Annotated in this window: 52 protein-coding genes; 16 read left to right on the forward strand and 36 right to left on the reverse strand. The window is 69.5% G+C overall.

Annotated features, from left to right (window positions below; translation table 11 throughout):
- Positions 1–82 precede the first annotated feature (82 nt).
- Positions 83–1,258 carry an elongation factor Tu gene (gene tuf, locus BU28_RS0110570; protein ID WP_028718454.1) on the reverse strand — a complete coding sequence of 392 codons (1,176 nt, stop codon included), beginning with the start codon at positions 1,256–1,258 and terminating at the stop codon, positions 83–85.
- Between the two features lie 244 nt (positions 1,259–1,502).
- Between tuf and BU28_RS0110575 the strand changes: the two genes are divergently transcribed.
- A complete protein-coding gene (locus BU28_RS0110575; protein ID WP_028719451.1) occupies positions 1,503–2,495 on the forward strand; it encodes a tellurite resistance TerB family protein in 993 nt (330 codons plus the stop codon).
- On the opposite strand, the gene dinB is transcribed toward BU28_RS0110575, so the two are convergent.
- Genes dinB through BU28_RS0110590 form a run of 3 tightly spaced genes read right to left on the reverse strand, consistent with a single transcriptional unit; the run spans position 2,486 to position 6,035 of the window.
- Complete coding sequence (gene dinB, locus BU28_RS0110580) at positions 2,486–3,583, reverse strand: DNA polymerase IV (protein WP_028719452.1); 1,098 nt, start codon at positions 3,581–3,583, stop codon at positions 2,486–2,488. The genes BU28_RS0110575 and dinB overlap by 10 nt on opposite strands.
- The gene (gene ygfZ, locus BU28_RS0110585) at positions 3,580–4,296 is read right to left on the reverse strand and encodes a CAF17-like 4Fe-4S cluster assembly/insertion protein YgfZ (protein ID WP_028719453.1); all 717 of its coding nucleotides are present in this window, start codon (positions 4,294–4,296) and stop codon (positions 3,580–3,582) included. The genes dinB and ygfZ overlap by 4 nt, the downstream gene beginning before the upstream one ends.
- Positions 4,296–6,035: an ABC transporter ATP-binding protein gene (locus BU28_RS0110590; protein WP_028719454.1), complete on the reverse strand. Its 1,740-nt coding sequence runs from the start codon at positions 6,033–6,035 to the stop codon at positions 4,296–4,298. Before BU28_RS0110590 ends, ygfZ begins: the two co-directional genes overlap by 1 nt.
- Before the next feature lie 130 nt (positions 6,036–6,165).
- Here BU28_RS0110590 and BU28_RS0110595 point away from each other — a divergent pair, with 130 nt between their 5' ends.
- From BU28_RS0110595 to BU28_RS0110615, 5 genes are all read left to right on the forward strand, one after another.
- Complete coding sequence (locus tag BU28_RS0110595) at positions 6,166–7,338, forward strand: pyridoxal-phosphate-dependent aminotransferase family protein (protein ID WP_028719455.1); 1,173 nt, start codon at positions 6,166–6,168, stop codon at positions 7,336–7,338.
- Positions 7,339–7,834: 496 nt separating this feature from the next.
- The gene (locus tag BU28_RS0110600; RefSeq protein ID WP_028719456.1) at positions 7,835–8,869 is read left to right on the forward strand and encodes an SIP domain-containing protein; all 1,035 of its coding nucleotides are present in this window, start codon (positions 7,835–7,837) and stop codon (positions 8,867–8,869) included.
- Positions 8,870–9,025: 156 nt separating this feature from the next.
- The gene (exbB, locus tag BU28_RS22680; protein ID WP_036762655.1) at positions 9,026–10,312 is read left to right on the forward strand and encodes a tonB-system energizer ExbB; all 1,287 of its coding nucleotides are present in this window, start codon (positions 9,026–9,028) and stop codon (positions 10,310–10,312) included.
- A 3-nt stretch (positions 10,313–10,315) separates the two neighbouring features.
- Positions 10,316–10,837 (forward strand): TonB system transport protein ExbD, encoded by a 522-nt coding sequence (exbD, locus tag BU28_RS0110610; RefSeq protein ID WP_028719457.1) that lies wholly within the window; start codon positions 10,316–10,318, stop codon positions 10,835–10,837.
- A complete protein-coding gene (locus BU28_RS0110615) occupies positions 10,834–11,673 on the forward strand; it encodes a TonB family protein (RefSeq protein ID WP_028719458.1) in 840 nt (279 codons plus the stop codon). The genes exbD and BU28_RS0110615 overlap by 4 nt, the downstream gene beginning before the upstream one ends.
- Before the next feature lie 63 nt (positions 11,674–11,736).
- On the opposite strand, the gene BU28_RS0110620 is transcribed toward BU28_RS0110615, so the two are convergent.
- Positions 11,737–13,008 (reverse strand): hemolysin family protein, encoded by a 1,272-nt coding sequence (locus BU28_RS0110620; protein ID WP_028719459.1) that lies wholly within the window; start codon positions 13,006–13,008, stop codon positions 11,737–11,739.
- Between the two features lie 474 nt (positions 13,009–13,482).
- Between BU28_RS0110620 and BU28_RS0110625 the strand changes: the two genes are divergently transcribed.
- Positions 13,483–14,634 carry a patatin-like phospholipase family protein gene (locus tag BU28_RS0110625; protein ID WP_028719460.1) on the forward strand — a complete coding sequence of 384 codons (1,152 nt, stop codon included), beginning with the start codon at positions 13,483–13,485 and terminating at the stop codon, positions 14,632–14,634.
- Between the two features lie 274 nt (positions 14,635–14,908).
- Here BU28_RS0110625 and BU28_RS0110630 read toward each other — a convergent pair whose 3' ends face one another.
- On the reverse strand, positions 14,909–16,021 hold the full coding sequence (locus BU28_RS0110630) for an NADH:flavin oxidoreductase/NADH oxidase (protein WP_028719461.1): 1,113 nt from the start codon (positions 16,019–16,021) through the stop codon (positions 14,909–14,911).
- 128 nt (positions 16,022–16,149) lie between these two features.
- Here BU28_RS0110630 and BU28_RS0110635 point away from each other — a divergent pair, with 128 nt between their 5' ends.
- Together BU28_RS0110635 and BU28_RS0110640 are read left to right on the forward strand one after the other, a co-directional pair.
- Complete coding sequence (locus BU28_RS0110635; RefSeq protein WP_028719462.1) at positions 16,150–16,938, forward strand: inositol monophosphatase family protein; 789 nt, start codon at positions 16,150–16,152, stop codon at positions 16,936–16,938.
- Positions 16,939–16,999: 61 nt separating this feature from the next.
- Positions 17,000–17,953 carry a DMT family transporter gene (locus BU28_RS0110640; RefSeq protein ID WP_028719463.1) on the forward strand — a complete coding sequence of 318 codons (954 nt, stop codon included), beginning with the start codon at positions 17,000–17,002 and terminating at the stop codon, positions 17,951–17,953.
- On the opposite strand, the gene BU28_RS22685 is transcribed toward BU28_RS0110640, so the two are convergent.
- The gene (locus BU28_RS22685) at positions 17,904–20,087 is read right to left on the reverse strand and encodes a lytic transglycosylase domain-containing protein (RefSeq protein ID WP_051578119.1); all 2,184 of its coding nucleotides are present in this window, start codon (positions 20,085–20,087) and stop codon (positions 17,904–17,906) included. The genes BU28_RS0110640 and BU28_RS22685 overlap by 50 nt on opposite strands.
- Positions 20,088–20,191: 104 nt before the next feature.
- Here BU28_RS22685 and dapA point away from each other — a divergent pair, with 104 nt between their 5' ends.
- Positions 20,192–21,067, forward strand: coding sequence for a 4-hydroxy-tetrahydrodipicolinate synthase (gene dapA / locus BU28_RS0110650; protein ID WP_028719464.1), 876 nt, complete (start codon positions 20,192–20,194; stop codon positions 21,065–21,067).
- Here the strand turns inward: dapA and BU28_RS0110655 are convergent.
- Genes BU28_RS0110655 through BU28_RS0110680 form a run of 6 tightly spaced genes read right to left on the reverse strand, consistent with a single transcriptional unit; the run spans position 21,064 to position 26,947 of the window.
- Positions 21,064–21,414, reverse strand: a complete 351-nt coding sequence (locus tag BU28_RS0110655) for a Na+/H+ antiporter subunit G (RefSeq protein WP_028719465.1) — start codon at positions 21,412–21,414, stop codon at positions 21,064–21,066. The genes dapA and BU28_RS0110655 overlap by 4 nt on opposite strands.
- A 14-nt stretch (positions 21,415–21,428) precedes the next feature.
- Positions 21,429–21,698, reverse strand: a complete 270-nt coding sequence (locus tag BU28_RS0110660) for a K+/H+ antiporter subunit F (RefSeq protein ID WP_028719466.1) — start codon at positions 21,696–21,698, stop codon at positions 21,429–21,431.
- Positions 21,695–22,186: a Na+/H+ antiporter subunit E gene (locus tag BU28_RS0110665; protein WP_028719467.1), complete on the reverse strand. Its 492-nt coding sequence runs from the start codon at positions 22,184–22,186 to the stop codon at positions 21,695–21,697. The genes BU28_RS0110660 and BU28_RS0110665 overlap by 4 nt, the downstream gene beginning before the upstream one ends.
- Positions 22,183–23,766: a monovalent cation/H+ antiporter subunit D gene (locus BU28_RS0110670; RefSeq protein WP_028719468.1), complete on the reverse strand. Its 1,584-nt coding sequence runs from the start codon at positions 23,764–23,766 to the stop codon at positions 22,183–22,185. Before BU28_RS0110670 ends, BU28_RS0110665 begins: the two co-directional genes overlap by 4 nt.
- Positions 23,763–24,113 carry a Na+/H+ antiporter subunit C gene (locus BU28_RS0110675; RefSeq protein ID WP_028719469.1) on the reverse strand — a complete coding sequence of 117 codons (351 nt, stop codon included), beginning with the start codon at positions 24,111–24,113 and terminating at the stop codon, positions 23,763–23,765. Before BU28_RS0110675 ends, BU28_RS0110670 begins: the two co-directional genes overlap by 4 nt.
- Positions 24,113–26,947, reverse strand: a complete 2,835-nt coding sequence (locus tag BU28_RS0110680) for a monovalent cation/H+ antiporter subunit A (RefSeq protein WP_028719470.1) — start codon at positions 26,945–26,947, stop codon at positions 24,113–24,115. The genes BU28_RS0110675 and BU28_RS0110680 overlap by 1 nt, the downstream gene beginning before the upstream one ends.
- A gap of 113 nt (positions 26,948–27,060) precedes the next feature.
- Between BU28_RS0110680 and ruvC the strand changes: the two genes are divergently transcribed.
- From ruvC to ruvB, 4 genes are read left to right on the forward strand one after another with little or no spacing between them, the layout of a single operon-like run.
- Positions 27,061–27,555 (forward strand): crossover junction endodeoxyribonuclease RuvC, encoded by a 495-nt coding sequence (ruvC, locus tag BU28_RS0110685; RefSeq protein ID WP_028719471.1) that lies wholly within the window; start codon positions 27,061–27,063, stop codon positions 27,553–27,555.
- A 10-nt stretch (positions 27,556–27,565) separates the two neighbouring features.
- Positions 27,566–28,237, forward strand: a complete 672-nt coding sequence (ruvA, locus tag BU28_RS0110690) for a Holliday junction branch migration protein RuvA (RefSeq protein ID WP_028719472.1) — start codon at positions 27,566–27,568, stop codon at positions 28,235–28,237.
- A 5-nt stretch (positions 28,238–28,242) separates the two neighbouring features.
- Positions 28,243–29,151 carry a zinc metalloprotease HtpX gene (gene htpX, locus BU28_RS0110695; protein ID WP_028719473.1) on the forward strand — a complete coding sequence of 303 codons (909 nt, stop codon included), beginning with the start codon at positions 28,243–28,245 and terminating at the stop codon, positions 29,149–29,151.
- Positions 29,148–30,173 carry a Holliday junction branch migration DNA helicase RuvB gene (gene ruvB, locus BU28_RS0110700; RefSeq protein ID WP_028719474.1) on the forward strand — a complete coding sequence of 342 codons (1,026 nt, stop codon included), beginning with the start codon at positions 29,148–29,150 and terminating at the stop codon, positions 30,171–30,173. Before htpX ends, ruvB begins: the two co-directional genes overlap by 4 nt.
- Positions 30,174–30,352: 179 nt before the next feature.
- Here ruvB and BU28_RS0110705 read toward each other — a convergent pair whose 3' ends face one another.
- From BU28_RS0110705 to BU28_RS0110765, 13 genes are all read right to left on the reverse strand, one after another.
- Complete coding sequence (locus BU28_RS0110705) at positions 30,353–30,655, reverse strand: chorismate mutase (protein WP_028719475.1); 303 nt, start codon at positions 30,653–30,655, stop codon at positions 30,353–30,355.
- Positions 30,656–30,793: 138 nt separating this feature from the next.
- Positions 30,794–32,692, reverse strand: a complete 1,899-nt coding sequence (gene ftsH, locus BU28_RS0110710) for an ATP-dependent zinc metalloprotease FtsH (RefSeq protein WP_028719476.1) — start codon at positions 32,690–32,692, stop codon at positions 30,794–30,796.
- A 61-nt stretch (positions 32,693–32,753) separates the two neighbouring features.
- The gene (tilS, locus tag BU28_RS0110715) at positions 32,754–34,031 is read right to left on the reverse strand and encodes a tRNA lysidine(34) synthetase TilS (protein ID WP_051578120.1); all 1,278 of its coding nucleotides are present in this window, start codon (positions 34,029–34,031) and stop codon (positions 32,754–32,756) included.
- The gene (locus BU28_RS0110720) at positions 34,021–34,950 is read right to left on the reverse strand and encodes a tetratricopeptide repeat protein (RefSeq protein WP_036762659.1); all 930 of its coding nucleotides are present in this window, start codon (positions 34,948–34,950) and stop codon (positions 34,021–34,023) included. The genes tilS and BU28_RS0110720 overlap by 11 nt, the downstream gene beginning before the upstream one ends.
- On the reverse strand, positions 34,950–35,456 hold the full coding sequence (gene pal, locus BU28_RS0110725; RefSeq protein WP_028719479.1) for a peptidoglycan-associated lipoprotein Pal: 507 nt from the start codon (positions 35,454–35,456) through the stop codon (positions 34,950–34,952). The genes BU28_RS0110720 and pal overlap by 1 nt, the downstream gene beginning before the upstream one ends.
- Before the next feature lie 22 nt (positions 35,457–35,478).
- Positions 35,479–36,789 (reverse strand): Tol-Pal system beta propeller repeat protein TolB, encoded by a 1,311-nt coding sequence (gene tolB / locus BU28_RS0110730; RefSeq protein ID WP_028719480.1) that lies wholly within the window; start codon positions 36,787–36,789, stop codon positions 35,479–35,481.
- A gap of 77 nt (positions 36,790–36,866) precedes the next feature.
- Entirely contained in the window at positions 36,867–38,432 is a 1,566-nt protein-coding gene (locus tag BU28_RS0110735) for a hypothetical protein (RefSeq protein ID WP_028719481.1), read from the reverse strand.
- Between the two features lie 2 nt (positions 38,433–38,434).
- On the reverse strand, positions 38,435–38,899 hold the full coding sequence (locus BU28_RS0110740; protein ID WP_028719482.1) for an ExbD/TolR family protein: 465 nt from the start codon (positions 38,897–38,899) through the stop codon (positions 38,435–38,437).
- Positions 38,899–39,594 carry a protein TolQ gene (tolQ, locus tag BU28_RS0110745; RefSeq protein WP_028719483.1) on the reverse strand — a complete coding sequence of 232 codons (696 nt, stop codon included), beginning with the start codon at positions 39,592–39,594 and terminating at the stop codon, positions 38,899–38,901. Before tolQ ends, BU28_RS0110740 begins: the two co-directional genes overlap by 1 nt.
- A gap of 87 nt (positions 39,595–39,681) precedes the next feature.
- On the reverse strand, positions 39,682–40,071 hold the full coding sequence (ybgC, locus tag BU28_RS0110750) for a tol-pal system-associated acyl-CoA thioesterase (RefSeq protein WP_028719484.1): 390 nt from the start codon (positions 40,069–40,071) through the stop codon (positions 39,682–39,684).
- Positions 40,072–40,165: 94 nt separating this feature from the next.
- Positions 40,166–40,744 (reverse strand): hypothetical protein, encoded by a 579-nt coding sequence (locus BU28_RS0110755; protein ID WP_415839793.1) that lies wholly within the window; start codon positions 40,742–40,744, stop codon positions 40,166–40,168.
- Positions 40,745–40,831: 87 nt separating this feature from the next.
- Positions 40,832–41,461 (reverse strand): CoA transferase subunit B, encoded by a 630-nt coding sequence (locus BU28_RS0110760; protein ID WP_028719486.1) that lies wholly within the window; start codon positions 41,459–41,461, stop codon positions 40,832–40,834.
- A gap of 2 nt (positions 41,462–41,463) precedes the next feature.
- Positions 41,464–42,165, reverse strand: coding sequence for a CoA transferase subunit A (locus BU28_RS0110765; RefSeq protein ID WP_028719487.1), 702 nt, complete (start codon positions 42,163–42,165; stop codon positions 41,464–41,466).
- A 78-nt stretch (positions 42,166–42,243) separates the two neighbouring features.
- Here BU28_RS0110765 and BU28_RS0110770 point away from each other — a divergent pair, with 78 nt between their 5' ends.
- A complete protein-coding gene (locus BU28_RS0110770) occupies positions 42,244–42,591 on the forward strand; it encodes a DUF488 domain-containing protein (RefSeq protein WP_028719488.1) in 348 nt (115 codons plus the stop codon).
- Here BU28_RS0110770 and ggt read toward each other — a convergent pair.
- The 7 genes from ggt to BU28_RS0110805 form a co-directional block, all read right to left on the reverse strand.
- Positions 42,585–44,303, reverse strand: a complete 1,719-nt coding sequence (gene ggt, locus BU28_RS0110775) for a gamma-glutamyltransferase (protein ID WP_036762662.1) — start codon at positions 44,301–44,303, stop codon at positions 42,585–42,587. The genes BU28_RS0110770 and ggt overlap by 7 nt on opposite strands.
- 171 nt (positions 44,304–44,474) lie before the next feature.
- Positions 44,475–47,060 carry a type I DNA topoisomerase gene (topA, locus tag BU28_RS0110780; RefSeq protein ID WP_028719490.1) on the reverse strand — a complete coding sequence of 862 codons (2,586 nt, stop codon included), beginning with the start codon at positions 47,058–47,060 and terminating at the stop codon, positions 44,475–44,477.
- A 124-nt stretch (positions 47,061–47,184) separates the two neighbouring features.
- The gene (locus tag BU28_RS0110785; RefSeq protein ID WP_036762664.1) at positions 47,185–48,024 is read right to left on the reverse strand and encodes a ferredoxin--NADP reductase; all 840 of its coding nucleotides are present in this window, start codon (positions 48,022–48,024) and stop codon (positions 47,185–47,187) included.
- An 85-nt stretch (positions 48,025–48,109) separates the two neighbouring features.
- Positions 48,110–48,481 (reverse strand): DUF934 domain-containing protein, encoded by a 372-nt coding sequence (locus BU28_RS0110790; RefSeq protein WP_028719492.1) that lies wholly within the window; start codon positions 48,479–48,481, stop codon positions 48,110–48,112.
- The gene (locus BU28_RS0110795; RefSeq protein WP_028719493.1) at positions 48,478–49,209 is read right to left on the reverse strand and encodes a phosphoadenylyl-sulfate reductase; all 732 of its coding nucleotides are present in this window, start codon (positions 49,207–49,209) and stop codon (positions 48,478–48,480) included. Before BU28_RS0110795 ends, BU28_RS0110790 begins: the two co-directional genes overlap by 4 nt.
- Complete coding sequence (locus BU28_RS0110800; RefSeq protein WP_028719494.1) at positions 49,202–50,857, reverse strand: nitrite/sulfite reductase; 1,656 nt, start codon at positions 50,855–50,857, stop codon at positions 49,202–49,204. Before BU28_RS0110800 ends, BU28_RS0110795 begins: the two co-directional genes overlap by 8 nt.
- Positions 50,850–51,194 carry a DUF2849 domain-containing protein gene (locus BU28_RS0110805; RefSeq protein WP_028719495.1) on the reverse strand — a complete coding sequence of 115 codons (345 nt, stop codon included), beginning with the start codon at positions 51,192–51,194 and terminating at the stop codon, positions 50,850–50,852. Before BU28_RS0110805 ends, BU28_RS0110800 begins: the two co-directional genes overlap by 8 nt.
- Positions 51,195–51,316: 122 nt before the next feature.
- Between BU28_RS0110805 and BU28_RS0110810 the strand changes: the two genes are divergently transcribed.
- Entirely contained in the window at positions 51,317–51,799 is a 483-nt protein-coding gene (locus tag BU28_RS0110810) for an Lrp/AsnC family transcriptional regulator (protein WP_028719496.1), read from the forward strand.
- Between the two features lie 48 nt (positions 51,800–51,847).
- Here BU28_RS0110810 and BU28_RS0110815 read toward each other — a convergent pair whose 3' ends face one another.
- The 3 genes from BU28_RS0110815 to BU28_RS0110825 all read right to left on the reverse strand — a co-directional run bounded on the left by BU28_RS0110815 (position 51,848) and on the right by BU28_RS0110825 (position 54,716).
- A complete protein-coding gene (locus tag BU28_RS0110815; protein WP_028719497.1) occupies positions 51,848–52,957 on the reverse strand; it encodes a pyridoxal phosphate-dependent aminotransferase in 1,110 nt (369 codons plus the stop codon).
- Positions 52,958–53,072: 115 nt separating this feature from the next.
- Positions 53,073–53,309, reverse strand: coding sequence for an Lrp/AsnC ligand binding domain-containing protein (locus BU28_RS0110820; RefSeq protein WP_028719498.1), 237 nt, complete (start codon positions 53,307–53,309; stop codon positions 53,073–53,075).
- 30 nt (positions 53,310–53,339) lie between these two features.
- Positions 53,340–54,716 (reverse strand): MATE family efflux transporter, encoded by a 1,377-nt coding sequence (locus BU28_RS0110825; protein ID WP_028719499.1) that lies wholly within the window; start codon positions 54,714–54,716, stop codon positions 53,340–53,342.
- Between the last annotated feature and the right edge of the window lie 15 nt (positions 54,717–54,731).

A 54,731-nucleotide genomic window follows, 5' to 3' on the forward strand; every position in this document is an offset into this window, starting at 1 on the left:
TGCCGCCGCGATATCCCCTTGCGGGGATCACCCGGCGGTGCCTCTGGCGCGCGAGCGGGGCCTTGCGACCCCGCCCCGGCGCTTACTTCAGGATCTTCGACACGACGCCCGCGCCAACCGTGCGGCCGCCTTCGCGGATGGCGAAGCGCAGCTTCTCTTCCATCGCGATCGGGGCGATCAGCTCGACCTCGAACTTCAGGTTGTCGCCCGGCATCACCATCTCGGTGCCCTCGGGCAGCTTCACCGTCCCGGTCACGTCCGTGGTGCGGAAGTAGAACTGCGGGCGGTAGTTCGCGAAGAACGGCGTGTGGCGGCCGCCCTCTTCCTTGGTCAGGATATAGGCTTCGGCCTCGAAGGTCGTGTGCGGCTTGACCGAGCCCGGCTTGCACAGCACCTGGCCGCGCTCGACGCCGTCACGGTCCACGCCGCGCAAGAGCGCGCCGATGTTGTCGCCGGCTTCCCCGCGGTCCAGCAGCTTGCGGAACATCTCGACGCCCGTGCAGGTGGTCTTGCGGGTGTCGCGGATGCCCACGATCTCCAGTTCGTCGCCCACGTTCACCGCGCCGCGCTCGACACGGCCGGTCACCACGGTGCCGCGGCCCGAGATCGAGAACACGTCCTCGATCGGCATCAGGAACGGCTGGTCGATGGCGCGCTCGGGCGTCGGGATGTATTCGTCCACCGCCTTGATCAGCGCGCGGATCGAGTTCTCGCCGATTTCCGGGTCGCGGCCTTCCAGAGCGGCCAGCGCCGAGCCCTTGATGATCGGAATGTCGTCGCCGGGGTAGTCGTAGGAGGACAGAAGCTCGCGCACTTCCATCTCGACCAGCTCCAGCAGCTCCTCGTCATCCACCTGGTCGACCTTGTTGAGGTAGACGACCATGTAGGGGATGCCGACCTGGCGGCCCAGCAGGATGTGTTCGCGCGTCTGCGGCATCGGGCCGTCGGCGGCGTTCACCACCAGGATCGCGCCGTCCATCTGCGCCGCGCCGGTGATCATGTTCTTGACGTAGTCGGCGTGGCCGGGGCAGTCGACATGCGCGTAGTGGCGGTTCTCGGATTCGTATTCCACATGCGCGGTCGAGATCGTGATGCCGCGCGCGCGTTCTTCCGGCGCACCGTCGATCTGGTCATAGGCCTTGAATTCGCCGAAGTATTTCGTGATCGCCGCCGTCAGCGTCGTCTTGCCGTGGTCAACGTGCCCGATCGTCCCGATGTTGACGTGCGGTTTCGTCCGTTCAAACTTTGCCTTTGCCATCATGGCCTCCTATCGGGGGGGCCACCCGCGCGACAGCCCCCGTCGTGAAACATCCGCCGCGACTTATAGGCCCACCGGGGAAAAATCAAGGGCGGGCGGGCGCCTGCGGGACGCTGTGCGGGGCGTGAAACGCGGCCTTCGGGAACCGCGTGGCGGGGCGCCGCGTTCCCTTTCTGGACCAGCCTGCGGATTGCGGGCCGGCACGTCATGCGGCCCGAGCCGCGGTCAACTGTGGAGTGTTTCTATGAGCCTGATGAAATCCCTGGCCCGGGTCGCGGCGGGTGTGATGCTGGCCAAAGGCATCGGCACGATGATGAAGAACGCCCAAGGGGGCCACTCCGGCCAGGCGGGGGGCGCGGGGTCAAGCACGGGCCGGCCCTCGGGCGGGCTGCTGGACCAGTTGACCCGCAACAACACCGGGCAGGCGGGCGACCGCGCGCCCGGCTCGGGGGGCTTGGGCGATCTGCTGGGCCAGGTGCTGGGCGGGCGCACCGGCGGGACCGGCGGCGCGGGGAGCGGCAGCCCTTATGGCGGCAGCCATTCGCCGCGCACCGCCTCGGGCGGTCTGGGCGGGATCCTGGACCAGCTGACGGGCGGGCGCAGCGGCACCAGCACGGCCAGCAGCAGCGGCAGCGGCGGTGCCTTGGGCGGCATCCTGGGCGGTGCGGCCGCAGGCGGGCTTGGCGGCATCCTGGGCGATCTTCTGGGCAACCGGGGCGGCGCGGCGCAGGCGGGAACCCCGCAGCCCGGCTCGACCGCGACCGGCTCGGTCGGCGGGCTGGCCCACAAGGGCGCCCAGCCGCAGAACGACGCGAGCTTCGGCGACCTGTTCAACGAGGCGCTGGCCACTGGGGACGAGCCCTCGACCGCGCCCACGCCCGAGCAGAACGCCCTGGCCGGGCTGATGCTGAAGGCCATGATCCAGGCCGCGAAGTCCGACGGCCAGATCGACGAGGCCGAGAAGGCCAAGCTGATGGACCAGTTCGGCGAGCTGGACGAGGACGAGCGCGCCTTCATCCGCGAACAGATGGCCGCCCCCGTCGATGCCCAGGCGCTGGCGCGCGAGGTGCCCGAAGGCGCCGGTACGCAGGTCTATCTGATGTCGCTGATGGCCATCGACTTCGACAACAGGAAAGAGGCCGAATACCTGCACACGCTGGCGACCTCGCTGGGGCTGGACAAGCAGACGGTGAACGGCATCCACGAACAGGTCGGTGCGATCAACCTTTACGCCTGATCGAACAGGCCAAGCTGGCGGGGGGCGGCGGCGGCGTCGGCCCCTGTCTCGACCAGACCCGACAGGGTGATGCCCAGCAGCCGCACGCCATGCGGGTCGTGAAAGACCGGCGCCAGCAGGTCGCAGGCGATCCCCAGCATCCGGTCGCGGCTGTCCACCGGCAGGTCCAGCGACTTTGCCCGGGTGATCTGGCGGAAATCGCCGTATTTGACCTTCAGCGTCACCGTCCGCCCGCCGCGCCCGGCCCCCGTGGCATGGCGCCAGACCTTGTCGGCCAGGACGCCCAGCGCCTCATGCGCCTCATCGAGGTCGCGCAGGTCGTGGAAATAGGTGTTCTCGGCTCCGATCGACTTGCGGATGCGGTCTGGCTTGACCTCGCGGTGGTCGATGCCGCGGGCGATGTTCCAGTAATAGCCGCCCGACTTGCCGAAGCGCGCCGTCAGGAATTCCAGGCTTTGCCGGGCCAGGTCGGCGCCCGTCTCGATCCCGTGCGCCTGCATCCGCGCCGCCGTCGCCGGACCCACGCCGTGAAAGCGGCCGATGGGCAGGGATTGCACGAAATCGGCCCCGGCCTCGGGCGGGATCACGAACAGCCCGTCGGGCTTTCTCTGATCCGAGGCGAGCTTGGCCAGGAACTTGTTGTAGCTGACCCCGGCCGAAGCGGTCAGCCCGGTCGCCGCGCGGATGCGGGCGCGGATTTCCTGCGCGATGCGGGTGGCGGTGCGCCCCGCCAGGTGGTCGGTCAGGTCCAGATAGGCCTCGTCCAGCGACAGCGGCTCGATCAGCGGGGTGTATTCGGCAAAGATCTCGCGGATCTGGCGGCTGATGGCGCGATAAACGTCGAAGCGCGGCTTGACGAAGACCAGATCGGGGCAAAGCCGCATCGCCCGCATCGAGGGCATGGCCGAGCGCACGCCAAAGCGCCGCGCCTCGTAGCTCGCGGCGGCGACCACGCCGCGCTGGATGCCGCCCACCGCCACCGGCCTGCCGCGCAGTTCCGCGTTGTCGCGCTGTTCGACCGAGGCATAGAACGCATCCATGTCCACATGGACGATGCGCCGGACCCGCGCCTCGGCCGGGGCGGTCATGGCAGGATGCGGGCATCCCCCGCCACCAGGCCGTCGCCCATGCGGTCGAACCGCATGTGGGCGATGGCCCGGCCGCCCGACTGGGTGTAAAGCGTCCCGGCCTCGCGCCCGTCGGGCATCAGGATGGGGGTGCCGACGGGGGCCGCGCCGTCGATGCCGACGGTGACAAGGCCCTTTTTCAGCTCGGTCTTGTGCTTCATGCGGGCGGTGACTTCCTGCCCGACATAGCAGCCCTTGCGGAAATCGACGCCATGCAGCCGCTCGAACCCCGCTTCCAGGATATAGGTCTCGTTCGGGATCAGCTCGATCAGGCTTTCGGGGATGCAATGCTCGACCCGGATCGCGTCCCAGTCGGTGCCGTCGTCACCCCTGGCCCCGTAAAGCCGCCAGCCCAGCGCCGGGTGGCGCGGATCGGCGATGGCGGCGTCGGGCATGTCGCCGATGCCGCGCGCGACCGTCAGGTCGGTCGGCGCGATCTGCACCTGCGAGCGCAGCTTGTACATCGACAGCCGCCGCAGCAGATCAGGGGCCAGGCGGTCGTCCACGTCGATCAGCAGCCGCCCGCCTTCCGGGATCACCAGGAAATCGGCCAGATACTTGCCCTGCGGCGTCAGCAGCGCCGTCCAGGCCGGGATCTCGCCCACCTTGTTCGTGACCAGGCCTTGCAGGAAATCGACCCGGTCCGCGCCCGTCACCGCCAGTATGCGCCGCATCACTTGTCTCCGAACTGCAGTTTCACCAGCGCCGCATAGGCGCCGTCCTGCGCCATCAGTTGTTCATGGCTGCCCTCTTCGACAACCCTGCCCGCCTCGATCACGACGATCTTGTCGGCCTGCCGCACGGTGGACAGCCGGTGCGCGATGACCAGCGTGGTGCGCCCGGCCGACAGCACGTCCAGCGCCTGCTGGACCAGACGCTCGGATTGCGCGTCCAGCGCGCTGGTCGCCTCGTCCAAGAGCAGGATCGGGGCATCGCGCAGGATGGCGCGGGCGATGGCGACACGCTGGCGCTGGCCCCCCGACAGGGCCGACCCGCGCGGCCCCGCGGGCGTGTTCAGCCCCGCCGGCAGCCCGTCCGAGAAATCCGCCACCCGCGCCGCGACGATGGCCTGACGCAGGCGGCCCTCGTCCTCGGGGTGGCCCAGAAGGATGTTTTCGCGCAGGGTTTCGTCGAACAGCGCCGCATCCTGGCTGACGGTGGAAAACTGATCGCGCAGCACGCCCAGGTCGAACTCGGCCAGGGCCACGCCGCCCAGGGTGATGTCGCCCGAATCCGGGTCCACCATGCGCGTCAGCAGGTTGAAGACGGTGGACTTGCCCGCCCCCGAGGGACCGACCAGCGCGGTGGTGCGCCCGGCCTCGGCGGTGAAGGTCAGCCCGTTCAGGACCGGATGGCCGTCATAGGACATGCGCACGTCCCGCAGCCGGATGGTGGTGTCGGCCGGCGGCTCGCGCCGCGTGCCCGACAGGATGGTCGGCCGCATGTCCAGGACGGCATAGATGCGCTCGAGGCTTGCCGCGGCGATCTGCCAGGTGCCGGTCAGCGCGCCCAGCCGGCGCAGCGGCTGGAAGGCCAGCGCCATCGCGGTGAAGAACGACATGAAATCGCCCACCGTGCGCTCGCCCGAGGTGACCTCGGCCCCGCCCAGCCACAGCACGCCCACAAAACCCAGGCCCGTCACGATGTCGACCAGCGCCGGAATGGTGGCGCCGATGCCCGACATCTTGACCTGCCCCTCGCGGATGCGGGCGACGATCCGGGCAAAACGGTCCGCCTGATATTCCTCCATCCGGTTCAGCTTGACGGCGTTGATGCCGTGCAGCACCTCGTCCAGCCGCGTCGCGCGCTGGCCGGCGTTCACGCGATTCTGGCGCATCTTGCGCCGGATGTAGCGCTGAACCAGCACCATCGGCAGGATCAGCAGCGGCGCGCCGACCAGGGCCGCCAGCGTCCATTCCGGGTCCACCGCGATCGCCACGCCGAACAGCGACACCAGCGAGACGATGTCGCGTCCCATTCCGGAGATGAAGGTGGACCACACACCCTGCACGGCGATGGAATCGCCCTGGATGCGCTCGATCATCGCACCGGGGGGATTCTTCTGGAAAAAGCCGCCGTCCAGCGTCATCATGTGGCGCAGCATGTCGGTCTGCATTTTCGTCGACACCGCCAGCGAGACCGAGGTCATCAGGCTGCGGTTGACGACATAGGTCGCGGCGCGGATCAGGAACAGCGCAAAGATCACGCCCCCGACCCACCACATGGCCGAGGTGTCGCCACCCACGAAGACCGTGTCGAACAGCGGCTTCAGCATCCAGCTGAGCAGGCCCAGCGTGGAGCCCTCGACGATCAGGAACAGCAGCGCCAGCAGGATCTTCAGCCAATGCGGCCGCAGATAGTCGCGCCACATGCGCGGGAACAGATAGGCCGTCACCGTCAACTTGTCCGCCATCGTCCCTTCCGTGCCCATGGTCCGGTCAAAGGGATAAGCCGCGGGGGCCCGGCCCGCAAGCCGCGCGACCCGTTGACCTTGCCCCGGGGCGGGCCTAAGCCATGCGCGTTCCAGCATAAGGCAACGATTCATGAGCTTTGCCCAGGGCCGCCCCGTCATCGCCATTCCCGGCCCCTCGCCCGTTCCCGACCGCGTGCTGAACGCGATGCATCGCCCCTCGCCCGACATCTACGGCCCGGAACTCGCGACGGAAAACCGCGCCATGATCGACCGGCTGAAGCGGCTGGCGGGCACCGCCGCGCATTGCGCGCCCTACATCGGCAACGGACACGCGGGATGGGAGGCGGCGAACGTCAACCTGTTCAACCGGGGCGACCGCGCGCTGGTGCTGACCTCGGGCCATTTCGGGCGCAGCTGGGCCGCCACCGCCCGCGCCCAGGGCATCGCGGTCGAGGAGATGGACTTCGGCATGGCGCCCCCCGATCCGCAGCGCCTGGCCGACCGGCTGGCGCAGGACCGCGCGGGCGGCATCAAGGCGGTGCTGGTCTGCCAGGTCGACACCGCCAGTTCCGCCCGCGCCGACATCCCCGCGCTCAGGGCGGCGATGGGCGATCACCCGGCGTTTTTCGCGGTCGATGCCATCGCCGCGCTGGGATGCGAGCCGATGCAGATGGACGACTGGGGCGTGGACCTGCTGGTCTCGGCCAGCCAGAAGGGGCTGATGGTGCCCCCGGGTCTGGCGCTGATCTGGTTCTCGGACCGGCTGCGCGCGCAGGGCGCCACCGATCTCGTCACCCCCTACTGGGACTGGACCCCGCGCATCCAGGCCGAGGCGCTGTGGCAGTTCTGGGGTGGTACGCCCCCGGTCCAGCACATCTTCGGCATGAACGAGGCGCTGGCGATGCTCCTGGACGAGGAAACCCTGCCCGTGGCCTTCGCCCGGCACGAGGCGCTGGCCCGCGCCACCTGGGCCGCGCTCGACGCCTGGGGCGCCGGCGGCACGGGCATCGGGGCGGTCGTCGCCGATCCCAAGGGGCGCGCCCGCTCGGTCACGGCGGCGACGATCCCGCAGGCGACCGCTCTGCGCCGCTGGACCCAGGACAAGACCGGCGTGACGCTGGGCCTGGGCCTCGGCGCGGCCGATCCCGACCAGGGGCTGCGCATCGCGCATATGGGCCATGCCAACGCCCACCAGCTGCTGGGCACGCTCGCGGTGATCGAGGCCGGGATGCAGGCCCTGGGCATTCCCCACGGCCCGGGCGGCATCGCCGCCGCCGCCGGGGTGATTGCTCGCAGCGCCTGACCCGAGCCGGGCCCTTGCGCGCAATGGCCCGGCTTTCACCGTTTCCCAAATACCCATGCGGCCCTCGCCCAGGGACGGAAACGCTGCCACCCTTTCCCGCCGCCCCAAAACACCCGCTTCAAGTTCGCGCGAGGATCACCCGGAGCCCCGCCACCTCATGCAAAAAAATCGTTGACAGATTTTCTAAGGATCTCTAACGCAAGCGCCAGTCGCCAGCCCCGACCGGGCAAGCCCATCCCCGATCCTTGCCGGAGCACCTGTGCCTGCCCCGACCCGAACCGCTGTCGGGCCGTCGCGCATGGCCCATGCCCCATGTCCTTCCTGCGTTCCGGCCCGGCGGGGCCCGGGACGCGTCCTCGCTCTCTCGGTCTCGCGCTGCTTCTGAACGCGGGATTCACTGGCCCGCCCGGCTTTGCCAGGGCGGGCTTTTTTTCGGCCCCGTTGCCGATGCCCCGATCCCGCGCCATGCTTGGCGCGACAGACGAAAGGCCCTGCCATGCGTGTGACCCCCCTGCCCGAATACCAGGCCGAGGCGCTGCTGACGGACACCGACTTCGCCCCGATCGACGCCATGCTGCGCCACGAGGCCCAGGAACACGGGCTCGACCTGCACGAAGGCCACGGCCGTTCGGTCTGGTGCCAGATCGAAACCGGCGAATTCGGCGCCAAGAAGCGGGGCGCGAACGTGCTGGTCTTTGCCCGGGCGCACCGGCCCGAATGGCTGTTCGGCCTGCAGGAAACCATCGCCCACCACCTGGCCGAGATCATGCCCGACAAGGCCCAGGCCATGCGCTGGTCGTCGCTGGCCGACGTGGGCCGACTGCCGCCCTATTTCAGCTTCGCCCGCGTGGGCGAGGCGCGGCGCATTGCCCGGGACTTCGTCCGCCTGCGCCTGCACGCCCCCGATCTCGAGCGCCTGGGAACCGAGGATTCCATCCATTTCCGCCTGGTCCTGCCGCCGGAAGGAGTGGCGGAGCCCGAATGGCCGCGCATCGCCCCGAACGGCCAGACGGTCTGGCCCTCGGGCGACCGCGCGCTGCACCGCCCGGCCTATACCGTGCGCGCGATCGACCTGCAGGAAGGCTGGCTTGACACCGACATCTTCCTGCACCGGGGCGGACGGGTCACGGACTGGGTCCTGGCCAGGCCGCAGGGCCGCCGGATCGGGCTCAGCGGTCCGGGCGGCGGCGGCATCCCGCAGGCGGCGCGGCTGATTCTGGCGGGGGATGAAACCGCCTATCCCGCCATCGCGCGAATGATCGAACGCCGGCCCGATGCGCAGGGCGAGGTCTGGCTGCTCGGGGCGCGCGACGATTACCCGATGCCGGAATCGCCCGGGCTGCGGCGCCACCACCTGCCCGGCGGCACGGCGGAACTGGTACGCATCCTGCGGGCCGATCCGCCGCAGCCCGACAGCTATCTGTGGATGGCCGCACAGAAATCCGGCATCAGCGCCCTGCGCCAGCTTTTGCTGGCCGAGCTGGGGCACGACAAGGCGCTGACCCATCTGGCGGGCTATTGGATCGGCTAAAGGGCTGGACAAAGACCGTCCAAATAGTTGACAATTTTACCCCGAGGTTCGATACGCGGTCCCAAGCCGCGGCCAATACAGGCGCGGGCTGCCCAAGGGCAGGCCCGGCCACCAGCAAAAGCGGTCGGATCGATGCCGAAGACACGAAGGATCACCATGACCCAATCGTCGCTGTCCCGCCTTGGCGCGGGAACCGCCCTTGCATTCGCCTGCCTGCTGGCCGCCGCCCCCCTGAGCGCCCAGGAGACCCCCACGGCACCGCCCGCCGGCACGGCCCAGCCCGACACTCCGGTTCCGGCGGCGACCGCCCCGGCGGCGACGGAGCCGGCAGCGACGGAACCGGCCGGCACGGCCCCGGTCCCGAGCGCGCCGGCGGAACCCGCTCCGGCTCAGGCAGAGACGCCTGCGACCACGACACCCCCCGCCACGGCAGAGGCACCTGCTGCGACCCCGACGCCGGGCGAAATGCCCAGCAGCCCGGCGACCGGCGGCGCCCCGGCCGCGACGACCCCCACCCCGCAGCCCGGCGGCACGGCCCCGGCAGCGGATGCCCCCGGCGCTGCGACCACCGTGGACCCCGCGGTCGGCATCGCCGCCCCGGCGGCCACTCCGGCGGCCGAGCCCGTGCCCGCCCCGGCGGCCGAACCGGAACCCGCCGCCGACAGCATCCTGCCCCAGGGGCTTCAGGACATGCTGGCGCCGCTTGCGCCGGCGCCGCGCGATCCGAACCTGCCCCACGACCTTTCGCCCATGGGCATGTTCTGGGCCGCCGACATCGTGGTCAAGGCGGTGATGATCGGGCTGGCCTTCGCCTCGGTCGTCACCTGGACGGTCTTTGTCGTCAAGATCCTGGAGCTGGCCGGCGCGACCAAGCGCGCGCGCTCGGGCCTGCGCCGGGTCGAGGAGGCCGCCAGCCTGACCGCGGCCCTTGCCGCCACCGGCAAGCGGCGCGACCCGGTGTCGCGCATGATCCGCGCCGCGGCGCAGGAACACGACCGCTCGGCCGCCGCCCTGGACACGGCGGGCGAAGCCGGGCTCAAGGAACGCGTCGACAGCCACCTGGACCGGATCGAGGCGATGGCCGGCCGCCGCATGGGCCAGGGCACCGGGGTGCTGGCCACCATCGGTTCGACTGCGCCCTTCGTCGGGCTGTTCGGCACCGTCTGGGGCATCATGAACAGCTTTATCGGCATCTCGCAGGCGCAGACCACGAACCTTGCCGTCGTCGCCCCCGGCATCGCCGAGGCGCTGCTGGCGACCGCGATCGGCCTTGTGGCGGCAATCCCGGCGGTGGTGATCTACAACGTCTTCGCCCGGGCCATCACCGGCTATCGGCTGCAACTGGCCAATGCGGCGGCCTCGGTCCGCCGGCTGGTCAGCCGCGACCTCGACTTCCGCGGCGCGCCCGCCGCGCGCCCCACCCTGCTGCAACGGGAGGCATGACCCATGGCCGGCGGCATCCGCGAAAACCACGGCGACGACCTGGCCGAGAACCACGAGATCAACGTCACGCCCTTCATCGACGTGATGCTGGTGCTGCTGATCATCTTCATGGTGGCGGCGCCGCTGGCGACCGTCGACGTGAATGTGGACCTGCCGGTCTCGAACGCGACGCCGGCCCAGCGGCCCGACCAGCCGGTCTATGTGACGGTCAAGCCCGACCTGACGCTGGCGCTCGGCAACACCGACGTGGCGCCCGGCGGGCTTGGCGCGGCGCTGGCGGCCGCCACCGAGAACAACCGGGAAACCCGGATCTTCCTGCGCGCCGACAAGGCAGTGGCCTATGGCGACCTGATGGCCACCATGAACGCCCTGCGCGAGGCGGGCTATCTCAAGATCGCGCTGGTCGGGCTTGAAACCACCGGCGGCGTCCCGGCGCCGGCCGCCCCGGGCGCGGAGCCCTCCGCACCCGCCGCGCCGGCCAGCCCGGCCCCTGCGGCCGCCCCGACCCAGGGCGCGACGCCATGAGCGGGCCGCGCCTGAACACCCTGCGCCATGGGGCGCTTTGGGGCAGCGCCGCCACCCTGGTCCTTGCCGCGCATCTGGGCGGCGCGCTGTGGCTGATGCAGCGGGCCGAGGCCGCGGCCCCGCCGGGCCTGCCCGATCCGGTCTTCGTCGAGCTGGCCCCGGTCCCCGAGGCGGCCGCGCCCCCCGAGGACGTCGAGACCCCCGAGATGGCCGAGGCCGAACCCGAGCCGGAACCCGAGCCCGAGCCCGAGCCGGAACCCACCCCCGACTTCGCGATGGCCGAGCCCCTGCCCGAGCTTGAGCCGCTGCCCGACATGAACTCGCTGTTCCCGCCGCCGCCCGATGCGGTGGTGCTGCAGAAATCCGAACGCCCCCGCGAGCGCCCCGAGCGCGAACCCGAGCCCGAGCCCAAGATCGTCGAAAAGAAGCCCGAGCCCGAGAAGAAGCGCGAGAAAAAGGAAAAGGCCCCGCAGGAGCAGCCCGCCCGCAGGGCCGCAACCCGCGTCGAGGCGCCGCAAGGCGCGCGCACCGCCGCGCCCAGTGGCCAGACCGGCCAGCCCAGCAAGCGCCAGGTCGCCACCTGGCAGTCGCAGGTCCAGTCGCGGGTGAACCGCCACATGCAGCGCGCCCGGCTGAAGCAGAGCGGGGTCAGTCTGGTCGTGACCTTCACCATCGCCGGCAACGGCGGGGTCAGCGGAGCCCGGCTTGCCGGCTCGACAAGCGATCCCGCAACCGATGCCGCGCTTGCGCGCCAGGTGTCCAGCCTGCCGCGGATGCCGCCTCACCCCTCGGGTCAGGCCAAGCCCGTCACCCTGCCCATCACCATCCGGCGCTGAGGCGAGGGCTTCTTTCGTCCTGAGGGTGGCGCACCCTGCCCGCCTTGCGCGGACGGGACGCCCTCAGGCCGCGCGCTCGACCAGCAGCTTGTCGATGCGCCGCCCGTCCAGGTCCACCACCTCGATGCGCCAGCCGTGCCATTCCACGCTGTCGCCGACCTGCGGGATCAGCCCGGCCAGGTCCAGAACCAGCCCGGCCACCGTCGAAAAGTCATGGTCCTCGGCCAGGGGCACGTTCAGCTTGTCGGCGAACTCGTCCACCGGCATCCAGCCCGCCACCAGCATCGAGCCGTCCTCGCGCTCGACCAGCTTCGGCTCGTCGTCGTCAAGGCCGGCGAATTCGCCGGTGATCGCCTCCAGCACGTCCATCGGCGTCACCACGCCCTCGAAATGGCCGTATTCGTCATAGACCAGCAGCATCTGGCCGGCGGCGGTGCGCAGGCGGGCGATGACCTCGGGCGCGTCCATCGTCTCGGGGATGATCGGCGCTTCCTTCATCAGCGCGCGCAGGTCAAAGCCCTGGGCGCTGGCCCCGATCAGGTCGGCGCTGGCGACGACCCCGATCAGGTTGTTCTCATCCCCGTCGCTGACCGGCAGCCGGGTGCGGTGGCTGGCCTTGAACTTGCGCGCGACGGTCGCATAGCTGTCGCTGACATCCACCGCCGAGATGTCGCGCCGCGGCGTCATCAGCCCGCGCGCGCTGCGGTCGGCGATGCGCATGACGCCGGCGATCATCTCGGTCTCGGCCCGGTGCATGATGCCGGCATTCTCGGCCTCGGCGATGACCAGCCGGATCTCCTCGTCCGATATGCCGCGGCTGTCCTGGCCGGTCTGGCCCAGCAGCGACAGCACCAGCTTGCCCGAGCGGTCCAGCAGCCAGACCAGCGGCGCCCCCACGCGCGAGATGGTGCGCATCAGCGGCGCCACGCGCACGGCGACCGTCTCGGGGCTGCGCAGCGCGATCTGCTTGGGGACCAGCTCGCCCAGGATCAGCGACAGATAGGTGATGGCGACCACGACGCCGCCCACGCCCAAGGGCTGGGCCAGCGACGGCGGCACGCCCAGCGAGGGCAGCGCGGCCGCCAGCCGGGTGCCCAGCGTGGCCCCCGAAAAGGCGCCCGACAGGACCCCGACCAGCGTGATGCCGATCTGCACCGAACTCAGGAACCGGCCCGGATCCTCGGCCAGGGTGATGGCGGTCTGCGCCCCGCGGTCGCCCCGGTCGGCCAGGACCCGCAGCCGGGCGGGACGGGCCGAGACGATGGCCAGCTCGGACATGGCCAGAAGGCCATTGAGCAGGGTCAGAAGGACGACGATGGTGATTTCGATCCACATAAGGGGGGCTCAGATCCAGGAAGGCCGCGCGGGCGGGCAAGGTGCCGGTCCGTCGGGGCAAATGGGTGCGGCCCCCGGCGCGGCGGCGCGGGGGCGGTCGGTCGGATGTGTCGGAAGGCCCCGGGCGGGGCGCCATGACAGCGGGTCCGGGCCAAGGGCCGGGCCGTCTTCGCCGCGTCTGGCGGGGTCGGCTTCGACCGTGCCCGGCCCGCATCGTCGCGGCGCGTCAGCAGCGTCGGGAATCGCGTCGTTCATCGCGGCGGCGGCGGTTTGGTTCCGGTTCATGGTCGCGCACAGTGTAACAGCCCTTGGGCCAAGGGCAACCATCCTTGCCCGCGCCCTGCGAAAAGCAGCGCCCGCCCAGGATGACGTAGCGGCATCCGGGACGAAAAAGCCAGGCGGATTCATGGAAAATCAATGCCTCCGCCGCTAGCTTGCGAAAACGGAACAACGGCTGCGAGACGGGGAAACAGGGTGGATACGGGTGGAACGGTGCCGGAACAGGTCGTGCTGGTCCTGCAGGGCGGCGGCGCGCTTGGCGCCTTTCAGGCCGGCGCATACGAGGCGCTTTGCCGCGCCGGGCAGGAACCCGACTGGGTGGCGGGCATCTCGATCGGCTCGATCAACGCGGCCCTGATCGCGGGCAACCGGCCCGGCGCGCGCCTGGCCGCGCTGCGCAGCTTCTGGGAAGGCGTCACCCGCGCGCCCTGGCTGACCGGCACGCCCCTGGAAAGCGGCCCCCTGCCCGACCGCGTCCGCGCCATGTTCAACGAAAGCCGGGCGGTCGCCTCGACCATGATGGGGGCGCCGGGGTTCTTTCGGCCGCGCATGCCCGACCTGATGTCGTTCTTTCCCGGGCTGATGCGCCAGACCAGCTGGTACGACACCACGCCGCTGCGCCGGACGCTGAGCGCGCTGGTCGATTTCGACTATTTGAACACCGAGGGGCCGCGGCTTTCCGTGGGCGCCGTGGACGTGGAAACCGGAAACTTCCACGTCTTCGACAGCCGCGAAACGCGGATCGGCCCGGAACACATCCTGGCCTCGGGGGCGCTGCCGCCGGGCTTTCCCGCCGTCGAGATCGACGGGCGGCACTATTGGGACGGCGGGCTGGTATCGAACTCGCCCCTGCAGGTGGTGCTGGCCACGCCCTCGAACCGGCCGCTCTGCATCTATCAGGTCGATCTTTACCAGGCCCGCGGGCCTCTGCCCCACACCATGGCCGAGGTCGAGCAGCGCGAAAAGGAGATCCGCTTTTCCAGCCGCACGCGCCTGAACACCGACGAATTCCGCGCCCGCCACGCCATGTCGCGCGCCGCGCGCCGCCTGCGCGCCCGGCTGCCGCAGGCGATGCGCCAGGATCCGGACCTCATGGCGCTGATCGACGGCGGGCCGATCCATCCGGTCAGCCTGATGCACCTGATCTATCGCCACGCCGATTACGAAAGCGCGTCCAAGGATTACGAATTCTCGCGCCTGTCGATGCTGGATCACTGGCGCGCCGGGCTGCGGGACGTGGAACGCTCGCTTGGCGATCCGCGCTGGACCGAGCGCCAGGTGCCCGAGGACGGGCTGTTCATCTTCGACCGGACCGAGCCCGACGGAGAAGAGGCCCGGCTGGAATAGGCCGAGGCCGGTGCCGGGCGCGCGACCCGCGCCCCCATCAGCGGGTCAGCAGGTCAGCAGGTCAGCAGGTCAGCAGGTCAGCAGGTCAGCAGGTCAGGCCCCAAAGGTACGCCTGCGTCAAGTCGGTTTACCACTGCCCTGCCGGACGACATGCCCTTGGTCCCCGAGACGCGCGGCAGAGCGGGCGCCAGCCGGCGAAACCCGGCTGCGTTTAAGCCAGCCAGGCGGGGGGGCAGGCGAGACGCCCGCCCCGGCCTCTTGAACCCCGCGGCCCCTAGCGCGGCTGCAGCAGGTCCCGCAGCGGGCTCGGGGCGCTGCGCAGGTATTGCGGCGCGGCGGTCACGCTGGCGCCCAGGGCGGCGGCGGCGTGCCAGGGCCAGCGCGGGTCGTAAAGCGCGGCACGCGCGATGGCGATCATGTCGGCGTCGCCGGTCGCGACGATCGCCTCGGCCTGGTGGGGCTCGGTGATCAGGCCCACGGCGATTACCGGCATGTCGGGCACGGCCTCCTTGACCGCGCGGGCCAGCGGCACCTGATAGTTCGGGACCGCCGCGATGCGCTGGCGCGGGTCCAGCCCGGCCGACGAGACGTGATAGGCCGTGCAGCCCCGCTGATGAACGGCCCGGGCCAGGGCGATGGTGCCCTGGATATCCCAGCCGCCCTCGACCCAGTCGGTGCCCGACACGCGGATCGTCACCGGATAGCCATCGGGCACGGCGGCGCGCACGGCGTCGAACACTTCCAGCGGAAAGCGCATGCGGTTTTCCAGACTGCCACCATAAGCGTCGGTCCGGCGGTTCGACAGCGGCGACAGGAATTCGTGCAGCAGGTAGCCATGCGCGGCGTGGATCTGGATGACGTCGATGCCCAGCCGGACGGCGCGGCGCGCGGCCTCGGCAAAGGCGTCGCGGATCCGGTCGAGGCCGGCGCGGTCCAGCGCCTCGGGCGGGTTCTCGTCCGCCGCATAGGGCTCGGCCGAGGGCGCGACGGTCTGCCAGCCGTTCGGCTGGTCGGGGGCGATCTGCGCGCCGCCCCGATCCCAGGGCCGTTCGCACGAGCCTTTGCGCCCGGCATGGGCCAACTGGATCGCGATGGGCATGTCCGACCAGGCGCGGATGCCTTGCAGAACCTCGGCCATCGCCCGCTCGGTCGCCTCGTCGTAAAGCCCCACGTCGCCATAGGTGATGCGGCCCTCGGGGGTGACGGCGGTCGCCTCGATGGTCAGGATCCCCGCGCCCGACTGCGCCAGGCTGCCCAGGTGCTGCATGTGCCAGGCGTTCATCTGCCCGTCCACCGCCGCATATTGGCACATGGGCGCGATGACGATGCGGTTGGCCAGCGTCCTGCCGCCGATGGTGATGGGTTCGAAAAGCTTGGGCAAGGCCATGGTCGGTCCCTTCTGTTGTGTCTGCGACAGGTAGTGCATCCGACCGATGGCGCAAGCCCCCCGCGGGCGGCTTCACTTTCGGCGGGGCTTGGCCTAAGAGGCAGGCCAATCCCGAAAAAGGAAACGTCATGGCCAGCGCCAATCTCAACATCATGATCAAGGCCGCGCGCAAGGCGGGCCGCAGCCTCGTCAAGGACTTCCGCGAGGTCGAGAACCTTCAGGTCAGCGTCAAGGGCGCGGGCGACTTCGTCAGCCGCGCCGACCGCGAGGCCGAGCGCATCATCAAGGAAGAACTGCGCGCCGCCCGCCCGAACTATGGCTGGATCGGCGAGGAGACGGGCGAGGACGCGGGCGAGGACCCGACCCGGCGCTGGATCGTCGATCCCCTGGACGGCACCACCAACTTCCTGCACGGCCTGCCGCACTGGGCGGTCAGCATCGCGCTGGAGCACAAGGGCGAGATCGTCGCGGCGGTCATCTTCGACGCCGCCAAGGACGAGATGTTCACCGCCGAAAAGGGCGACGGCGCGTTCCTGAACGACCGCCGCATCCGGGTGTCGGGACGCCGCCAGATGATCGAGTCGATCTTTGCGACCGGCGTGCCCTTCGGCGGGCGCGGCACCCTGCCCGCGACGATCCGCGATCTCAGCCGGCTGATGCCGTTGACGGCGGGCGTGCGGCGCTGGGGCGCGGCCTCGCTGGATCTGGCCTATGTCGCCTGCGGCCGCTTCGACGGCTATTGGGAACGCGGCATCAATTCCTGGGACGTGGCGGCGGGCGTTTTGCTGGTACGCGAGGCGGGCGGCTTCGTCGAATCGATCAAGCCCGACCAGAGCCCGGTCGAATCCGGCCAGATCATCGCGGCGAATGCCCAGCAGTTCGAAGGGTTTGCAGAAATCATCCGCAGCCGCGACTAAGACCCGGTTGACGTTTCGCGCAGGCCGGCGCATGGCTTCCATACCAAGCCGAAAGCCTGCCATGACCGACAATATCCCGACCGGGCCGGTGCTGGCCCCCGGCACCCAGCCTGCGGCCCGGCCCCTTGCGCAGAAGCCGGACCGCCAGGGCACGGCGATCCTGCTGATCTGCGTCGCCGCCTTCATCTTTGCCATCCAGGACGGCATCTCGCGCCATCTCGGGTCGGAATATTCGCCGGTCTTCGTGACCATGCTGCGCTATTGGTTCTTTGCGCTGGCCGTGGTCCTGCTGACCTGGCGCCGGCCGGGCGGGCTGCGCGCGGCGATGCGCAGCAAGCGGCCCTTCAGCCAGGCGCTGCGCGGCGTCCTGCTGGCCCTCGAGATCGTCATCACGATCGAGGCCTTCGTGCGCCTGGGCCTGATCAACACCCATGCGGTCTTTGCCTGCTATCCCCTGCTGATCTCGGTCCTGTCGGGGCCGGTCCTGGGCGAAAAGGTCGGCTGGCGGCGCTGGGTCGCGGCCGGCGTGGGCTTTCTGGGCATCCTGATCATCCTGCAACCGGGGCGCGGCGTGTTTTCGGCCGAAGCGGCGCTGCCGTTCCTGGCGGCGGTGATGTTCGCGGTCTATGGCCTGCTGACGCGCCGGGTCGGGCGCGACGACCCGGCCATGGTCAGCTTCGTCTGGACCGCCATCGTGGGGGCGATCACCATGACGCTGATCGGCCTGCCCGAATGGGAGCCCATCGCCGGGCGCGACATTCCCTGGCTGCTGCTGCTCTGCGCCTTTGCGGGCATCGCGCATTTCATGCTGATCAAGGCCTATGAGCTGGCTGAGGCTTCGGCGCTGCAGCCCTTCTCCTATACCCAGCTGGTGTGGATCAGCATCTTCGGCGTGGTCTATTTCGGCGAGGTGCTGGCCCCGCATGTCGCCATCGGCGCGGCCATCGTCGTCGGCGCGGGGCTGTTCACCTGGTGGCGGTCCCTGGTCCGGGAACGGGCAGCGCGGGGTCGATGACCGCCGCCGCCGGGTCCGAGGCCGCAACCACCGCCGGGACCGGCACCAGCACCTGCGCCAGGACCCCGCCCGCGCCGAAATGGGCCAGCGCCCGCCCCGACATCGGCGGGCGGGACGAATAGGCCAGCCGGATCGGCGGCTGCGGCGGCACCGGCATCAACCCGCCCCCGGTCAGGTCGAAGCTGGGCACGATGGGCGCGGGCCGCCCCGCGATGCGGGCGCGATAGACGGGCAGCGCCTCGGCCACGCGCATGACATAGTTGCGGGTTTCGTCGAACGGGATCATCTCGACCCATTCGACCGGGTCCGCCTCGCGCCGCAGGTCGCCGAAATCGGCCAGCCAGCGGGCCGAGCGACCCGGCCCCGCATTGTAGCCCGCCGCGACCAGCGCGACCGAGGTGCCGAAGCGGTCGCGCAGGCCCGTCAGATAGGCCGCGCCCAGCCGCGCGTTATAGGCCGCGTCGCGCGTCAGCCGGCGCTGGTCGAACGGCTCGCCGAGCTTTCGCGCCATGGCCCGGGCCGTGTCGGGCATGACCTGCATCAGTCCCAGCGCCCCCGCATGCGACGAGACCGTGTGGTTGAACTCGCTTTCGCGCCGGGCGATGGCCATGACCAGTTCGGGCGGCAGGCCCAGCGGCTTCCCTTCTAGGCCCGTCAGCGGGTAGTAGGCGGCGGGATAGATCACGCCCTTGGCGGCGGCGGCCTTGGCCAGGCGCAGCGCGTGCCAGGGCTTGCGCAGTTCGACCATCAGCCGGGCCATGCGGCCGATGTCCTCGGGCGGGGCGGTTTCGGCCAGGTGCAGGAAAAACCGCGCGCCCTGGTCGAAATCGCCCGCCGCAAGCAGCCAGACGCCGGCCTGCCAGACCGGGTTCGCGCGCAGCGCGCTGCCGCGCCAGTCGGGCAGGCTGTCGGGCGCAGGACCGGGAACGGCCAGCGCCGGCTGCATCGGCTCGCGCAGCCTTTCGGCGGCAAGCTGGCCGTAATAGGCCGTCTGCCAGCTTGCCGCGTGCAGATAGACGGCGCGGGCGGCGCCGGCATTGCCCGCCGCCTCATGCGCGCGGCCCTGCCAGTACAGCGCGCGGGACAGCGAGATCGGGCTTGCGACCCCGTCCTCGATCCGGCGGAAATGGGCCAGGGCACGGTCCGGGGCGCCGCCCTTCAGCGCGGCAAAGCCCGCGATCCATTCCAGGTCGATGAAATCCTCGCCCCCCGAAGGCAGGAAATGGTTGGCGGCCAGTCGCTCGGCCAGGGCCCAGTCGCCCGCGCGCAGGGCGGCGCGGGCATAATCGGCGCGCTTGCCGGCCCAGGCGGCGGGATCGCGCAGCGCCTCGGCCGAGGTCGAGCGTTCCAGCATCAGGTCGCGCGCCAGATCGCCCATCCCGGCCCGCACCCGCCAGTTGAAGCGGTCGAGCGCCAGCCCCGCATCCGCCCGCGCCTGCGCCGGCAGGGCCAGGATCAGCGTGTCCACCCCCGCCTGCCCCGATTGCACCGCGATCCGGGCCTGCGCCAGCGCCTGCATCGGGGCCGAGGCGACGGGCAGCATGTCGCGCGCGGCGCGCCATTCGCCGATGTCCAGCAGGTTCGCGATGCGCTGGTCGTGCAGGTCCAGCAGCACCGGGCTGTGGGCGGCCATGAAGGCCTCGGCCTCGGGCTTGGCCAGCGGCGTCGTGGTCCAGAAGCGCGCGATCTCGGCCTGGGCGGCAGCCGGGTCCAAGACGGTCAGCGCGGCGATCAGCGCCTCGGCGGCGGGCAAGGTCTCGGGGCGGCGGTCGCCGAACCAGGCCAGGATCTGCGCCGGCGGCAGGTCGGGCCGCAGCAGCGCATCCCCCCGCCGGTACAGCAGCGCCATGCCCGGCCAGTCGCGATGGCTCAGCGCGAATTGCAGGTATTCTGGCCATGTCCCCTGCCCCGCCCGCAGCCGCTGCCAGCGGATCAGGTCCTGCGCGATGGGCCCGGACCGCGCCGCATGGTCCTGCGCGCCGGGCCAGTCGCGTTGGGCCGAACGCTCCAGCGCGCGGGCCAGCGCGGCCGCGTCCTCGGCTCCGGCACTGCCACCCAGGCCGGGCCCCAGCCCGAGGGCCAGCGAAAAGGCCAGCACCGGGCCCAGAATCCTGTCGCGCAAGGGATACGTCATGGCGCCATTTCTGCGGCGATCCGCCGGCCTGCGCAACTCACATCCTTGGCAAGCGGCGCGGGCGGTTGTAAGGGCGATGGGCAATCAAACGTCAGGATAACGTCATGTTCAAAGGCTCCCTGCCCGCGCTGGTCACGCCCTTCACCCCCGACGGGGATCTGGATCTTGCCGCGCTGGAAAAGCTGGTCGAATGGCAGATCGCACAGGGCAGCCACGGCCTGGTGCCCGTCGGCACCACCGGCGAAAGCCCGACCCTGACCCATGACGAGCATCGCAAGGTCGTCGAGGAAGTCGTGCGCATCGCCGCCGGCCGCGTCCCGGTGATCGCGGGGGCGGGCTCGAACGCCACGCATGAGGGGATCGGCCTGGTCCAGCACGCGCAAGAGGCCGGCGCCCAGGGCGCGCTGGTGGTGACGCCCTATTACAACAAGCCGACCCAGGCCGGGCTGATCGCGCATTTCACCGCGCTGCACGAGGCCTCGGACCTGCCGATCATCATCTACAACATCCCCGGCCGCTCGGTCGTGGACATGACGCCCGAGACGATGGGTGAGTTGGCGAAGCTGCCGCGCATCGTCGGCGTCAAGGACGCGACCGGCAAGCTGGAGCGCGTCAGCCAGCAGCGCATCACCTGCGGCACCGACTTCATCCAGCTGTCGGGCGAGGATGCGACGGCGCTTGGCTTCAACGCGCACGGCGGCGTCGGCTGCATCAGCGTCACCGCGAACGTGGCGCCGAAGCTTTGCGCCGAGTTCCAGCAGGCGACGCTGGCGGGCGACTATGCCAGGGCGCTGGAATACCAGGACCGGCTGATGCCGCTGCATGTGGCGATCTTCCTGGAGCCGGGCGTCGCGGGCGCGAAATACGCCCTGTCGCGGCTGGGCCTGTGCAGCGACCGGGTGCGCCTGCCGCTGGTCGGCCTGACCGATGCCACGAAGGCGCAGATCGACGCGGCGATGGAACACGCCGGGCTGCTCTAGGGCTCTTCCCGGTCCGAAAACGTGGCCCAGTCGCCCTTTGGCGGCGGGGGCACCTTGGCCGGGCCGCCCAGGTGCAGGTTCGCCTTGGCGATCATGTTGCCGGTGACGGGCGCGGTCAGGAACAGGAACAGCGCGATCAGAAACTCGTGCCAGCTGGCCTGCCCGCCCCGCAGCGGGAACCACAGCATCGAGGCCACGAGCACCGCCCCCACGCCCAGCGTCGCCGATTTCGTCGGCGCGTGCAGCCGCGTCATCGGATCGGGCAGCCGGATCAGCCCCCAGGACCCGACCAGCCCGAACACGCCGCCGATGATCAGCAGCCCGGACACCAGGATTTCCCCGATCATTGCCGCTCCTCCTCTTATTCGATGATGTCGCCGCGCAGGATGAACTTCGCATAGGCGACGGTCGAGACGAAGCCCACCATGGCAAACAGCAGCGCCGCCTCGAAATACAGGCCGGTGCCGCGGTCGATCCCGAACAGCGCCAGCAGCGCGATGGCGTTGACGGTCATCGTGTCCAGCGCCAGCAGCCGGTCGGGCAGCCCCGGCGCGCGCACCACCCGGTACAGGCAGCACAGCATCGCCAGCCCGAAACAGCCATAGGCAAAGCCGAGAGCCAGGCCGATCATTCGAAAATCTCCTTCAGGCGCGATTCGTAGCGCGTCTTGATCTCGGACAGGACGGCATCGGGATCGGGGGCGTGCAGGCAATGGACCAGCAGGCTGCGGCCGTCGCGCGACAGGTCGCAGCTGACCGTCCCGGGGGTCAGGGTGATGGTCGCGGCCAGGGCGGTGATCGCCTCGGGGCGGCGCAGGTCCAGCGGCACGATGACCCAGGCCGGGCGCAGGTTCGTGCGCGGCATGAACAGCACGATCCGCGCGACCTGGAAATTGGCCCGCACGATGTCGCCGATCACGATTCCCAGAAAGGCCGGCACACGCCCCGGCCGGCGCAAGCCGCCCGCGCCCTGCCAATAGGGCGCGACCGCCAAAGGCACCGCCACGGCCATAATCCCCGCAAAGACCAGCGATCCCAGCGCCCAGCGGTTCACCAGCGCCATCCAGACCGCGACCAGGGCCAGCGACAGGATGGGGTGCGGGAACAGCCGGCGGATCATTTCGTGCCCTCCTGCCCGTGCAGCACGGCGCCCAGATAGGCGGCGGGATCGTGCAACTGCGCGGCCGCCGCCTCGGCCAGGCGCATGGCGGGGCCGGCCAGCAGCGTCAGCGCCACGATGCCGGCCAGCAGCGCCCCCACCGCCACCGCCGTCAGCGCGGGCGAGGCGGCGTCGCCCAGGTCCTGGATCGGCTCGTGCGTTTCCAGCTTGGTCGGGATCGGGCCGGGCGGGCCCGGCTCGGGGTCGGGCGCGGGCAGGGCCGGTTCCCGCGCCTGCCAGAACAGGACCGAGCCCGCGCGCGCCATGCCATAGATCGCGACCAGCGAGGTCGAAAGCACCGTGCCCCAGATCCAGACCGCCCAGGGCGCGCCCTGGGTCGCCTGCAGGATCATCAGCTTGCCGAAGAAGCCCGAGAACGGCGGCATCCCCGCCATCGCCACGGCCGAGGCCATGAAGAAGGCCGCGATCATCCCCTGCCAGGGCAGCGCGGGCCCGGGGCGCAGCCACAGGTCGCCCCGCCGCGCGCCGATCATGTCGGCGATCAGGAACAGCGCGGCGCCGGCCAGCGTCGAATGGATCAGGTAATACAGCGCCGCCGCCGTGGCCTGCGGGCTGAACTGCGCCACCGCCACCGCCAGCGTGCCGACCGAGCCGATGGCCGCAAAGGCCGCGACCCGCCCCAGGTGGCGGCTGCCCAGGATGCCGATCTGCCCGATCGCCAGCGTGAACAGGGCGGCGGGCAGCAGCAGTTCGGCCACCACCTGCCCGGTCGTGCCGCCATGCGGAAAGACCAGGGTAAAGAAGCGGATGATGGCATAGATGCCGACCTTGGTCATGATCGCGAACAGCGCCGCGACCGGCCCCGGCGCATCCGCATAGGTCGAGGGCAGCCAGAAATGCAGCGGCACCAGTGCGGCCTTGATGGCAAAGACCAGCATCAGCAGGACTGCCCCGGTGCGCAGCAGCGCGGTGTCCTGGGCGGGCATGGCCGCCACGCGCGCAGCCATGTCGGCCATGTTCAGCGTGCCGGTGACGGCGTAAAGCACTCCAAGCGCCGCCAGGAACAGGACCGAGCCGACCAGGTTGTAGGCGATGTACTGCACCCCGGCCCGCAGCCGCATGGCCCCGCCGCCGTGGATCATCAGCCCATAGCTTGCGATCAGCAGGATCTCGAAGAACACGAACAGGTTGAAGGCGTCCCCGGTCAGGAATGCGCCGCACAGGCCCATCAGCTGGAACTGCCACAGGGCATGGAAATGCCAGCCCTTGCGGTCCCAGCCCGATCCGGTGGCGTATAGCTGGACGACCAGCGCCAGCGCCGCCGTCAGCAGCAGCATCAGCGCCGCCAGCCGGTCCAGCATCAGGACGATGCCGAAGGGCGCGGCCCAGTTGCCCAGGCGATAGACCTGTATCTGTCCCGTTCCCGCCAAGCCCGCCAGGTACAGCGCGACCCCCAGGAGGGCGACGGTGCCGGCGATGGAAAACACCCGTTGCAGCAGCAGGTCGTCGCGCATCCACAGGATGATCAGCGCGCCGATGACGGCGGGCAGCAGGACCGGGGCGATCAGCAGATGGCTCATGCGTCCTCCGGGGGGGCGCGGTCGTCGCGGGGCATGTCCACGCGATCGTCGCCGCCTTCCAGCCAGGCACCCAGCGCCATCATGACCAGCACCGCCGTCATGCCGAAGGAAATGACGATGGCGGTCAGCACCAGCGCCTGCGGCAAGGGGTCGGTATGGGCGGCGACGCCGTCGCGCAGGACCGGCGGCGCGTCGACCACCAGCCGCCCGGTCGAGAACAGGAACAGGTTGATCGCATAGCTCAGCATGGTCGTCCCCAGCACCACGGCAAAGCTGCGTCGGCGCAGGATCAGATAGATGCCGGCGGCGGTCATCACGCCGATGGCGCTGGACAGCAAAAGCTCCATCAGCCCTTTCCTTGCGTCGCGGGGTTGCTGGGGTCGACGTCCATGGGCGCGTGATCCCTTTGGCCGGCGACGCGCGCCAGCCGCGACAGCGAATCCAGCGCCAGCATCACCGCGCCGAGGACGCACAGGAACACGCCCAGGTCGAACCCCATGGCCGAGGCCAGTTCGAATTTCTCAAGCCCCGGCAGCGTGACATAGCCGAAGGCCGAGGTCAGGAAGGGCAGGCCCGCGAACCAGGCTGCGATCCCGGTGATCCCCGCCGCGACCACGCCCGCCCCGATCAGCGCGTGATAGGGGATGCGGTTGCGCTCCATGGCCCAGGCATAGCCCGAGGCCATGTATTGCGACACCAGCGCGATGGCCACGACCAGCCCGGCGATGAACCCCCCGCCCGGCAGGTTGTGGCCGCGCAGAAAGATGTAGACGCCCACCAGCAGCGCGATGGGCAGGATCTGCCGGGTGACGACGACCAGCATCAGCGGATGGATCGCCCCGGCGCGCCGGCGGGGCTGGCTGCGCAGGGCGCGCAGCCGCCGCGCGCTTTCGCCGACCAGCAGGGTCTGGGTCAGGGCAAAGATCGTCAGCGCGGCGATGCCCAGAACGGTGATCTCGCCAAAGGTGTCATAGCCGCGGAAATCGACCAGGATCACGTTGACCACATTGTTGCCGCCGCCCAGCCGATAGCTGTTTTCGACCATGTAGCCCGAGATCGACGGAAAGGCGAAATCGCCCCGCATCACCACATAGGCCAGCGCGCCGAAGCCCAAGCCCCCCAGCGTCGCGATCGCCGCGTCCAGCCCGCGCTTGGCCGGGCGGCTTTCGACCGGGCTGCGGCGCGGCAGGAAGTTCAGTGCTAGCAGCAACAGGATCACCGTGACCACCTCGACCGAGATCTGGGTCAGCGCAAGGTCGGGGGCGGAAAGGTACAGGAACGAACAGGACACCATCAGCCCCACGATCCCCACCAGGACCAGGGCCAGCACACGCTCGCGGTGCCAGGCGACCATGCAGCCCGTGGCGGTCACCAGCATCAGCCAGCCGATCAGCGGCACGACCTGGACGGGCAGCATGGGCCGCGTCGGCCCGCCGTAGCCGCCGGTCGAAAACGCCCAGGCGCCGCACAGCACGACCGTCAACGCCAGCCCCAGCATGGCCCGCGCCATCGAGCCGTTGGTCAGCCGGTCGGTGAAGGCGCGCGCAAGCCGCGCGGCCACGGCCTCGCCCACGGCAAAACCTGCCCCTGCGTCGGGGCGGCGCAACCCGTCGCGCCAGGCCAGCAGGCGCGGCTGGCGCATCAGCACCCAGGCCCCGCCCGCCACGGCCAGCAGCGACAGCGCCAGCGCCGGCGTCAGGCCATGCCACAGCGCGAAATGCGGGTGCGGCTGCCCGCCGGTGACCGCACCCGCCGCCGCCGTCACCAGCCAGCCCGCGACCGCGTTCGGAAACAGCCCCATCGCGACGACCAGCACCGCCAGCAGGCTGGGCGACAGCCACAGCCCCGGCCCCGGATCGTGCGGCGCATGGGGATAATCCTGGCGCACGGGGCCCAGGAACACCTGCCAGACCAGCCGCAGCGAATAGCCGACCGAGAACAGCGCCGCCAGAGCCGCCAGCCCGGCCAGCAGCGCACCGCCCGCGACGGCCTGCTCCAGCATCATCTCCTTGGAGAGGAACCCGTTCAGCGGCGGGATGCCCGCCATCGACAGCGCGGCCACGGCGGTGATCGCGAAGGTCAGCGGCATCAGGCGCCGCAAGCCCCCCAGCCCGGCGATGGACCGCGTGCCGGTTTCATGATCGACGATGCCGGCGGCCATGAACAGCGCGGCCTTGAAACTGGCATGGGCCAGGATGTGGAACAGCGCCGCGACCGCCGCCGCCTGCGTGCCCAGCCCCAGAAGCATCGTCACCAGCCCCAGATGCGAGATCGTGGAATAGGCCAGCAGCGCCTTGAGATCGTCGCGAAAGATCGCGACCCAGGCGCCCAGCAGCATGGTGACAAGCCCCGCCCCGGTGACCAGCCAGAACCATTCGGGCGTCCCGGACAGCACCGGCCACAGCCGGGCCAGCAAGAAGATCCCCGCCTTGACCATGGTGGCCGAGTGCAGATAGGCCGACACCGGCGTCGGCGCCGCCATCGCATGGGGCAGCCAGAAATGGAACGGGAACTGCGCCGACTTGGTGAAGGCCCCCAGCAGGATCAGGACCAGCGCCGGGGTGTAAAGCGGGCTGGCCTTGATGGCATCGCCCGATGCCAGGATGTCGGCCAGTTCGAAGCTGCCCGCGATGCGCCCCAGGATCAGCATCCCCGCGATCATCGCAAGCCCGCCCAGGGCTGTCACGACCAGCGCCATGCGCGCGCCGCGACGGGCCTCGGGCAGGTGGCTCCAATAGCCGATCAGCAGGAAGGACGACAGCGAGGTGAGTTCCCAGAACACCAGCAGCAGCAGCACGTTCCCGGACAGGGCGATGCCCAGCATCGCGCCTTGGAACAGCATCAGGAAGGTGAAGAACCGCCCCGCCGGATCGCGCTCGGACAGGTAGTGGCGGGCGTAAAGCTGGATCAGCAGGCCGATCCCCAGGATCAGCAGGCCGAACAGCAGGCCCAGCCCGTCCAGCCGGAAGGTCGCCGACAGCCCCGCCTGCGGCAGCCAGTCCAGCCGCGTCTGGACCACCGCGCCCGACAGGACGGCCGGGATGTGCAGGATCAGCCCGATCAGCGCGACCAGCGTGGCGCTTGCGCTGGCCATCGCGGCCACCCCCCGACCCGACCGGATCAGCAGTCCCGGCAGCAGGGCGCCCAGAAAGGGAAGCGCGGCGATCAGGGCAGGCGACATGATTTCTCCATGGCTGCCATGTCCCCGACCCGGGGCGGCGATGTCAACCCGAACCCGAAATGTCTGGTCGATGTTCGCCTTTCGTGCTAGCCATGGGCGCAAAAGGGGCAGGCATGAAGATCATCGGGATCGACCCGGGTTTGCGAAACATGGGCTGGGGCGTCATCGCCGTGGACGGACCGCGGCTGCGCCATCTGGGAAACGGCATCGTCCATTCCCAGGGCGACGCCCTGGGACCGCGGCTGGCGACGCTGTATCGGGGGCTTTGCGCGGTGATCGCCGAACACGCGCCCGACGCGGCGGCGGTCGAACAGACCTTCGTCAACAAGGACGCCGTCGGCACGCTGAAGCTGGGCCAGGCCCGCGGCATCGCCCTGCTCGCCCCGGCCGAGGCGGGGCTGGACATCGGCGAATACGCCCCCAATGCCGTGAAAAAGACCGTGGTGGGCGTAGGCCACGCGGCCAAGGACCAGATCCAGCACATGGTCCGCTTCATGCTGCCGGGCGTGGAATTCGCGGGGCCCGACGCGGCGGATGCGCTGGCGGTGGCGATCTGCCACGCCCATCACATCCAGGGCCGCCGCATCAGGATCAAGGTGATCGCATGAGGAGCATGGCATGATCGGGCGGATCGCGGGCATCATCCTGCACCGGGCGCAGGACCATGTGCTGATCGACGTGCGCGGCGTCGGCTATATCGTCCATGTCAGCGAACGCACCTCGGCCAGCCTGCCGCCGGCCGGGCAGGCCACGGCGCTTTATACCGAACTGCTGGTGCGCGAGGATCTGCTGCAGCTTTTCGGCTTTCCGACGCTGGTCGAAAAGGAATGGCACCGGCTGCTGATCTCGGTCCAGGGGGTGGGCGCGCGGGTGGCGCTGGCGATCCTGGGCACGCTCGGCCCCGAGGGCCTGGGCCGGGCGCTGGCCCTGGGGGACTGGTCATCGCTTAGAAAGGCGCCGGGCGTCGGTCCCAAGCTGGCGCAGCGCGTGGTGATGGAACTCAAGGACAAGGCCCCCGCCGTCATGGCGCTGGGGGGCGGGTTGACCGTCGACCCCGGCCCCCTGCCCCAGGCCGCCGAGGTGCTGGAGACCCCGCCGGCGCCGGCCGGCGCGCCTCCCGCCCCCGCATCGGCGCAGGCGACGGCGGATGCGCTCTCGGCCTTGGGCAATCTGGGCTATGCTCCGTCCGAAGCGGTTCGCGCCGTGGCCGAGGCGGCGGGTCAGGAACCCGGCGCCACGACCCCGGCGTTGATCCGCGCCGCCCTGCGGCTGCTGGCACCCAAGGAGTAACGCTGATGCCCGGACATATGCGCACCTTCATCCTGATGGCGGCCCTGACCGCGCTGGTCATGGGCATGGGCTGGCTGATCGGCGGCCAGGGCGGCGCGGTGATCGCGCTGCTGGTGGCCGGCGCGGGCAACGTCTTTGCCTGGTGGAACAGCGACAAGATGGTGCTGCGCCAGCAGGGCGCGCATCGGGTCACGCGCCAAGAGGCCCCCGAACTCGTGGACATGGTGGCGGCGCTGGCAAGCCGCGCGAACCTGCCCATGCCGGCGGTCTATGTGCTGGAAACCGAACAGCCCAATGCCTTCGCCACCGGGCGCAACCCGGAAAACGCCGCCGTCGCGGTGACGCAGGGCATCATGCGGGTGCTGACGCGCGACGAACTGGCCGGGGTGATCGCCCATGAGCTGGCCCATATCAAGCACCGCGACACGCTGACCATGACGGTGACGGCGACCATGGCGGGGGCCATCGCCATGCTGGGCAACATGCTGATGTTTTCGTCGATGTTCGGCGGGCGGGACGACAACCGCGGCGGCGGCCTCGCCGCGATCCTGGCGATGATCTTTGCGCCCCTGGCGGCGGGGATGGTGCAGATGGCGATTTCCCGCACCCGCGAATACGAGGCCGACCGGACCGGGGCCGAGATCTGCGGCCAGCCGATGGCGCTGGCCGGGGCCCTGGCCAAGATCTCGCGAGCCGCGGCGCAGGTCGTGAACATCCCGGCCGAGAAGAACCCCGCCTCGGCCAGCCTGTTCATCGTCAACCCGCTGCACGCGCTGCGCATGGACCGGCTGTTCGCCACCCACCCCCCGACCGAGGAACGCATCGCCCGGCTGCGCGCCCTGGCCGGCGGCGGGGCTGTCATGGCCTCGCGCGTGCCGGCCTCGGGCCGCGGCGGGCCATGGGGCAGCCGATGATCCAGCCCGACCCCATGCTGCGCCCCGAGCCGATCGAGGGCGAATTCGAGGACCGCGCCCTGCGCCCGCAGATGCTGTCCGATTTTGTCGGCCAGGCCGAGGCGCGCGCCAACCTGCGCGTCTTCATCGAAAGCGCCCGGATGCGCGGCAAGGCGATGGACCACACCCTGTTCCACGGCCCGCCCGGCCTCGGCAAGACGACGCTGGCCCAGATCATGGCGCGCGAACTGGGCGTGAACTTCAAGATGACCTCAGGCCCGGTTCTGGCCCGGGCCGGGGACCTCGCGGCGATCCTGACCAATCTCGAGGCGCGCGACGTGCTGTTCATCGACGAGATCCACCGCATGAACCCGGCGGTCGAGGAGATCCTCTATCCGGCGCTCGAGGACTTCGAACTGGACCTGGTGATCGGCGAAGGCCCGGCCGCGCGCACCGTGCGGATCGAGTTGCAGCCCTTTACCCTGGTCGGCGCGACGACCCGGCTGGGCCTGCTGACGACGCCGCTGCGCGACCGGTTCGGCATTCCGACCCGGCTGGAGTTCTACACGATCGAGGAACTGGACCTGATCGTGACCCGGGGCGCCCGGCTGCTGGGCGTCCCGTCGGACCCCGAAGGCACGCGAGAGATCGCCCGCCGCGCCCGGGGCACGCCCCGCATCGCCGGTCGCCTGCTGCGCCGGGTGATCGACTTCGCCCTGGTCGAGGGTGACGGCCGCCTGACCCGCCAGATCGCCGACAGCGCCTTGACGCGTCTGGGGGTGGATCACTTGGGTCTGGACACCGCCGACCGTCGCTATCTGACGCTGATGGCCGAACATTACGGTGGCGGCCCGGTCGGCGTCGAAACCCTGTCCGCTGCCCTGTCGGAAAGCCGCGATGCCATCGAGGAGGTGATCGAGCCCTACCTCATGCAGCAGGGCCTGGTCGCCCGCACCCCGCGCGGCAGGATGCTGGCCCGGCTGGGCTGGCGGCATCTGGGGCTGGACGTTCCGCGCGTGCAGGAAAGCCTGTTCGACGATTAATCCTTTTGGCAAACGCCGCGGGGGGGCTCTGCCCCCCGTTCGTCGCTGCGCTCCTCTCACCCCCCGGGATATTTGGGCAAGAAAGAACTCGAGAAACGGCACGCGTTTCTTTCTTGCAAAAATATCCTGGGGGAGCGCGGCACGCGCGGGGGCAAAGCCCCCAATTCCGACGACCGGGTTCAGCGCGACAGCAGCCGGTCTTCCTGGGCGATGAAATGTTCCATCATCATGCGCCACAGGCTTTCCGCCAGGTCCGGGTCCAGCCCTTTTTCCTCCGCCAGGCGACGGGCGTTGGCGGCGACTTCCTCGACCCGGCTGTCGATGCGGGCGGGCAGCCCCTCGCGCAGCTTGATGCGGGCGGCCTCGTCGATCAGGGCGGCGCGCTCGGACAGAAGCGCGACCAGCCGGCCGTCGAGTTCGTCGATACGCGCGCGCAGCGCGTGCATGGCGGAGTCGGGGGGCAGGATCGGCTCATCGGTCATGGGCCGGTCTTACCCCGGCTCGAGGTCAGAGGGAATGGCCTGCGCGCAGGAGTCGGTTTTGGTGCCGGGCGAGTGGCACGATCAAAATGAAACAGCCGCCCGGACGGGGCGGCTGCCTTGGGTGCATTGTCAGCGGTCTTAGCCTTGCGGCTGGGGTGCTGCCTCGGTAGGGGCCGGGGCCGGTCCGGTGCGCGGGATGGCGCTGACCGAAGGGATCGAGGAACTGGGCGTATTGTCATCCCCGCCCAGCGGCTCGCCCCGGATCACGCGGCCGATATCTTCGCCGGTCAGGGTTTCGTATTCCAGAAGCCCCTTGGCCAGGCGCTCGAATTCTTCGTTCTTTTCGGTCAGGATGCGATAGGCATCCTGATAGCCCTGTTCGATCAGGTCGCGGACCTCCTGCTCGATCAGTTCCTTGGTCGCAGCCGAGACCGAGAAGCCGCCGGTGTTGCCGGAATAGCCCTCATGCGCTTCGGCATAGTCGATGTTGCCGACCTTGTCGGACATGCCCCAGCGCATCACCATGGCGCGCGCCAGAGCACTGGCCTGCTGGATGTCGCCGGCGGGGCCGTTCGACACGCCTTCCTCGCCATACTTGATGATCTCGGCGGCCTTGCCGGCCATGGTCATGGCAAGCTTCTGCTTGGCCTCGTCCTTGTGATAGTTCAGCCGGTCCATCTCGGGCAGCGACACCACCATTCCCAGCGCGCCGCCGCGCGGGATGATCGTCGCCTTGTAGACCGGATCGCATTTCGGCAGCGACAGGCCGACGATGGCGTGGCCGGCCTCGTGATAGGCGGTCTTTTCCTTCTGCTCGGGGGTCAGCACCATGCTGCGGCGTTCGACACCCAGCATGACCTTGTCCTTGGCGTTCTCGAAATCCTCCATGGTGACGAAGCGGCGGCCCAGCCGGGCGGCGGTCAGCGCGGCCTCGTTCACCAGGTTCATCAGGTCGGCACCCGAGAAGCCGGGCGTACCGCGGGCGATGATGCGCAGGTCCACGTCCGGGCCCACGGGCACCTTGCGGGCGTGGACCGACAGGATCTTCTCGCGGCCCTTGATGTCGGGGTTCGGGACATAGATCTGGCGGTCGAAGCGACCGGGGCGCAGCAGTGCCGGGTCCAGCACGTCCTTGCGGTTGGTCGCGGCGATGATGATGACGCCTTCGTTGGCGTCGAAGCCGTCCATTTCCACCAGCAGCTGGTTCAGCGTCTGTTCGCGTTCGTCGTTGCCGCCGCCGATGCCGACGCCGCGCGCGCGGCCGACCGCGTCGATCTCGTCGATGAAGACGATGCAGGGGGCCGATTTCTTGGCCTGCTCGAACATGTCGCGGACACGGGACGCGCCGACGCCGACGAACATCTCGACGAAGTCCGAACCCGAGATGGTGAAGAAGGGTACGCCCGCCTCGCCCGCGATGGCGCGCGCAAGCAGCGTCTTACCCGTCCCGGGCGGGCCGACCAGCAGCGCGCCTTTCGGGATCTTGCCGCCCAGGCGGCTGAATTTCTGCGGGTTGCGCAGGAACTCGACGATCTCCTCAAGCTCCTCCTTGGCCTCGTCGATGCCGGCGACATCATCGAAGGTCACCCGGCCGTGCTTTTCGGTCAGAAGTTTCGCGCGGCTCTTGCCGAAGCCCATGGCCCCGCCTTTGCCGCCGCCCTGCATCCGGTTCATGAAGAAGATCCACACTCCGATCAGCAGGATGAAGGGCAGCCACACGCCCAGAAGCGACATGAAGCCCGACTGCTGCTGACGCTCGACCCGGACGTCGACGCCCTTGTCGACCAGCTTGCCGGCGATGTCCTCGCCCATCGGGCGGACGGTGGACAGCTTTTGCCCGTCCTTGGTGGTGATGCCGACGGTTTCGCCGTCGATGGTGACGGCCGTCACCTCATCCTTGTCCACCCGCTGGATGAAGTCGGAATAGCTGATCTGGCGGCTGTTCATCTGCGACGAGCCGTCGCTGAACAGGTTGAACAGCGCAAGGATCATCAGGAACAGCACCACCCAGAAGGCGATATTGCGCGCGTTGCCCAAAAGGGTTTCCTCCACGGGTAGGACAGGCTTCCGCCTGAAAATAGGGATTCCGGCGCCGGGTTCAATGCGTATAGAGCAGCGCGCGAAAGTCGTCGATGGTTCGCAGCGGCCGGGCGGCGATGCGGGGATGGGATTTCAGCAGCGGGGCCGCGACCAGATCGCCCCCCCGCCACACCGCGGGCGTGGCCGCGGCCTCGTCCCGGCCCAGCCGGGATTGGCGCCAGTTCAGCGCGGGCAGCGGCCCATGGCCCAGGGCCGACACGGTCTCGTCGGGTTCAAGGCCGGTCAGCGCCCAGCGGCCATCCCAGCGCGCGCCGCCCGCCTCATCGGCCATGGCCGGCGCGGCGCGGGCGGCGGCGGCAGGCTCGCGGAACAGGCGGAGCCGGTCGGTCAGGGGTTCGGCGATGGCACCGTCCAGCGTGGTGCGTGCTCCGGTGTTCAGCGCCGCCAGCGCATGCAGCAGCGCCTCGCGCCGGGGCGGATAGTCCGAGCCGTTGACGAAGCGCAGCCCCGCCACCAGCAGCCGCCGGCGGATCTCCAGCGGCGCGCGGCGGAATGGGGTCAGCGGCAGCGCCAGCGTGCCCTGCGCCGCCTGGGCCCCATGCGCGACCTTGGCGGCAAAGACCTGCAGCGCGTCCCGCGCCATGGCCAGGTTTTCGGCCGATTGCGACAGCCGGGCGGCGGGCAGGTCCAGGGCGGCCAGCGCCTGGCGGATGCGCACCCGGTCGTAATCGGCATTGTCGTTCGAAGGGTCGTCCACCCAGCCGATGCCCCGCGCGACCAGCCAGTCGCGCAGCTCGGCCCGGGTGACGCCCAGCATGGGCCGCAGCCACAGCATCCCGAAGGCGGGGCGCACCGGCGCCATGCCGGCCAGCCCGTCCACGCCCGAACCACGCCCCAGCCGCATCAGCAGCGTTTCGGCCTGGTCGTCCAGCGTGTGGCCCAACAGGACGGCGGACAGGCCGTTGCGCTGCGCCCAGCCTGCCAGCAGTCGCAAGCGGGCATCGCGGGCCGCAGCCATCAGGTTCCCGGCCTCGGTGTCGCGGCGCCACAGCAGCGTCGCGTGCGAAATGCCCAGCGACTGCGCCGCGCGATGCGCCTCGCGCGCCTCGGCCGCGGATTCGGGGCGCAGCCCGTGGTCGACGGTCGCCGCCAGCAGCCGCCGGCCGCGCGCCCAGTCCCGCGCCAGATGCATCAGCGCGACGGAATCGCCGCCCCCCGACAGGGCAATGCCCAGCCTGGGCATGTCGCCGGCCAGTCGATCCAACGCCGCGTGAACGCGGCGGGTCACGCCATCGGGGATGGGTGATTCGTCCAGCGACAGGGCCTCAGTGGCCATCGACCATGTCCGCCGCAGCCTCGGGGTCGATGGAGGGGTCCATCGGCTCGCCCCCGGTTACGGTCTCGCATTGGGCGGCGCTCATGCGCTTTTCCGCCTCGGCCGCCTGCGGGCTGTCGGTAAAGCGCGCCAGGATTTCCTGAAGATAGAAGCAGCCCTCGGCGGGGCCCGCCTTGGCCTGCATCACCCGCGACAGGCCCAGCAGCGCGTCGGGCGCCTGCGGCCCGTTCGGGTTCGTGGCAAAGCTTTCCAGCCAGGCGATGCCCGCGCCGTCCAGGTCGCCCGCCGAATCCAGCGCCGCCCCCCGCAGGAACAGCGCCTCGGCGGTCAGCGGACCGCCCGCATGGGTTTCGGCGACGGCGGCAAAGAGGTCCGCAGCACGACGAAAGTCACCTTGACCGAGCACCTCCCGGGCCCGGTCGAAGTCGGCCTTTTCCGCGGCGGTCGCGGCCCCGGCCGAGGGGGTTTTCGCGGGGTCCAGCGCCCCCCGCTGGTCCGAGGACGGCAGCGGCGCGGACGCCCCACCCCCCTGGTCGCCCAGCGTCGGCGTGGTCAGGCTGCCCAGGTCGCAGCCCTCCTCCATCTCGCACAGGCGGAACTCGATGTCGCCGATGCGCGAGGTGCCGTCCCGGACCACGCGGTCGATGCGGTTCTGCAACTGCTCGGTCTGGCCGGTCAGCTGCGCCAGCCGCGCCTCCATCGCGTTCATGCGGTCGATGGCGCTGTCGCCGCCCGCCGCCGCAAAGCCCGCCGGGCCAGAGGCGACCAACTGCGCCCGCAGGCCCTGCAGGTCGGCCGAAAGCTGGTTCAGCTCGGCACGGATGTCGGCCAGGGTCTGGGCGTCCTGCGCCGCGACCGGCAGCGCCGCCAGGGCCAGGCCCGCCGCCAGGGCCAGGCCCCTGATACCGGGCAGGCGCATCACATCCCCGCCCCGGGGCTGACCGCCGTCACCGCGCGGCGGTTCTTGGAATAGCATTCCTCGGTCGAGCAGATCGCCAGCGGGCGTTCCTTGCCATAGCTGACCGTGCGCAGCCGGCCCGCCGCCACCCCTTGCGAGATCAGGTATTCCTGCACCGAGCTGGCGCGGCGCGCGCCAAGCGCAAGGTTGTATTCGCGCGTGCCCTGTTCGTCGGCATGCCCTTCGATCACGGCGGCAAAGCCCGCGTTCTGGTTCAGCCAGCCGGCCTGGTTGGCCAGGATCGTGCGCGCCTCGGGCGTCAGGGTGGACTGGTCCACGGGGAACAGCACCGTGTCGCCCACGCTGGTCTTGAAATACTCGGCCGAGCCGGGCAGCACCGCGCTGCCCACGCCCCCGCCCGCCCCGGCATAGGGGTCGTTCACCAACGCCCCCTGCTGGGCCGGCCGCGAGCAGGCCGCCATGCCCAGGACCGCACCGATCGCGGCAATTTTCACGAATGTCTTCATCAGTCTGTCCAATTCCCGCGGATTACGGCAGCAAAGGGCCCCAGTCGGGGTCCGAGGCCGCGCCATTCACCTTGACGGGTCGCATGTTGCGCCCGGTGATGTCCACCGAATGCAGGCGCGGCTCGCCATTGCCGCCGGGCGTGACCCGGGTGAACATCACGACGCGCCCATTGGGGGCCCAAGTCGGCCCTTCGTCAAGGAACGATTCTGTCAGCATTTTTTCTTCCGAGCCATCGGTGCGCATGACGCCGATGTGGAACTTGGCGCCGACCTGCCGGGTAAAGGCGATCATGTCGCCGCGCGGCGACCAGACCGGGGTGCCATAGCGCCCCTCGCCAAAGCTGATGCGGCGGGGCTCGCCCCCGTTCGCGCCCATGATGTAAAGCTGCGGCGTACCCGAACGGTCGCTTTCGAAGACGATCTGCGACCCGTCCGGGCTGTAGCTGGGCGAGGTCTCGATCGACGGCGCATTGGTCAGGGGCCGCTGCGCACCCGAGGCCGCGTCCATCTGATAGATGTCGGTATTGCCGTTCTTTTCCAGCGAATAGACGATCCAGCGGCCGTCGGGCGAGAAGCGGGGCGAAAAGCTCATGGTGCCCTGCTGGGCCGCCGACAGGGCGCGCGACGACAGGGTGTTCACGTCCAGCACCATGGCCTGGGGGAAACCCGTGGCATAGCTGGTGTAAAGGATCTTGGACCCGTCGGGCGAAAAGCGCGGCTTCAGCACCAGCGCGGAATCGTCGGTCAGGTATTTCACGTTCGCACCGTCGTAATCCATGATCCCGATACGCTTGAGCCGGTTGTCCTTGGGCCCGCGTTCCTGGACGAAGGCCACGCGGCTGTCGAAATAGGGCCCCTCGCCCGTCAGCCGGGCATAGACCTGGTCGGCCGCCTTGTGCGCCGCGCGCCGCCAGTTCCCTGTCGAGGCGTCGAACTGCATCCCGTCGCCCAGCGGCTGGCCCGCGAAGACGTCGAACAGGCGGAACTTGACGACGACCTTGCCGCCCTCGACGCGGCCGGCGCCGGTGATCAGCGCCTGGGCATTGATCGCCTTCCAGTCGTCGTAGCTGACGGGGGCGTCGAAGCTTTCGGGCCGCGCGATATGGGCGCTGGCCGGGATTTCGCGGAACAGCCCCGTGCCGGTCAGGTCGGCGGCGATCAGGCTTTGCACCTGGTTCAGATAGTCGCCGGCGCCGCCCTCGTCATGAAAGCGGGCGATGGCGAAGGGCATGGGCTCGACCACGCCGTCGGTGATCTCGATCCGCAGGGGGCCGTCCTGCGCCACGACCGGCGCGGCAATGCCCAGGGCCGCAAGGGCCGTGGCGGAGGTCATCAGAAATTTACGCAACATGAATCGCCTCTGGAGGTCTGGTTGCAGGATACCGGCGGGAACGGGGGGATGCCATGGCCCTAGTTGATCCGCGCCCCCCCGCCCGGATTGAAGTCGATGATGGTTGTTTTCCAGCGGTTGTATTTCTCGGCCGGCAGCTTGTAGCCGTCCTTCTGGCAGCGCAGGATGGCGCGCCGCGCCGCCTCGTAGGCCTGCTTGGCGGCGGCGTCCGAGCCGCCCTCGTGCCCGATCATGCGCAGCGAGGAGGATTCCACCCGCCCGTCCGGCGTCATGTCGAACTGGACCGACACCTTGGTCCGCGACGCCTCGCTGGACAGCGAGCCGATGTTCCAGCAGGCCTCGACCGCGACGCGGAAGCCGTCCTTTTCGCCCTGGCTCAGCGGCGGGCCGCTGGCGGCAGCCCCGCCCCCGCCGGTTCCGGCCGCGCCTTCCTGCCTTTTCTTTTCGGCAGCGGCGGCGGCCTTCTTCTCGGCGGCTTCTGCGGCCTTGTGCTCGGCCTCGGCACGCTCTCTGGCCTTGGCGGCAGCGGCGGCCTCGGCGGCCTTCTTCTCGGCCGCGGCCTTTTCGGCCTTTTCGGCGGCGGCACGCTTCTCGGCAGCCGCCTTCTTCTCGGCGGCGGCTTTTTCGGCAGCGGCCTCCTCGGCCGCGGCCCTTTCCGCGGCAGCCTTTTCCGCAGCCGCGCGCTTCTCGGCGGCGGCTTTTTCGGCGGCCGCTTTCTCGGCCCTTTCCGCCTCGGCGCGGCGCTCGGCCGCCGCGCGGCGTTCCGCGGCACGCTCCTCGGCCGCGCGCTCCTCGGCGGCTTCGGCCTTCTCGGCGGCGGCCTGGCGACGGGCGCGCTCTGCCGCGGCCTCGGCCTTGCGGGCCGCCTCGGCCTCTTCGCGGCGGGCAGCCTCGCGGCGCTCTTCGGCCGCGCGCTCCTGCGCGGTGCGCCTTGCGGCCTCGGCCTCGCGCTTCTCGGCGGCGGCCTCGGCGGCAGCGGCTTCCTCGGCCTCGCGGGCCAGCACCGCCTCGCGCCGCTGGGCAGCCAGGGCGGCCTCGCGCCGGGCCTGGGCGGCCTGCGCGACCGCTTCGGGCCGGCCCCGGGGCCGTGCGGATTCGACCGGCGCCTGCGCCGAGCGCTGCGGCACCGGAGCGGGGGATTGCGGCTGGGCCGCCTCGCGCGCCGGTTCGGGACGCGACGCGGGGGCCGGCGGCGCCGCCCCGTCGTCCGAGGCAGGCTGGCGCGGCTGCGGCGCCAGGGTCGCCACCGCGACGGGCCGGGCCTGATCCTGGAAATCGGAGAGGTCCGGGCGCGATTCCGGGCGTGCCGCAGGCCGGGCCAGTTCCGCCGCCGCCGCATCCGGCGCGGGCGGGGCCTGTGCCTCGGGCGCGCCGGCGCTGTCCTCGTCGGCTGGCGCGCGCGGCTGGGCCGGGGTGGTCGCGGCGGCCTCGGACAGGGGCGCCGTCCCCTCGGCCGCGGCGGCAAGCGCCTGGAACTCGGCCTCGGACATGGTCGAGACCTCGGCCATGCGCACGGCCTCCAGCGGCTGGGGCCGGAACAGGGCGCCGCCCAGAACGGCAAAGCCCAGGATGCCGGCATGGGCCGCCCCCGAAACCCACCAGCCGATGCGGTCGGCGCGGTCCATCGCTAGCCTTCCACGCCCGCGTCCATGCGCGGCCCGCCGGTGTCGGTGACCAGCACGATGTTGTTGAAGCCGGCGGCGTTCAGCGCGCCCATCACCTGCATGATCCGCGCATAGGGAATCGAGCCGTCCGCCCGCAGATAGATCTTGTCGCTCTGGCGTTCCTCGGCCACGGCGCGCAGCCGGGTGATCAGCTCCTCCTCGGGGACCTCGGTGTTCATCACCATGATCGGCCCCTCGGGCGTGACGGACACGGCCAGCGGTTCCTCGGGCTCGGCCGGGACGGATTGCGCGGCGGTCTTGGGCAGTTCCAGCGGCACGCCCACGGTCAGAAGCGGCGCCGCGACCATGAAGATGATCAGCAGCACCAGCATCACGTCCACAAAGGGCGTGACGTTGATTTCGGCCATCGGCTGGCTGCGGCTGCGGCCGCGCCCCTTGCGGGCCTTTCTGACGACCCCCGCACCCATCACGCGTCGTCCAGCTGGCGCGACAGGATGGTCGAGAATTCGTCGGCGAAGCTTTCGTAATTGCCGGTCAGCCGGTCGCTGTCGGCGCTGAGCTTGTTGTACAGCACCACCGCCGGGATCGCGGCCAGCAGCCCCAGCGCGGTCGCGACCAGCGCCTCGGCGATGCCCGGCGCCACCACGGCCAGCGAGGTGTTCTGCGAAATCGCGATCTCCTCGAAGGCGGTCTTGATGCCCCAGACGGTGCCGAACAGCCCGATGAAGGGCGCGGTCGACCCCACCGTCGCCAGGAATGGCAGTCCCGCAGTCAGCCGGTCGCTCTCGCGATTGATCGCCACGCTCATGGCGCGGTCGATTCGCGCGGTCGCCCCCGCGATCAGCCCGCCATCGTCGCGGTGGCTGCGGCGCCATTCGTTCATCCCGGCCGCAAAGATCCGCTCGGACGCCCCCTTGGGATCATCCCCGATGCGGTCGTAAAGATCGTCCAGCGGCTGGCCCGACCAGAAGGCGCGGTCGAACTTGTCGGCCTCGCGCCGCGCGGCGTTGATGATGATGATCTTGCGGATGATGATCGCCCAGGCCCAGACCGAGGCCAGGACCAGGATCACCATCACGATCTGGACCGTCAGCGAGGCGCGCGCGAACAGCGCGATCAGCGAGAAATCGACCGGCGTCCCGGCTCCGGCGAGTTGTTCCATCAATCAAGGCCTGTGCTATGGCCGCTGGCTGCGGCTTCTGGCCTGCCGCTTAGCAGACGCGGCGGGGATGACAAAGCCTTGCGCGTCTCAATTCTGCGTCAGCCGCTCGGCAACCGGGCGCGGCATCCGCACCGGCCGGCCTGCCTGGTTGATGCAGACCAGCGTGACCACGGCGGAAAACAGCACCGTGCCGTCGCGCACCACCTTCTGGCACAGCGCAATGCGCGCCGAGCCCATCTCGACCACCCGCGACTGCACGACCAGCGCGTCGTCGAAGCGTGCGGGCGACAGGTAATCCGCCTCGATCCGGCGCACGACAAAGACCAGGCCTTGGTCCTTCATCGCGACCTGATCGACGCCGCGGTCGCGCAGCCACTCGCTGCGGCCGCGTTCGATGAACTTCAGGTAGTTGGCATAATAGACGATGCCGGCAAGATCGGTGTCCTCGTAATAGACGCGGAGGGGGAACTGGTGCATGGGCTGTCTCCTGACTGATCCGTCGCGGGGGTTTTCCACCCCCGTCGTCGTACCGACGACTCCCCCGGAGGATATTTGGACACGAAAGAATGCTTCAGGTCGCGTGCAGCCGCGCGGCAAGGCGCAGGGCGTGCGAGGGATCGCGGGCGGCGGCAGGCATGACCGGATCATAGGCCGCCCGGATCAGCCGCGCCAGCGCCGGAGACGGAGTGACATCGCACGCAAAGGTCAGCAGGGCGCGCATTGCCAGCGCCTCGGCCAGTTGCGCCGGATGGGCATCGGCCAGACCGCCCCCCATGTTGACCAGCGTGATGCAGGCGCGGATGCCGCCGTCGGGATCAAAGCGAAAGATCCGGTACTGATCTGCCTTCCCGGCCCTCAGCCGCGCCGCAAGCCCCGCCTGACCGGTCAGCCGCTCCAGGTCGGGGATGGCGTCCAACTCGTCCCAGTCGCGCAGAAAGAACGTCATCATGTTCGCCCCCATCTCGGGGTCGGTCTCGGCCATGGGGATCCCGGCATGGCCAAGGGCGCCAAGGGTCACGCGGCGAAAGATGTCCAGCGTCTCGTCCGACAGGCCGAAGATCACCGGCGCGACCGGCCGCCCCCAGCGGGCGCACAGATACTGCCCGTCGCGGGTGAACAGCGCGGCGATCTCGTCAGGCCCCAATGGCAAGCGCTTTCTCCGTTTTGCAAATATCCTCGGGGGTGAATTGCGGCGAAGCCGCAAGAGGGGGCAGACGGCCCCCTCGCTTCGCGGGCGTCACCCGACGATGGTCGCCTCGGTCGCCGCGCGCATCTCGTCCTCGCTGACGCCATCGGCCAGTTCGACGATCTTCAATCCACCCTCGACCACGTCCAGAACGCCCAGGTTGGTCACGATGCGGTTGACCACGCCCTGCCCGGTCAGCGGCAGCGTGCAGGCCTTCAGCACCTTCGACTCGCCGGCCTTGTTGGTGTGGTCCATCACCACCACCACCCGCCGCACCCCTGCGACCAGGTCCATCGCCCCGCCCATGCCCTTCACGAGCTTGCCGGGGATCATCCAGTTCGCCAGGTCACCGTTCTCGGCCACCTCCATCGCGCCCAGGATCGCCATGGCGATCTTGCCGCCCCGGATCATGGCGAAGCTTTCCGAACTGTCGAAATAGGCGGTCTGCGGCAGTTCCGTCACCGTCTGCTTGCCGGCGTTGATCAGGTCGGGGTCTTCCTCGCCCTCATAGGGGAAGGGGCCGATCCCCAGCATGCCGTTCTCGGACTGCAGCGTCACCTCGACGCCCTCGGGGATGTAGTTCGCGACCAGCGTCGGGATGCCGATGCCAAGGTTCACATACCAGCCGTCCTGCAGCTCCTGCGCGGCCCGCGCCGCCATCTGGTTCCGGTCCCATGCCATGCTCAGGCCTCCTTCTTCCGGGTGGTGCGCTGTTCGATGCGCTTTTCGTGGCTGCCCTGGATCAGGCGGTGGACATAGATGCCTGGCAGGTGGATCGCATCGGGATCAAGGCTGCCGGTCGGGACGATCTCCTCGACCTCGCAGACGCAGACGCGGCCGCATTTCGCCGCCGGCACGTTGAAGTTGCGCGCGGTCTTGCGGAAGATCACGTTGCCGCTCTCGTCGGCCTTCCAGCCCTTGACGATGGCGAGGTCCGCGACGATGCCGCGTTCCAGGATATAGGTCTCGCCGTCGAAGTCCTTGTGGTCCTTGCCCTCGGCGATGACGGTGCCGACGCCGGTTTTCGTATAGAAGCCCGGGATGCCGGCGCCGCCGGCCCGCATCCGCTCGGCCAGCGTGCCCTGCGGGTTGAACTCCAGCTCCAACTCGCCCGAGAGATACTGGCGCATGAATTCCGCATTCTCGCCGACATAGGACGAGATCATCTTCCTGATCTGGCGGCTGTCCAGCAGCTTGCCCAGCCCGAAGCCGTCCACGCCGCAGTTGTTGCTGGCGATGGTCAGGTCCTTCGTCCCGGCCTTCAGGATCGCCTCGATCAGCAGTTCGGGGATGCCACAAAGCCCGAACCCCCCGGCCGCAATCAGCATCCCGTCCCGCAACAGGCCGTCCAGAGCGGCGTCCGCGCTCGCATAGACCTTTTTCATCCATCCCTCCACGCTTGTCAGGCTTGTTTTGGGCGGTTTCCGAAACCAAGTCAACGCGAGGCAGGAAAGGATGGGACGATGCACAGGATCTCGATCCGGCGGGTCTATGAACCGGCCGCCGAAAACGAGGGGCGGACGATCCTGGTCGACCGGCTATGGCCGCGCGCCATCAGCCATGCCGAGCTTGGCGATGCGCCCTGGCTGAAGGACATCGCCCCGTCCGAGGACCTGCGCCACTGGTTCGCCCACGACCCCGCGAAATGGCCCGAGTTTCGCCGCCGCTACACCGCCGAACTGGACGCCAACCCGCAGGCGGTCGCCGAACTGCGCCGGCTGGCCGCACAGGGACCGCTGGTGCTGCTCTATGCGGCCAGGGACGAACAGCACAACAACGCGGTCGTCCTGCGCGACTACCTGGGTCAATAGCCCAGCGTCGCCGCATCCGGCCGGCGTGGGTCGGACGCCCCCAGCAGCGCCCCGCTGGCCGGGTCGCGCATGATCGATTGGGTCGATCCCATCACCGGCTTTTCGGAAATCGTGTGCCCCTTGGCGGCCAGCAGGCGCAGGGTGTCGCGGCTGATCCCCTCCTCGATGCGCAACTCGTCGGGCAGCCACTGGTGATGGACGCGCGGCGCGGTCGAGGCCTCGGCCACGTTCATGCCGTGGTCGATCATGTTCATGACGACCTGCAGCACGGTGGTGATGATCCGGGCGCCGCCGGGCGAGCCGGTGACCAGCCAGGTCTCGCCGTCCTTCAGCACGATGGTCGGCGTCATCGAGGACAGCGGCCGCTTGCCCGGCTGCACCGCATTGGCATCGCCACCCACCAGGCCGAAGGCGTTGGGCACCCCGGGCTTGGCCGAGAAGTCGTCCATCTCGTTGTTCATCAGGACGCCCGTGCCTTCGGCCACCAGCCCCGAACCATAGTTCAGGTTGATGGTATAGGTGTTCGAAACCGCGTTCCCCGCCTTGTCCACGACCGAGAAATGCGTGGTCTGGTCGGATTCGTAGGGCGCCAGATCGCCCGGTCCGATCATGGCTGAGGGCGTCGCGTATTCCGCGCTGATCTTGCCGCGCAGCTCGGCCGCATAGTCCTTGCTGGTCAGGGCCGCGACCGGGACGTCGACGAAATCCGGGTCGCCCAGGTATTCCGAGCGGTCGGCATAGGCCAGCTTCATCGCCTCGGCCATCAGGTGGATCGTCTCGGCGGTGTTGTGCCCCAGCGCCCCGATGGGATAGCCCTCCAGCGTGTTCAGGATCTGGATCAGGTGCACCCCGCCCGAGGACGGCGGCGGCATCGAGACGATCTCGTATCCGCGATAGCTTCCCCGCACCGGCTCGCGCAGCACGGGCTTGTAGGCGGCCAGGTCCTCGACCGTCATCGGCCCGCCGGCCGCCTGCACGGCCCTGGCGATGTTCTCCGCAACCGCGCCCTTGTAGAACCCGTCCGGCCCCTCGGCGGCGACCTTTTTCAGCGTCGCCGCCAGGTCGGCCTGCACCAGGCGCTCGCCCGGGCGATAGCCCGCCCCGCCCTCCTTGAAGAAGATCTTCGCCGTCGAGGGATGCTTCATCAGCGCCTCGCGCTCGGCCTCGAGGCTGTCGGCCAGGTCGGGGGTGACGATGATCCCCTCCTCGGCCAGACGGATGGCGGGGGCGATGACATCGGCCCAGGGCATCGAGCCGTAGGTGTCCAGCGCCATCCGCATGCCCGCGACGGTCCCCGGCACGCCCGAGGCCGCGCCGGTATAAAGCGACTTGTCGCTGTCCGCCTCGCCCTTGTCGTCCAGGAACATGTCGCGGCTGGCCCCCGAGGGCGCCAGTTCGCGATAGTCGATGGCCTGCGTCCGGCCGGTTTCGGCATCATGGACCAGCATGAAGCCGCCGCCGCCCAGATTGCCCGCCCGCGGCAGCGTCACCGCAAGCGCAAAGGCCACCGCGACGCCGGCATCGACCGCATTGCCGCCCTTGGCCATGATGTCGCGCCCGATCTCGGCCGCCAGACGTTCCTGGGCCGAGACCATGCCGTTTTCCGCCCAGACCGGGTGGATACGGTCCATTTCGGAAAAGATCGTGGCCTGCTGTGCGCCCGCCGGGCCCGCCAGAAGCAAGCCCGCAATGGCCAATCCTGAAATCCGCATGTCCCGCCTCCGCTGCAACCTTGGGGGAAGCCTAGCAGCGGATGGGCGGGGATCAAAACCCAAACGTTCCGCCCATGGCGGATGCCGCGTTCGGGTATTTGGAAAACAGTGAAAACGGGCCAGCTCGTCTTCGTTTCCCGAATACCGATGGACGGCGCCGAACCGAGGCGATCACTCGGCCTTCCGGGCGCCGGCCTTCTTGGTCGCGGCAGGTTTTTTGGCCGCGGGTTTTTTCGCCGTGGCCTTCTTGGCGGGGGCCTTTTCGGCCTTGGCGGCGGGCTTCTTCGCGGGTTTCCTGCCCGACTTGCCGGCCTTTTCGGCGATCAGCTCCAGCGCCCGCTCCAGCGTCACCGCCCCGGGCTCCAGGTCGCGCGGCAGGGTCGCATTGACCTTGCCCCATTTGACATAGGGGCCGTAGCGGCCGGCCAGAACCTGAACCGGTCCGCCTTCGGGATGCTCGCCCAGTTCGGCCAGGGGCGCGGCCGGGGCCGCCCGGCCTCGGGTCGCCTTCTGGGCCAGAACCTCGACGGCGCGGTTCATGCCGATGGTGAAGACTTCGTCCACATCGGGCAGGTTCGCGTATTTCGCGCCATGCTTCACATAGGGGCCGTAGCGGCCGATCCCGGCCTCGACGGGCACGCCGTCCTCGGGGTGCGGGCCGATCTCGCGCGGCAGGGCCAGCAGGGCCAGCGCCCGGTCCAGATCGACCGAGGCCAGGTCCCAGCCCTTGGGGATCGAGGCGCGGGGCGGCTTGGGATTCTCGGCCGTGGCCTCGCCCCGCTGCACATAGGGACCGAAGCGGCCGTTCTTGAGGCTGATCTGATCGCCGTTGTCCTCGCCCAGCACGGCATCGCCGACAATCTCGGCATCGGGGCTGCTGATCGGACGGGTGAAGCGGCATTCCGGATAGTTGGTGCAGCCGATGAAGGCCCCGCCCGAGCGCGCCGTCTTCAGATGCAGCCGCCCCTTGTGGCAGAGCGGGCATTCGCGCGGGTCGCCGCCATCGGCGCGCGGCGGATAGAGATGCGGCGCCAGGGCCTCGTCGATGGCCTCCAGCACCTCGCCGATGCGCAATTCGCTGGTGCCTTCCAGCGCGGCGGTGAAGTCCCGCCAGAAGCGGCGCAGCACCTCGCGGTAGGCGCGCTCGCCCGAGCTGATGTCGTCAAGTTCGCCTTCCAGGTTGGCGGTGAAGTCGTAGCTGACATAGCGCGGGAAGTATTTCTGCAGAAAGACCGTGACCAGCCGGCCCTTGTCCTCGGGGATCAGGCGGTTCTGTTCCTTGCGGACGTAATCGCGGTCCTGGATCGTCGTCACGATGCTGGCATAGGTCGAGGGCCGGCCGATGCCCAGTTCTTCCATGCGCTTGACCAGGGTCGCCTCGGTATAGCGCGGGGGTGCCTGTGTGAAATGCTGCTCGGGGGTAACGCTGCGCTTTTCGGTCGCCTCGCCTTCCTGGATCAGCGGCAGGCGGCGGCCGTCATCCTCGTCCTCGTCGTCGCGGCCCTGGTCGTAGACCCGCAGGAAGCCGTCGAACAGCATCACCTGCCCGGTGGCGCGCAGGCCGACCTGGCCGTCGGGGCTGGCGATCTCGACCGTGGTGCGCTCCATGCGGGCCGATTCCATCTGGCTGGCAATGGTGCGCTTCCAGATCAGGTCATACAGCGCCTTCTGGTCCTTGTCCGCGACCGGCAGCCTGTCGGGCGACAACATCATGTCGGTGGGGCGGATGCACTCGTGCGCTTCCTGGGCGTTCTTGGCCTTGTTCTTGTACATGCGCGGGCTCTTCGGCAGGTATTCCGCGCCGAAACGGGCCTTGATCGCGTCGCGGGCGGCCATGACGGCCTCGGGGGCCATGTCGATGCCGTCGGTCCGCATATAGGTGATGTGGCCGGCCTCATAGAGCCGCTGCGCCGCCGACATGCAGGCCCGCGCCCCCAGGCCCAGCTTGCGGCTGGCTTCCTGCTGCAGGGTCGAGGTCATGAAGGGCGGCCAGGGATTGCGGCTGGCCGGCTTGGCCTGGACGCTGGCGACGGACAGATCGCGCGACTGGATCGCGGCCACGGCCAGCTGCGCGGTTTCCCCGTCGGCGATGTCGAAGCGTTCCAGCTTCTTGCCGCCGAAGACGTTCATGGTGGCGTCGAACTCATCGCCGCGCGGGGTGGCCAGGCGGGCATGCACCGACCAGTATTCGCGGGGCTTGAAGGCCTCGATCTCCATCTCGCGGTCGACGATGATGCGCAGGGCGACCGATTGCACCCGGCCTGCCGACTTGGCGCCTGGCAGCTTCCTCCACAGGACCGGCGACAGGTTGAAGCCGACGAGGTAATCCAGCGCGCGGCGCGCCAGATAGGCATCGACCAGCGGCTGGTCGATCTGGCGCGGGTTGGCCATGGCCTCGGTCACGGCATTCTTGGTGATGGCGTTGAAGGTGACGCGGCTGACCTCGGCGCCCTTCTTCAGCGCCGGCGCCAGCGTCTCCAGCAGGTGCCAGGAGATCGCCTCGCCCTCGCGGTCGGGGTCGGTCGCCAAGATCAGGTTCGGGTCGCTTGCCAGCGCATCCTTGATCGCCTTGACGTGCTTGCGGCTATCCGCCGCAACCTCCCATTTCATGGCGAAATCGGCTTCGGGATCGACGCTGCCATCCTTGGGCGGCAGGTCGCGGACATGGCCGAAGGACGCCAGAACCGTATAGTCGTCGCCCAGGTATTTATTGATCGTCTTGGCCTTGGCCGGAGATTCAACGACGACGACGGGCATGAAAATTCCTTCGCATGATTCGGCGCCGGAACATGGGCACAGCCCGGCGGACTGTCAACGCCGGGCTTCTTTCTTGTCCAAATATCCTGCGGGGGTCCGGGGGCGCAAAGCCCCCGGCAGCGGGTCAGATGCCGTCGCCGACAAAGGCCTTCTCGACCACGAATTCCTTTGGATCGCTGTTCGCGCCCTCGCGCAGGCCAAAGCCTTCCAGCACCTCCTTGACGTCGGTGTTGAAGGCCAGGCTGCCGCAGATCATGGCCCGGTCGGTCGCCGGGTCCATGGGCGGCAGGCCCAGGTCGCGGAACACCTTGCCCGAGGTCAGGTTGTCGGTGATCCGGCCCATCAGCGGGCCGTCCTCGCGCGTGGTGGTCGGGTAATACAGCAGGCGCTTTGCGAAATCCTCGCCGTAAAGCTCGCCCAGCAGGGGGTCGTGGCGCAGGTTCTCGACCAGTTCGCGGCCATAGGCCAGTTCGTCGGCGGTGCGGCAGGTGTGCATCATGATGACCTGCTCGAACCGCTCATAGCTCTCGGGCTCGCGCATCAGGCTGGCGAAAGGCGCGATGCCGGTGCCGGTAGCCAGGAACCACAGACGCTTGCCGGGCAGCAGCGCGTCCAGGACCAGCGTGCCCACCGGCTTCGGACGCAGGATGATTTCGTCGCCCACCTGGATGTTCTGCAGCTTCGAGGTCAGCGGCCCGTCCGGCACCTTGATCGAATAGAATTCCAGTTCGTCGTCCCAGGCCGGCGAGGCGATGGAATAGGCGCGCAGGATCGGCTTGCCGTTGTCGCCGGGCAGGCCGATCATCACGAACTCGCCCGAACGGAAGCGCAGGCTGGCCGGCCGGGTCACGCGGAACGAAAACAGCCGGTCGGTCCAGTGCCGGACAGCGGTCACGGTCTGGGCGTCGGGCAGGGTCTTGGCGGGTTTGGCGGCGGCATCGGCCACGGGAACATCCAGAGTCATGTCAAGTCCGTGTCTATCTACGTTACAATCAGGGCCGGGAAAACCCCGGCCCGAGGAGCGCGTCGCGGTGGGTTGCCAAAGGGCCTCAGCCTGCCAGACGCGCGCGATGATCCCATTCCTTCCAGTCGGCGCGATAGAGCCACTGCTCCTGCGGCTGGCGCTCGGCCAGGGCGGCGCTGATCTGGACCTCGTCAAAGCCCACGCGGCGGGCCATGGCGTATTGATCGGCGATCAGCCCGCCGACGGCGCGCAGGCGGCCCTGATACCCCTTCTCGCGCAGGATCCGCGCCAGGCTGAAGCCCCGGCCGTCGCTGAACGAGGGGAAGTCGATCGCGACCAGTTCCTGGTTCAGGTAGTTTCCCAGGGTCGCCGGGTCGGTGTCGGGGGCCAGAACGACGGGCTCGGCCCCGTCATGGGGGTGAAAGCCGTCGTCGCGGACAAGGACAAACTCGCTCATGCATTCGCTCCTGCGCGGACCATCTTGCCGCCGATGAAATGGATGCCGCATTCGGTCTTCTGGCTGCCGCGCCAGCGGCCCGCCCGCGGATCCTCGCCCGGCTTGATGGGCGAGGTGCAGGGCGCGCAGCCGATCGAGGCATAGCCCTTGGCGACCAGCGGATGGCGCGGCAGGTTGTTGTCGTCCATATAGTCCTGAACGTCCTCGCGCCGCCAGTGGGCCAGAGGATTGATCCGCAGGCGGGACGGCGGCTCGGCCTCGAAGAACTCCAGTTCCTGGCGCTGGCCGCCCTGGAAGCGCTTGCGCCCGGTGATCCAGGCGTCGAACTTCGACAGCTCGCGTTCCAGCGGAATGGTCTTGCGGAAATCGCAGCAGGCATCGGTGTTGAACTGGTGCAGCGTGCCGTCCGGGTCGTTCAGCGCGACCTCCTTCTCGGTCGCGCGAATGACCCGCACGTCGGTCAGGCCCAGCTTCTGCGTGACCTCGAGCTGGTAGTCCAGCGTTTCCTGGAACAGCATCATCGTGTCGATGAACAGCACCGGCGTACCCGGCGCCACCACCGAGACCATGTGCAGCAGCACCACGGATTCCGAGCCAAAGGACGACACCAGCGTGCTGGACCCCAGGTCGGGATCGCGCAGCGCCCGGCGCAGCACCTCGGTCGCGGCATGGTGCTTGTAGCGGTCGTTCAACCGCGAGGCGCGCGCCTCGAGCGTGTCGTCAAGCATGGGCTTCGTACAGCGCCGCCTTGAACGGCGCCATTCCCACGCGCCGATAGGCGTCGATGAAGCGCTCCTCGGGCGAGGACCGGAGTTCCAGATAGGCGTCGATCAGCCGGTCGATGGCGCCGACGACCTCTTCGGCCGGAAAGCCCGCGCCCGGCTTCTGCCCGATGGCCGGGATGTCGTAGCCGTCGCCGCCCAGCGTGATCTGATAGTTCTCGACCCCCGCGCGATCCAGCCCCAGGATGCCGATATGGCCCAGGTGGTGGTGGCCGCAGGCGTTGATGCAGCCCGAGATGCGGATGTCGATCCGGCCGATCTCGTCCTCGAGATCGCGGGCGCGGAAATGCTCGGCGATCTCCTGCGCGATCGGGATCGAGCGGGCCGTCGCCAGCGCGCAATAGTCCATGCCCGGGCAGGCGATGATGTCGCTGATCAGCCCCGCGTTCGCGGTGGCAAGCCCGGCGCCCTTGAGCTCCTGGTACAGCGCGAACAGGTCCGACTTGTGGACATGGGGCAGGACCACGTTCTGGTCGTGGCTGATGCGCAGATCGGCGTGGCCGTAGCGTTCGGCCAGATCGGCCAGCAGCCGCATCTGTTCGGCCGAGGCGTCGCCCGGGGTCTGGCCCGGCGCCTTGAAGCTGACCTTGACGCTGGCATAGCCCGGCGCCTTGTGGGCCGTCAGGTTGGTGTCGGTCCAGCTGCGGAAGGCGGGGTTCTCGGCCCGCTTCGCCTGGTAATCCCCCTCGGGCGCATCGCGGAAAGCAGGGGCGGCGAACAGGGCCTTCAGCCTGTCCAGGTAATCCTGATCGACGCCGGTAAAGACCGCCCGGCGGTTCAGGAACTCGGCCTCGATCTCCTCGCGCATCACGTCCAGGCCGCGCTCGGCCACGGTGATCTTCAGCCGGGCCTTGTACTTGTTGTCGCGCCGGCCCGACAGGTTGTAGACCGCGATGATCGCTTCCAGATAGGGCAGCAGATCCGGCTCGGGCAGGAACTCGCGCACCACCTGGCCGATCATGGGCGTGCGGCCCAGGCCGCCGCCGATCCAGACCTGATAGCCCGTCTCGCCCCGGTCGTTGCGCTTGAGCCGCAGCCCGATGTCATGGGCCGCGATCACCGCCCGGTCGTTTTCCGAGCCGGTGATGGCGATCTTGAACTTGCGCGGCAGGAACTGGTATTCCGCGTGATCCGTTGACCATTGCCGGATCAGCTCGCCATAGGGGCGCGGATCGGCCACCTCGTCGGCGGCGGCGCCGGCATAGGCGTCGGTGGTGACGTTGCGGATGGTGTTCCCCGAGGTCTGGATCGCGTGCAGGCCCACGTCGGCCAGCGCGTCAAGCATGTCGGGAATGTCGATCAGCTTCGGCCAGTTGTACTGGATGTTCTGGCGCGTGGTCCAATGGCCATAGCCCTTGTCCCATTTCTCGGCCAGCAGCGCCAGCGTGCGCATCTGGTCGGGGCTGATCGTGCCATAGGGGATCGCCACCCGCAGCATGTAGGCATGCAGCTGCAGATAGACGCCGTTCATCAGCCGCAGCGGGCGGAATTCGTCCTCGGTCAGCGAACCGTCCAGACGGCGCTGCACCTGGCTGCGGAACTGCTGGGCCCGGTGGCGCAGGTATTCGTTGTGCTGGGGGCGGGCGTCAAACATGGCTGACCTCGGCGTCGGAAGAGGAAAGTTCGGCCTGGATGCCGTGGAAATAGTTCGAGGGCCCGCGGCGGCGGAAGGCCTCGCGGAAATGGGTGGGCTCGGGACGGCCGTCGGGACCGCGGCGGGCCTCGACCAGATACGGGCCGACGACCAGATTGGCCTGACGGTTCGCTTCCAGCAGCGCCAGTTCGGCGATGGCCTCGTCCTCGAAAAGCTCGGCTTCGCGCGGGTCGGCGGTCCAGCCCCCGTCGCGCATCCAGACGCAATGACCCAGGCGCAGGTCGTTTGCGGTGATGACACCGGGTTTCGCAGCGGACGGGATGAAGCCTTTTGACATCGCCTTTGCCTTTCGGATTGGGTCCCCTCTATATAGAAAATTCTTCGCCATATTGACGAGTAGGGCGAAAAAATAAGAAACAGGTCCGCATTCCCGCGCCCGCCACAGGATCAGGTTTCGCCATGAGCCAAGACAGACAAACGCCCTTCCGGCTGGACGAGGTGGACCGCAAAATCCTGTCCCTGCTGCAAGAGGACGCCACCCTGTCGCTTGATGACATCGCAAACCGGGTGGGGGCGTCCAAGACCCCGGTCTGGAACCGAATCCGCAAGCTGCGTGAGGCGGGGGTGATCCGCGGCCAAGTGGCGCTGCTGGACCCCGACGCGCTGGGGCTGGACGCCTGCTTCTTCGTGCTGATCCGCACCAGCGAACACGATCCCGACTGGGCGCGCCGCTTCCTGGCCGCCGTCCGCGCCCGCCCCGAGGTGATCGAGGCGCACCGGCTGGCCGGCGATATCGACTACATCCTGAAGGTCCGGGTCCGGAACGCGCGGGCCTATGACCGCTTCTACCAGGCGCTGATCTCGGAGGTGCGGATCCACAACGTCACCGCGCTGCTGTCGATGGAGGAGCTGAAGGCCACGACCGCGCTGCCGCTGGACTGACCTGCGCTTGCGGCGCGGCCGCATGGGTATTGGGCAACGAGGAAACCCTCAGCCTTGCCGCGCCTGGGCCAACGCCCGCGGCAAGGCCTGGGCGAAGGCGTCGAGCTCCGGGTCCGGCGCGCAGGACACGCGGATGCAGCGGTCCATCGGCGCAACGCCGGGCATCCGGGCAAAGATGCCCAGGTCGGCCAGCGCATCCAGCACCCGCCGGGCCAGGGCACCATCGCCGCCGCAGTCGATGGCGACGAAATTCGTGGCCGAGGACAAGGCACGCAGCCCGTTGTCGCGGGCGATGGCCTCCAGGCGCGCGCGGGCGGCAGTCACCGCGCGACAGATCCGCTCGAGGCCGTCGCGATCGGCCAGCGCGGCCAGCGCCCCCGCCTGCGCGATGCGGTTGATGCCGAAATGGTTGCGGATGCGGTCGAAGCCCGCGATCAGCGGCTCGGGCCCGATGGCATAGCCGATCCGCGCGCCCGCCATGCCATAGGCCTTGGAAAAGGTGCGGAACCGGATCACCCGGTCGTCGGCCGGGTCGATGCGGGGGATCGCCTCGGCCGGGGCGAATTCGGCATAGGCCTCGTCCAGCACCAGCAGCGCGCCTTGGGGCAGATCGGCCAGCATCGCCTCGATCCGCGCGCCGGGGTGCCAGCTGCCCATCGGATTGTCGGGGTTGGCCAGATAGACCAGCCGCGCGCCGTGATCGCGGGCCGCGGCCAGCAGGGCATCGGGGTCCTCGGCATCGGCGCGATAGGGTACCTTGACCAGGCGCCCGCCAAAGCCCGCAACGTGATAGTTGAAGGTCGGATAGGCGCCGTCCGAGGTCACCACCGTCTCGCCCGGTGCCACGACCAGCCGCACCAGCAGACCCAGCAGCCCGTCGATGCCCTCGCCCAGCATGATGTGCCCGGGCGCGACGCCGTGATGCGCGGCCAGCGCGCTTCGCAACACATGGCTGTCGGGATCGCCGTATTTCCACGCCTCGGCCGCCGCCCGGGCCATCGCCTCGACCGCCAAGGGTGTGGGGCCAAAGCCGTTCTCGTTCGCGCCGAGCCGGGCTGTGAAAGGCGCGCCGCGCCGCCGCTCCAGCGTCTCGGGTCCGGTAAACGGGACGGTGGCCGGCAGGCCGTCGGGGATGGGGGCAAAGCGCAATCGGTCCATGACCGCGACAGAAACCGCAAATCCCGTGTCCGCGCAAGAGTCCCCGAGGGCTTCTTTCTTGTCCAAATATCCCGGGGGAGTCGCGGCACGCGACGGGGGCAGAGCCCCCCTTCCCTTAGAACGCCTTGAAGGTCATCGTGGTCAGGGTGCGCACGATGCCGGGGATGTCGAACAGGTTCTCGGCCAGAAAGTGGCCCACATCCTGGTCCTCGGGGACATAGATCTTGGCCAGCAGGTCGTATTCCCCCGAGGTCGAGTAAAGCTCGCTGACCAGTTCGCGGTCATAGATCGCGTCGGCGACCTCGTAGGTCTTTCCGGGGGTGCAGCGGAACTGGACAAAGACCGGGCGCATGGCGGATCTCCTTGGGCTTTGGCCCGGACCCTAGACTGTGGCCGGGGCCGGGGTCCAGTCCCCGCGGGCAAATCCGCGCCAGAACCGCCGCATCAACAGGACGGCCGCAAAGCTCAGGCCCACGACAAGGCCCAGCCACAGCCCCGCCGGACCCAGCTCCAGGACAAAGGCCAGCCCGTAGGCCACGGGCATGCCCACCACCCAATAGCTGATCGCAGCCAGAATCATCGGCACGCGCGTGTCCTGCACGCCGCGCAGCAGCCCCAGGCCGATCACCTGCATCGCGTCCATCAGTTGAAACAGGCCCGCATAGAACAGCAGGCCCGCCGCCAGTTCGACGATGGCGGGCGTTTCGGGGTGGGTGGCGTCCAGGTACAGGCCCACCAGCTGGCGCGGGAACAGCTCAAAGGCGGCGACCGCCAGCAGCGCCAGGACCACCGATATGCCGATGACCGTCACACCGGCGTCGCGCATGCCCTGCGCATCCCCCCGGCCCTTGGCCTGGCCGATGCGCACGGTCGCGGCGTTCGACATGCCCAGGTGCAGCATGAAGGTGATCGAGGCGATCTGCAGCGCGATGCCATGGGCCGCCAGTTCGGGCGTGCCGATCCAGCCCATCATGACGTTCGAGCCGACGAACAGCCCGCCCTCGGCCACCATGGTCAGGCCGATGGGCAGTCCCAGGGCAAAGACCTGCCGCATCTCGGCCCAGTCGGGGCGCCAGAAACGCTGGAACAGGTGGTGCCGGCGCGCGGCGGGCAGCCAGGCCGCATAGCCCGCGATGGCCCCAAGCTGCAGGAACTGGACGACGACGGCGACGATGGCCGCGCCCCGGACCCCCATCTCGGGCGCGCCGAGATTGCCGAAGATCAGCACCCAGTTCAGGAACACGACCAGCGGCAACCCGGCCAGCGTGATCCACAGGACGACCTGGGTGCGCTCCATCGCGGCCAGATAGCTGGCCAGCGTCAGCTGGCACAGCACCGCGACCAGCCCGAACCCGGCGATGCGCAGGTATTCCTGCGCCAGTTCCGCCACCACCGACGCCTGCCCCACCGCCAGCAGGATCGGTTCGGAATACCACATCGCCGGCAGCGCCAGCACGCCGTAGCCGATGGAGAGCCACAGCGCCATCCGGGCCGAGCGGCGGACCTCGACCTCGTCGCCGCGCGCGATGGCCGCGGCGATCAGGCCCATGACGCCGATGCCGAAGCCCATGCCCAGAAAGAACAGGATGTGAAAGAACGAGGTGGCGATGACCAGCGCGGCCAGTTCGCTCACCCCGTACCAGCCGACCATGACGGTATCGGCGACGCCGATCGCCATGCGCGACAGGTGGCTGCCGACCAGCGGCAGGCCAAGCGCCAGCGTGGCGCGCAGATGGGGAAGATAAGGATCAAGGCGCATGGCTCCTGCCTTATC

The organism is Paracoccus yeei ATCC BAA-599 (assembly GCF_000622145.1).
GTDB classification, from domain to species: Bacteria; Pseudomonadota; Alphaproteobacteria; order Rhodobacterales; family Rhodobacteraceae; genus Paracoccus; species Paracoccus yeei.

What these genes read in the sequence shown, in the direction of transcription:
- tuf (WP_028718454.1), bottom strand. Translation starts at nt 1,258, where the DNA reads ATGGCAAAGGCAAAGTTTGAACGGACGAAACCGCACGTCAACATCGGG.
- BU28_RS0110575 (WP_028719451.1), top strand. Translation starts at nt 1,503, where the DNA reads ATGAGCCTGATGAAATCCCTGGCCCGGGTCGCGGCGGGTGTGATGCTG.
- dinB (WP_028719452.1), bottom strand. Translation starts at nt 3,583, where the DNA reads ATGACCGCCCCGGCCGAGGCGCGGGTCCGGCGCATCGTCCATGTGGAC.
- ygfZ (WP_028719453.1), bottom strand. Translation starts at nt 4,296, where the DNA reads ATGCGGCGCATACTGGCGGTGACGGGCGCGGACCGGGTCGATTTCCTG.
- BU28_RS0110590 (WP_028719454.1), bottom strand. Translation starts at nt 6,035, where the DNA reads ATGGCGGACAAGTTGACGGTGACGGCCTATCTGTTCCCGCGCATGTGG.
- BU28_RS0110595 (WP_028719455.1), top strand. Translation starts at nt 6,166, where the DNA reads ATGAGCTTTGCCCAGGGCCGCCCCGTCATCGCCATTCCCGGCCCCTCG.
- BU28_RS0110600 (WP_028719456.1), top strand. Translation starts at nt 7,835, where the DNA reads ATGCGTGTGACCCCCCTGCCCGAATACCAGGCCGAGGCGCTGCTGACG.
- exbB (WP_036762655.1), top strand. Translation starts at nt 9,026, where the DNA reads ATGACCCAATCGTCGCTGTCCCGCCTTGGCGCGGGAACCGCCCTTGCA.
- exbD (WP_028719457.1), top strand. Translation starts at nt 10,316, where the DNA reads ATGGCCGGCGGCATCCGCGAAAACCACGGCGACGACCTGGCCGAGAAC.
- BU28_RS0110615 (WP_028719458.1), top strand. Translation starts at nt 10,834, where the DNA reads ATGAGCGGGCCGCGCCTGAACACCCTGCGCCATGGGGCGCTTTGGGGC.
- BU28_RS0110620 (WP_028719459.1), bottom strand. Translation starts at nt 13,008, where the DNA reads ATGTGGATCGAAATCACCATCGTCGTCCTTCTGACCCTGCTCAATGGC.
- BU28_RS0110630 (WP_028719461.1), bottom strand. Translation starts at nt 16,021, where the DNA reads ATGGCCTTGCCCAAGCTTTTCGAACCCATCACCATCGGCGGCAGGACG.
- BU28_RS0110635 (WP_028719462.1), top strand. Translation starts at nt 16,150, where the DNA reads ATGGCCAGCGCCAATCTCAACATCATGATCAAGGCCGCGCGCAAGGCG.
- BU28_RS0110640 (WP_028719463.1), top strand. Translation starts at nt 17,000, where the DNA reads ATGACCGACAATATCCCGACCGGGCCGGTGCTGGCCCCCGGCACCCAG.
- BU28_RS22685 (WP_051578119.1), bottom strand. Translation starts at nt 20,087, where the DNA reads ATGACGTATCCCTTGCGCGACAGGATTCTGGGCCCGGTGCTGGCCTTT.
- dapA (WP_028719464.1), top strand. Translation starts at nt 20,192, where the DNA reads ATGTTCAAAGGCTCCCTGCCCGCGCTGGTCACGCCCTTCACCCCCGAC.
- BU28_RS0110655 (WP_028719465.1), bottom strand. Translation starts at nt 21,414, where the DNA reads ATGATCGGGGAAATCCTGGTGTCCGGGCTGCTGATCATCGGCGGCGTG.
- BU28_RS0110660 (WP_028719466.1), bottom strand. Translation starts at nt 21,698, where the DNA reads ATGATCGGCCTGGCTCTCGGCTTTGCCTATGGCTGTTTCGGGCTGGCG.
- BU28_RS0110665 (WP_028719467.1), bottom strand. Translation starts at nt 22,186, where the DNA reads ATGATCCGCCGGCTGTTCCCGCACCCCATCCTGTCGCTGGCCCTGGTC.
- BU28_RS0110670 (WP_028719468.1), bottom strand. Translation starts at nt 23,766, where the DNA reads ATGAGCCATCTGCTGATCGCCCCGGTCCTGCTGCCCGCCGTCATCGGC.
- BU28_RS0110675 (WP_028719469.1), bottom strand. Translation starts at nt 24,113, where the DNA reads ATGGAGCTTTTGCTGTCCAGCGCCATCGGCGTGATGACCGCCGCCGGC.
- BU28_RS0110680 (WP_028719470.1), bottom strand. Translation starts at nt 26,947, where the DNA reads ATGTCGCCTGCCCTGATCGCCGCGCTTCCCTTTCTGGGCGCCCTGCTG.
- ruvC (WP_028719471.1), top strand. Translation starts at nt 27,061, where the DNA reads ATGAAGATCATCGGGATCGACCCGGGTTTGCGAAACATGGGCTGGGGC.
- ruvA (WP_028719472.1), top strand. Translation starts at nt 27,566, where the DNA reads ATGATCGGGCGGATCGCGGGCATCATCCTGCACCGGGCGCAGGACCAT.
- htpX (WP_028719473.1), top strand. Translation starts at nt 28,243, where the DNA reads ATGCCCGGACATATGCGCACCTTCATCCTGATGGCGGCCCTGACCGCG.
- ruvB (WP_028719474.1), top strand. Translation starts at nt 29,148, where the DNA reads ATGATCCAGCCCGACCCCATGCTGCGCCCCGAGCCGATCGAGGGCGAA.
- BU28_RS0110705 (WP_028719475.1), bottom strand. Translation starts at nt 30,655, where the DNA reads ATGACCGATGAGCCGATCCTGCCCCCCGACTCCGCCATGCACGCGCTG.
- tilS (WP_051578120.1), bottom strand. Translation starts at nt 34,031, where the DNA reads ATGGCCACTGAGGCCCTGTCGCTGGACGAATCACCCATCCCCGATGGC.
- BU28_RS0110720 (WP_036762659.1), bottom strand. Translation starts at nt 34,950, where the DNA reads ATGCGCCTGCCCGGTATCAGGGGCCTGGCCCTGGCGGCGGGCCTGGCC.
- pal (WP_028719479.1), bottom strand. Translation starts at nt 35,456, where the DNA reads ATGAAGACATTCGTGAAAATTGCCGCGATCGGTGCGGTCCTGGGCATG.
- tolB (WP_028719480.1), bottom strand. Translation starts at nt 36,789, where the DNA reads ATGACCTCCGCCACGGCCCTTGCGGCCCTGGGCATTGCCGCGCCGGTC.
- BU28_RS0110735 (WP_028719481.1), bottom strand. Translation starts at nt 38,432, where the DNA reads ATGGACCGCGCCGACCGCATCGGCTGGTGGGTTTCGGGGGCGGCCCAT.
- BU28_RS0110740 (WP_028719482.1), bottom strand. Translation starts at nt 38,899, where the DNA reads ATGGGTGCGGGGGTCGTCAGAAAGGCCCGCAAGGGGCGCGGCCGCAGC.
- tolQ (WP_028719483.1), bottom strand. Translation starts at nt 39,594, where the DNA reads ATGGAACAACTCGCCGGAGCCGGGACGCCGGTCGATTTCTCGCTGATC.
- ybgC (WP_028719484.1), bottom strand. Translation starts at nt 40,071, where the DNA reads ATGCACCAGTTCCCCCTCCGCGTCTATTACGAGGACACCGATCTTGCC.
- BU28_RS0110760 (WP_028719486.1), bottom strand. Translation starts at nt 41,461, where the DNA reads ATGGCATGGGACCGGAACCAGATGGCGGCGCGGGCCGCGCAGGAGCTG.
- BU28_RS0110765 (WP_028719487.1), bottom strand. Translation starts at nt 42,165, where the DNA reads ATGAAAAAGGTCTATGCGAGCGCGGACGCCGCTCTGGACGGCCTGTTG.
- BU28_RS0110770 (WP_028719488.1), top strand. Translation starts at nt 42,244, where the DNA reads ATGCACAGGATCTCGATCCGGCGGGTCTATGAACCGGCCGCCGAAAAC.
- ggt (WP_036762662.1), bottom strand. Translation starts at nt 44,303, where the DNA reads ATGCGGATTTCAGGATTGGCCATTGCGGGCTTGCTTCTGGCGGGCCCG.
- topA (WP_028719490.1), bottom strand. Translation starts at nt 47,060, where the DNA reads ATGCCCGTCGTCGTCGTTGAATCTCCGGCCAAGGCCAAGACGATCAAT.
- BU28_RS0110785 (WP_036762664.1), bottom strand. Translation starts at nt 48,024, where the DNA reads ATGACTCTGGATGTTCCCGTGGCCGATGCCGCCGCCAAACCCGCCAAG.
- BU28_RS0110790 (WP_028719492.1), bottom strand. Translation starts at nt 48,481, where the DNA reads ATGAGCGAGTTTGTCCTTGTCCGCGACGACGGCTTTCACCCCCATGAC.
- BU28_RS0110795 (WP_028719493.1), bottom strand. Translation starts at nt 49,209, where the DNA reads ATGCTTGACGACACGCTCGAGGCGCGCGCCTCGCGGTTGAACGACCGC.
- BU28_RS0110800 (WP_028719494.1), bottom strand. Translation starts at nt 50,857, where the DNA reads ATGTTTGACGCCCGCCCCCAGCACAACGAATACCTGCGCCACCGGGCC.
- BU28_RS0110805 (WP_028719495.1), bottom strand. Translation starts at nt 51,194, where the DNA reads ATGTCAAAAGGCTTCATCCCGTCCGCTGCGAAACCCGGTGTCATCACC.
- BU28_RS0110810 (WP_028719496.1), top strand. Translation starts at nt 51,317, where the DNA reads ATGAGCCAAGACAGACAAACGCCCTTCCGGCTGGACGAGGTGGACCGC.
- BU28_RS0110815 (WP_028719497.1), bottom strand. Translation starts at nt 52,957, where the DNA reads ATGGACCGATTGCGCTTTGCCCCCATCCCCGACGGCCTGCCGGCCACC.
- BU28_RS0110820 (WP_028719498.1), bottom strand. Translation starts at nt 53,309, where the DNA reads ATGCGCCCGGTCTTTGTCCAGTTCCGCTGCACCCCCGGAAAGACCTAC.
- BU28_RS0110825 (WP_028719499.1), bottom strand. Translation starts at nt 54,716, where the DNA reads ATGCGCCTTGATCCTTATCTTCCCCATCTGCGCGCCACGCTGGCGCTT.